Origin of the sequence: Pediococcus cellicola (assembly GCF_001438655.1) — a bacterium.
Lineage (GTDB): Bacteria > Bacillota > Bacilli > Lactobacillales > Lactobacillaceae > Pediococcus > Pediococcus cellicola.
The window spans coordinates 1-57,671 of the sequence record NZ_JQBR01000012.1 but is presented as its reverse complement, the minus strand read 5'-3'; the positions used below and the strand labels follow the sequence as shown (position 1 = coordinate 57,671).

The following is a 57,671-nucleotide window of genomic DNA, read 5'->3' as shown; positions in this document are numbered from 1 at the left end:
TGAAACAGATTCAACAAATTGGTTTGGCTTTGTTGGGGTTGCTGTTGTTAGTTACACCGGTTTATGCCTATTTTTCAATTCGAATAAATGAAGCCCACATATCTCGCGTCCTGACTATTTCGCACAGAGGCGTAAGCGACCAAAATGGTGTTCAAAATACAATTATGTCGTTAAAGAAGACAGCACGCTTGAAACCGGATTTTGTCGAGATGGATGTCCACGAGACCCGTGACCATCAATTTGTAGCTATGCATGATGAAAATTTAAAGCATTTAGCAGGCGTTAATAAACGTCCAGGAGAATTATCTCTCAAGCAATTAAAACGGCTGACATTGCGTGAAAATGGCTATCACACGCAAATAAGTTCGTTTTCAGATTATTTGCGTGTGGCACATCAGCTTAAACAACCCTTGATTGTGGAAATTAAGCCTGGCCCGAATGATTCAGCTGATTTGATTCAGCGATTTGCTAAAAAGTACAGTCGGAGTTTAATGCGACATGGTGATTTGGTACACTCACTGAATGCCACTTATATGACTCGTTTGAAAAAAATTTCACCTAAGTTAACTACTGGCATTATCACCCCATTTAATATTGCAAGAATTCCTAAAAATGATACAGATTTTTATTCACTTGAATTTCATACCTTAAATCGGCAATTTATTCAACAAGCCTGGGCGCAACACAAACAAGTATTTGCTTGGCCGGTTGATGGGAGGGCACCAATGAAAAGAATGCTAGCCTTACGAGTGGATGGCATCATTACGAATCATCTCAGCCGGTTACAAGAAGTCATTCGAACCCGAAATACAACTGAATTAAGTCAGTATGAGGTCCTGAACAATTTAATTGAACTGTGGTAAAAAAGCGTATCTTATTCATAACCAAGAAGGGAATGAATGGGGTATGAAGAAATGTTTATGGAGTACGAAAAATGACTGGCTGGAGGAATACCATGATTTTGAGTGGGGGGTACCAATATTAGAGTCTCAACAGCTTTTCGAAAGTTTTGCGTTAGAAATATTTCAAGCTGGGCTAAATTGGGAAATTATTCTTAAAAAAAGATCGGCGCTACGAGAAGCGCTTTGCCAATTTAATCCGTATGAATTAAGTAATTATACGGAAGATGAAGTGACTCAACTTTTGAAAAATACCGAGATTATTCGTAATGAACGAAAAATCAGAGCAGTTCTTCATAATGCTAGGGTTGTGACAAGGCTATCAACCAATTTTTCAGATTATATTTGGCAATTTGTTGATTTTAAACCAATTAGAGCAACGCACCACTTTTTGGGCGACGAGAAGTCACGTCTGTTTTTAATGCAACGAGTTGTTCAGCAGATGCAGCTTGATGGTTTTGTCTTTGTAGGCCCCAAAATGTTGAATTCCTTTTTTCAAGCTGCCGGATTAATCAATGATCATGAGGAAACTTGTTTTCGGTATTATGAGTTATCGATTTAACAAAAACAAAAGCGCATGATTCGGAATTTTTCGAATCACGCGCTTTTGTTGAAAAAAGTGTTTATTTGATTTTAACAGGTTTATTGTCTAAGTCGGAACGGACTACTAAAACGTCACAGACAGCTGTTCTCGTTACATATTCTGTAACAGAGCCGATTAGCAGTCTTTCAACAGCATTTAACCCTGTGGCGCCAATCATGATTAAATCGGTATGCAATTGCTTTGGCATATCGTTTGCGATCACAACCTTTGGTGCACCATACTCAATGGAATAATCTACATTTTCTAACCCTTTGTCTTTGGCCTCAGCAATGTACTTATCAAGTGTCGTTTTGGCAGTTTCTGTAACTTGCTCAACCATGGCAGTATCAAAACTAGAAATATTTTGAAAAGCACGGGTATCAACAACGTGAACTAAATGTAATTCAGAGCCTTCGTTTCGTCGTGCTACTGCAACTGCCTTTTGAAAGGCTAATTCAGCTTCTTGTGAACCATCGACCGGAACTAAAATATGTTTATATTGTTGTGTCATTTAAATCACCTCTCCAACTTTCTAACTCTATTCTACGTTAAATTTCGTGAAATAAAAAGAAAAAAAGCGTTTTCTTTTCAGCTATCAACTGGAAATAGGGATCAAGAAGATGTGACTAACCCTTATTTTGGAAGAAAATGCAGCAGTGCCAATAAAACAAAAGTTGTGGATAAGCAGCCGAGAAGTAAGATCAAACCAATCAAGAGGACCACATGAGTCCAAGCGATCACAAAAGCAATAAGTGCCATTAAGATTAAGGCGAATCCACCAATGCGTAATAATTCCTGCAGTGCGGGATTATTCGTAGGATTAAAAAGTAAAAAGGGACGTTGTTGATGGCGATACAGATAAGAACCAATAATTCCCAAAATGATGGCATAAACAATCATGAGAAGTGTGACTATCATGGGCATAACTCCTTAAATCTATTAAGTTAATAAAAAAAGGGATTAGCACATGTAGTCCTAATCCCAACAAAGCACAATGCTTTGGAAACACTTTATGGTGCCGTTAATCGCTTCTCAGTGAAAGCCCGCAAGTATATTAGCGGTGGGACCAATTGGTTTGGCTTTAAGTTTCCTAATTAAAGGCCTACATGCCACCAAACACCCTTAGTTCCTAAACAAATTATTTGATCGGCAGTACATAAATGAAGCAACGCGTACACCAAAGTAATTTCATCCTTATATTAGCATGGTTGCCGCCAAAGTTCAATTTTGTGGCATTCTCAATCTCGCTGAGCATGGAGTAGGCGCTGATATTGAGCCGCTAAAGCAGCTTCGAATTTACCATTTTGTTTAGGCTGATAATAGGTTGCTGCTTTGATTTTATCAGGCAGGTATTGTTGCTTTACCCAGTCATTTGGATAATTGTGGGCATATTTGTAATGTGTCCCATGGCCTAACTTTTCGGCGCCCTTATAATGGGCATCTTTCAAATCATCCGGAATATCGCCATAATTACCAGACTTAATATCAGTTAAGGCGGCATCCATAGCTGTAATGCCAGAATTGGATTTTGGTGATAAGCAAAGTTCAATGACTGCATCTGCTAAGGGAATTCGGGCTTCCGGAAAGCCCAATTTTTCGGCTGCCTGTACTGCTGAAACAGTTCGGGCACAAGCAGGAGGATTTGCCAGGCCAATATCCTCATACGCAATCACCATTAATCGCCGCGCAATGCTGGTAAGATCGCCCGCTTCAACAAGCCTCCCCATATAGTGCAAAGCAGCATTAACATCACTACCACGAATTGATTTTTGAAAGGCAGAAATCACATCATAGTGAGCATCACCATCTTTGTCTTGTACGAGGGCCTTTTTTTGTAAGCACTCTTCAATAATAGTTAGTGAAATTGTAATGACACTGTGTTTATCTGGTTCAGTGGATTTCACGGCCAATTCTAGTCCGTTTAAAGCACTTCGCAAGTCTCCATTGGTAGCATGTATTAAAAAATTCATCGCATCTTGAGTCAGTTTAATGTTTAAATCGCCCAACCCATTTTCAGAATCCTGTAGGGCCCGATTGATTGCTTGTTTGATGTCATCAGGTGATAGAGGGTGGACCTCAAAAATTTGTGTTCGACTACGAATTGCGGGGTTGATTGAAATATAGGGATTCTCGGTAGTTGCACCGATAAGAATAATGGCACCACTTTCAAGATGTGGCAATAGAAAGTCTTGCTTAGTTTTATCTAATCGGTGGATTTCATCAAGCAACAAAATGACAGTTCCGCTCATTTTGGCTTCTTCGGCGACAATTTGAAGGTCTTTTTTGGAATCAGTCGCCGCATTCAGCTTGCGGAAAGCATATTTTGTCGACCCTGCGATCGCACTTGCGATACTTGTTTTTCCTGTTCCCGGTGGTCCGTATAAAATCATGGACGAGAGTAATTTGGCTTTCACCATTCGAGCAATAATTTTGCCTGGTCCCACTAAATGCTGTTGGCCAACGACTTCTTCAATTTTTTTAGGACGCATCCGATAGGCTAAAGGTTGTTGCATATTAAAACTCCTAATTTAAAAAACCATCTTTTAATTTATCTAATAATGATTTAGGTTTTTGTTCTTTTGAGTTGGTTTCTTTGTTCACATAATTTTCAATGTCAATATTATCCCTGTTCATGGCTTGTTTAGCTGTCAAAACAAGGGCAAGATCTTTATCGTTCGTGGTATAAATTGAATCCGTCTTTATCGTGAACTGAATCGAAAATTGACTAGCGGCTTTCATATACGGACCGATTAAATTTTGACTGAGATTTCCATTAATCAAAAGTGATTTGTCGGAATTCGCTTTCATTTCACGAATAAAGTCATCGCGATATTGGTTATTTTTAATTTGTGCAACTGTCATGGTTAAAACCACACGTTCTCTGAAGGTGCCTAGGTACTTACGTTGCTCATCTGGATTGATTTTTGGGGTGCCATGAATGGCGTTTTGCAGTCTTGAATCTACATTTGTATTCTTATCCATTGCGCTCACAACCCTTTCTTCATAGTATAATTAAGTATATCATTTTATGTGAAGGCATTCTTGTTTTAAGAATGGAGGGGAGCCTCTTGTTTAAAGATCAGTTATTCTCTGCGTTTCAAGAAGAGGGTGTGGAAGAACGACTTATGCTAATCCGCAATCGAATTGATCCTTTTTTTGAAGACGTTGAAAAAAGTGTGTTGCCAATACTGAATGCAGAAAGTCCGCAATATCACGCCTTTATTGCTAAGCACGCCCGTCGGCATCGTAATCCACCACCTAACACTTGGGTAGCTTTTGGCAAACGGACGCGTGGTTACAAAATGGTGCCTCACTATGAGGTCGGGATTTGGTGTGATCAGTTGTTTATTTGGCTTGCTTGTGAGGTAAATATTTTAGATCGCTCACAAATTATCCAGATGCTTACGCATAAAAAATCACAGTTTCTGGAACTAAGGCCTTTATTTTATCTGTCAACAAATCATATGCTTAAAGAAGAAACGCCATTAATAGACGATGCGTTTTCTAAAGCGGTTTTGAACTATGGTGAAAAACGCCAGACAGAAGTGTTGATTGGTCGAGTCTTAGGAAAAGATGACCCGATTCTTGAAGATAAAAAGCGCACGTTGCGTGCAATTACGGACACAATAATCCAACTTTCTACAATTTGGGACAAATAAAAAAGCATTTGGAATTCCAAATGCTTTTTTGACAAGCTTTCGTAAATTAAAGTTTGTTGTAGTACTCAACAATTAGTGATTCGTCAATATCAGCTTCTAATTCGTCACGTTCTGGAAGACGAGTTAAGGAACCTTCTAACTTATCAGCATCAAATTGAACGAATTGAGGACGACCAACAACAGCTTCTACAGCTTCGCCGATAATCTTCAAATCTTTTGATTTTTCACGAACGCCCACAACTTGGCCAACTTCGACTTCGTATGAAGGGATGTCAACACGTTTGCCGTCCACAGTGATATGACCATGGTTAACAAGCTGACGAGCTTGACGACGAGTAGTTGCTAAACCTAAACGGTAAACAACGTTGTCTAATCGACGCTCAAGCAAGATCATGAAGTTAACACCATGTTTACCTTCATTAATCTTACCAGCACGTGTGAATAAGTTAGCAAATTGACGTTCAGTCAAGCCATACATCATACGTAACTTTTGTTTTTCACGAAGTTGTTGACCATATTCTGAAATGTTCCGGCGATTGTTTTGACCGTGATCACCAGGTGCATATGGGCGACGAGCTAATTCTTTACCAGTACCGCTTAATGAAATACCTAAACGGCGTGAGATTTTCCAACTTGGACCTGTATAACGAGACATAAAGTAAATCCTCCAATAATTTTGTTGGAGTAAAATAATCCGATTGTGAGTTTAGTATTCGTGCAGACTGTTTTGCAATCCTCACCTTTGCAGCCGCAGGTTACTAATTGAACCACTTAAGGCACCAGTCTGTTGACGAGCTTACCACTCACCGCTGCATTATTTTACACAATGAACAGTTTACAACAGATCAAGCTTCAGTGTCAACGTGGGTCAAGAAAATGGCCGCAAAATCTTCAAGTTCAGCTTGATTTTCTTCGCTAAATCGGTTTAAAGAAGGGGAATCAATATCAAGGACACCGATTTTAGTACCATCCTTGGATAGGGGAAGGACAATTTCCGAATTGCTGGCACTATCACAAGCAATGTGACCCGCAAATTCATGAACATTTGCAACACGTTGTACCTTTTGTGTCTTAAAGGCGGTTCCACACACGCCAGAACCATTAGCAATATGCATGCAAGCCACGTTACCTTGGAAAGGGCCGAGCACTAGTTCATCTTTATCCTCCTCGTAAAGATAAAAACCTGACCAATTTACATCCTCATAGCTAGATTTTAATAGCGCCGAGGCATTTGCCATGTTGGCAATTAGATTAGTTTCGTTTGTCAAAAGAGCATCTAATTGCTGATTCATTAGGGAAAGCGTTTTTTTTGTCATAAAATTTCCTCCAAATTGGACTATAAATATAAAAATCGCATAGTGAAACTGTAAAATCCTATGCTATAATTTAACTTGGGTCTTATTTTATATGGAACAAACCAAGAAAGCAATAAATTCATGATAAATGAATAATAATGACGTAGACAAAGGATGGGGTTCTCATGTTGGGTGTATTAATTGGTATAATCGTGGTAGCAATTCTTATATATGTAGGAATCGTGCTTTATCAACGATATTTGTTAAAGCAAATTACAGATCTTCTCAATAAGAAATCTGATTTAATGGATTTACCCGTTGCCAGCGAACTTGACGAAGTGGGTGACTTAAATTTGGCGGGTTCTTCCTTAGAGGAATACCAAAATCTTCAAGATGACTACCGAGATGTCAAAAACAATAAGTTCCCTGAGATTGACGAGTTAGCGCAAAATGGGCAACAAAACGTCAATGATATGAAAATTTTTGACGCACGGTCGGATGTTGCTGGAATTAAGGACGCCATTCAGGTCGTACAATCCGAATCAGATCGTATTCAGGCAGCTTTGGACCAAATTAAGCAGGAAAACGAAGACCAACAAAATCAAGTAAAAGTGCTGCGCCATAAATACCAGGAATTGCGAAAAACACTTTTGGCTAAAGATATGACGTATGGGCCAAGTGTAGATATGCTTAATGATAATCTTCAACGATTAGAAAATGCTTTTGAAAACTTTGCTAAAACCGTTGAAAGTGGCGATCACAAGAAGGCAGAAAGCCAATTACAACAATTACAAAGCAATACTAAGGCGTTGGACGCACAGCTAGAAGCAATTCCAGCACTTTACATTCAACTAAATGAAAATTTTCCGGGGCAATTGGATGAAATCAAGAGCGGTTATACGCAATTAATTAACCATAACTACGCCTTTTCTGATGATGGAATTCCAAGTGAAGTCCAAGATATTAATCAGAAAATTGCAGAAAATTTAGATACTTTGAGCAATTTACGTTTGGATGCTGTTAAAAGTAACAATGAAACCATTGCAAGTCGAATTGATAATTTGTATGATTTAATGCAAACTGAAATCGATGCACGCACAGAAGTAGATAGCGGCTTTCAGACGATTGCAGATTATATTACACATGCTGAGAAACAAAGTCATACTTTACTCATTGAAATCGATCGTTTAGGTCAAAGCTATGTTTTAAATGGGAATGAAGACGAACAGGCGCATGATCTACAAACACAATTGGAAGGTATTCGGAACGAACATGATCAGGATGCTGAAGCCATTACAAATCAACCTGTAGTTTACTCGGAAATTTTGCAAAGAATGCATGATGAAAACGATCAGTTGGAATCAATTGAGTCCCAGCAAACAGCAATTAATGACAGTATCCAAAAGTTAATTGAGGAAGAAAAGGATGCTCGTCGGACGTTGCACCAATTTGATTTAGAGATTCATGAAATTAAGCGTCACATCGAAAACTTGAATTTACCTGGCATTCCTGCTAGTTATATGGACTATTTCTTCGTTGTCAGTGATGAGATTGAGAAGCTAGCGGCTAACATGAATCAGGTTAAAATTGATATGAAGCAAATTGACCAGCAATTAGGTATGATTGATAAGGATATGCAAACGTTGGCTAAAAAGACGACCGATTTGACGGATAATGCTGCATTAAGTGAAGAAATTATCCAATACACAAATCGTTACCGTCACAGTAATGAAGCCGTGGACACAGCAAGCAAGCGCGCCCAAAAATTGTTTGATGAAGATCATGATTATGCACAAAGCTTAAGTGTTATCAGCCGTGCTTTAGAAAGCGTCGAACCTGGAATGGTTGACAAGCTTACGGCAAGCTATGAAGCACAAAAAAGTACCGCGTATTAGGTCATCAATTTAAAATAGAAAGCGTTGGAAAATAGCTATTTTCTAGCGCTTTTTATTTTGGCTGAATACAATCTTTTGTTTTTAATCTCGATTTTGCGTATTATAGATGACGTTGTTATAATTAAGGGTAATTTTTAAAAAGCATTGGAAAACGGGAGAAATAGGTATGATTTATTTTGATAATAGTGCTACGACAAAAGTGGCACCAGAAGTGTTGAAAACTTACCAAACTGTAAGTGAGAAAATTTGGGGAAATCCATCTAGTTTGCATAACATGGGTGAAGTTGCTTTTAACTTGCTTGAGCAATCACGTAAACAAATTGCGGACCTTTTGAATGTAAAACCACACGAAATCTTTTTTACAAGTGGTGGCACAGAAGGGGACAACTGGGTAGTCAAGGGTACGGCTATCGAAAAGAGAGCTTTTGGTAAACATCTTATTACCACCGCAGTTGAACATCCAGCCATTACGAATAGTATGGCGCAACTCGAACGTTTGGGGTATGATGTGACTTATTTACCTGTAGATAAAGAGGGACGTATTTCGATAGAAGATTTGAAAGCAGCAATTCGGCCTGATACAATTTTGGTCTCCATCATGGCAGTTAATAACGAAATTGGAACTTTACAACCTATTAAGGAAGCAGCAGAGGTCCTGAAAAAATATCCTAAGATTCATTTCCATATTGATGCCGTACAAGGAATTGGAAAAGGATTGCAATCAGCTATCTTTAATGACCGTGTTGATTTTATCACGTTTTCTGGCCACAAATTTCATGCACCTCGAGGAATTGGCTTTATTTATGCACGCGAGGGTCGACGAATTGCGCCTTTGATGACCGGTGGTGGTCAAGAAAAAAATCAACGGAGCGGTACAGAGAATCTGCCTGCTATTGCAGGAATGGCAAAAGCATTGCGCCTGTTACTTCAAGATGAAAAAGCCAATGTGGCTCAACAACAAAAAGTAAAGGAAACGATTTTTGACCACGTAAGTCAGTTTGAAAATGTGACAATGTTTACGCAACGAAATGATGGCTTTACACCACATATTTTGTGTTTTGCAATTAAAGGTGTGCGCGGTGAAACGGTTGTACATGCTTTTGAACGACACGATATCTTTATCTCTACAACCAGTGCCTGTTCTTCTAAAAAGCAGGTTGAGTCCAGTACTCTGGCTGCAATGCACACTCCCGATGATATTGCGACAAGCGCCATCCGTGTGAGTTTAGACGCTGACAACACGGTGGCTGAAGCTGAGACCTTTAATAAGGTTTTTGACAAGTTGTATGAAGAATTTTCCAAACTAAATTAAAGCAAGGAGTTACAAAATGCAGTATACAGAAATTATGGTTCGCTATGGTGAGCTTTCGACTAAAGGAAAAAATCAACGCGATTTTGTGAATCGTCTAGGCGGTAATATTCGTAAAAGTCTACACGCTTTTCCAAAACTTGAGGTCCACCCTAAAAGAGACCGAACACATGTGACGTTAAACGGTGAAGATTCTAATGCTGTTATTGAGCGTTTGAAGCAAGTTTTTGGTATTCAAAATTTTTCCCCATCGCTAAAGGTTGACCGAACCCTAGAAGGAATTCATGCGGGTGTTTTAAAAATGATGCAAGAGCAGCTCAAACCGGGGATGACTTTTAAAATTAATACCCGTCGTTCGGATCACCATTTTGAGATGGATACTAATGAACTTAATGAAGAATTGGGCGGTTTTGTGCTTGATCATTTTCCTGAAGCAAGTGTAAAAATGCGCCAGCCTGATCTTATTTTGCGTGTAGAAGTCCGTAGTAACGGTGTATTTCTATCTAGCGAAACGATTCAAGGCGCAGGCGGCCTACCAGTGGGAACGGCAGGTAAGGGCATGATGATGTTGTCTGGCGGTATTGACTCTCCAGTGGCTAGTTATCTAGGAATGAAGCGAGGCGTAGATATGGAAATGGTTCATTTCTTTAGTCCGCCTTACACTAGTGAACAAGCACTTGCAAAGGCTAAAGAACTCACCTCAAGGTTAGCCGCCTTTGGTGGTAGTTTACAATTCATTCAGGTTCCCTTTGCAAAAATCCAGGAAGAGATTAAAGAAAAAGTTCCTGAAGGCTACTTGATGACTGTTCAACGGCGTATGATGTTACGCCTGACGGTGGCACTTGCCAAAAAACGTGGCGGGAAAGCAATTTTTAATGGCGAATCTTTGGGCCAAGTTGCGTCACAAACAATGGAAAGCATGGAAGCAATTAATGATGTGACTAACATGCCAATTCTAAGACCTGTTATTTCATTAGACAAGACAGAAATTATTAAACAGGCTAAAGAAATAGGAACATATGATTTATCCATCTTGCCGTTTGAAGATTGTTGTACAATTTTTGCGCCACCAGCGCCTAAAACGCGGCCAGATACAGAACGCGCACGATATTATGAAAAACGTATTGATGTAGAGGGGCTTATGAAAGAGGCCCTCGATGGTGTGACGATTTCTGAGATTAAGCCTGGCGAAAATTATTTGAATCAAAATCAAGATGTCTTTGCAGAACTGCTTTAAAATCGCCATTTTCATTGATTATTGAACAAAAATGAGTTATGTTTAATCTAATCTTTTTGATAGCTAGATTTACTGAATTTGAGGAGTGATAAGCGTGGATGTTTTAAGTAATGGTGAAAAAGTTGCTTTGGTAGGTAACCCTCCCGAAGTAGGCGAGCAATTACCGAAGTTTAAGTTGTTTAATGCTGAAAATCAGAAAATTAAAACCAAAGATTTCATTGGCAAACCAACTTTAATTAGTACGGTACCGGATTTAAATACCCCAGTTTGCAAAATTGAAACCAAAAAGTTTAATCAACAGGCTGATCATTATCCGTCTGTTCGGTTTATAACCGTTTCTAACAACACCATTGCTGAACAAAAGGCATGGTGTGCTGCCGAGGGTGTTTCTAATCTGGAGATCTTATCTGATGAAGAGTTGTCCTTGGGTTATGAAATGAAGCTTTATATTCCAAATGAAGGGTTTTTAGCACGCACAATTTTTGTGATTGACGCAGAAGGAAAAATTGTTTATCGACAGATTGTTCCCGAAATTCATGATGAACCTAACTATCTTGAAGCATTAGAAGTTGTGAAAAAGTACGCGACTGATATTGACTAAACTTAAATAGTTGGCTAAAATGCTTTATACAGGCTTTGAGCAAAAGAATTCATCTATATTTACCAGAGAGAAAACAAAACGCTGAGAGTTTTCAACCAGATGAAGTGTAGTTTGTGAGCCGTTATCCCGAAATAGGAGTAAGGATAACCGGAAATTTTAATTCCGTTAAAAAAGAAGTAAGTGGGGTTTAAAAGCCCAAATTAGGTGGTACCGCGAAGCATATTCGTCCTTTTGATGGATGGGTATGCTTTTTTGCGTAGAAAGGGATGTTTACATGGCAGACAAAAAAGAAATGTCAACAAAATATGATCCTAAAGCAGTTGAACAGGGTCGTTATCAACAATGGCTAGACCAAGGGCTTTTTAAGCCTAGTGGAGACAAGAAAGCAAAACCATATTCAATTGTAATTCCGCCGCCAAATGTTACTGGAAAATTACATCTGGGACATGCATGGGATACAACTTTACAGGATATTTTAATTCGGCAAAAACGGATGCAAGGATATGATACGTTATGGTTACCAGGCATGGATCATGCTGGTATTGCAACCCAAGCTAAAGTCGAGGCAAAATTACGTGAGCAGGGTGTGAGCCGCTATGATCTTGGACGTGAGAAGTTTGTGAAACAGGTCTGGGATTGGAAAGATGAATATGCCGATGTGATTCATCAACAGTGGGCCAAGATGGGCTTATCGCTAGACTATGCAAGGGAAAGATTTACGCTTGATGATGGTTTATCCAAGGCAGTTCGAAAAGTATTTGTCACCTTGTATAAAAAAGGATTAATCTATCGCGGTGAATACATCATTAACTGGGATCCTCAGGCCCGTACAGCTTTATCTGATATTGAAGTGATTCATAAGGATGACAAGGGTGCTTTTTATCATGTAAAATATCCGTTTGTAAATGAAAATGACACGTTTAATGGTGAGCATTATATTGAGATTGCCACAACACGTCCGGAAACCATGTTTGGCGATACTGCTGTTGCGGTTAACCCAAGCGATGAACGTTACAAAGACCTAGTGGGTAAAGAAGTCATTTTACCGTTACAAGGAAGGCACATTCCTATAATTGCAGACCAATACGTAGATCCAGAATTTGGAACTGGAATGGTTAAAATCACACCAGCACATGACCCAAATGATTTTAATGTTGGAAATCGGCATAACCTGAAGCGAATTAATACCATGAACGAAGACGCCACCATGAATGAAAATGCTGGTAAGTATGAAGGAATGGATCGCTTTGTTGCTCGAAAGGCGATGGTTGCTGATTTAAAGGCACAAGGGTATTTAATTTCAATCGATCCAATCGTGCATAGTGTTGGTCATTCGGAACGAACGGGTGTACAAGTCGAAGCACGCTTATCGACACAGTGGTTTGTTAAGATGAAAGATCTTGCTAAATTGGCACTGGAAAATCAAAAATCAAATCAAAAGGTTAACTTTGTGCCTGAACGTTTTGAGCATACTTTTACCCAGTGGATGGAAAATGCACACGATTGGGTTATTTCGCGTCAGTTGTGGTGGGGACATCAAATTCCCGCTTGGTACAACAAACAAACGGGGGAAACCTATGTTGGTGAAAAAGCACCTGAAGATATTGAAAATTGGCAACAAGATCCAGATGTTTTGGATACCTGGTTCTCCAGTGCTTTATGGCCATTTTCAACGATGGGTTGGCCTGATGAAAGTGCACCTGATTACAACCGTTATTTCCCAACGAGTGTGCTTGTAACAGGTTACGACATCATCTTTTTCTGGGTGTCACGAATGATTTTCCAAAGCTTGGAGTTCACTGGGAAGCCACCATTTAAAGACGTGCTCTTACATGGTTTAATGCGTGATGAGCAAGGACGCAAGATGAGTAAATCATTGGGTAATGGTATTGATCCAATGGATATTATTGATAAATATGGGGCTGATGCATTACGGTGGTTCCTTTCACAGGGATCAACTGCCGGTCAAGATGTTCGTTTTAGCTATACTAAAATGGATGCGGCTTGGAATTTTATTAATAAAATTTGGAATGCAAGTCGTTACGTCATCATGAATTTAGGCGAATTAACCAAACCCGTTTTGCCCGAAGCCAGCCAATGGAATTTAACGGACAAGTGGATCTTAAGCCGGTTAAATGACACCGTTAAACAAGTGACACACTTCTTTGATAGCTATGATTTTGGTGAAGCTGGTCGGGCACTTTATACCTTTATTTGGGACGACTTTTGTGACTGGTATATTGAAATGAGCAAGGAAATTTTAACTGGTGATGATGAAGAAGCTAAAGAAAATACGCGTAATATTTTAGCCTATGTCCTTGACCAGACGCTGAGACTCTTACATCCAATCATGCCATTTGTAACTGAGGAGCTTTGGCAAGCGATGCCACACAAGGGAGCTTCTATTGTGACAGCCACATATCCAGTTTGGCATTCAGAACTTGAAGATAAGCAAGCGGAAAGTGATATGGAGCATCTTATTGATTTAATTAAGGCTGTACGTAATATTCGTGCAGATGCAAATGCACCCATGTCAAGCTCCGTAGATCTACTTGTTAAAACCGATAATGCACAGTTAAAGCATCTTTTTGAAGCGAACCAGGACTATATTGATCGGTTCTGTCACCCTGAGAAATTTACAGTAGGTGCAGATCTGAACGTGCCTAAATTGGCGATGTCAGCAGTTATTACTGATGCGGAGGTTTATATCCCACTGGCTGAATTAGTAGACCTTAACGAGGAAGCACAACGACTCCAAAAAGAGGTTGATAAGTACACAAGTGAGGTTAACCGTTCTGTTAAAAAGTTAGGCAACGAACGATTTGTGGCGAACGCTCCTAGCGAGGTCGTTGAAAAAGAACGTCAAAAGCAAACTGATTATGAAGCTAAGTTAGCAGCAACTAAGCAGCGACTAGCGTCTATTCAAGCTGCACAATAGGAAAAGACGTTCCAATTTATAAAAAGAGACTAAACGGAAATATTGAAGGTTTAGTCTCTTTTTAATATGAGGAGATGAGTAATGTGACGATTGTGAAGAATTATGAAGAGGCACTTGCGTTCATACACGGACGAACAAAATTTAAAAAAATTCCGACCTTAAAACGAATGCAAACTTTCATGAAGGCACTAGGTAATCCAGAAACTAAAATTAAGGCTATTCACATTGCTGGAACGAATGGGAAAGGTTCTACTTTAACTTTTTTGCGCAGCATGCTTCAGGAGAGCGGTTATCGAGTGGGGACATTTACCTCGCCTTTTTTAACCCGTTTCAATGAACGAATTAGTGTCGATGGGGTCCCAATTTCTGATGACGAGATTTTGCGAATTATTCAAAAACTAATTCCGGTGATTGATCACTTGGATGCCACCTTACCAGAAGGAGGACCTACAGAATTTGAAATTGTCACCGCCATGATGTTTAGTTATTTTGCGGAAGGACATGCTGATGTTGTGTTGATAGAAGTGGGGATTGGTGGACTTTACGATTCTACAAATGTAGTTAATCCGGCGCTTTCAGTGATTACAAACATTGGCTTTGATCACATGAAGCTTTTAGGAAATACGCTAGGAAAAATAGCGGCACAAAAAGCTGGTATTATTAAAAAAGGAGTGCCTGTGGTAGCCGGACAGCTTAATGAAGAACCGCTGGCTGTAATTGAAAAGGTTGCAGAAAAGAAGCAAAGCTTGCTGTTTCGTTTCGGCCAGGAATATCAAGCGACACATCGCCACTATCAGGAGTTGTGGATTCAAAAATTCGATTTTACAACCCATCACGTACAGTTTAAAGATTTGAGAATTAAAATGTTGGGTAATTATCAGATCAATAATGCAGCTGCCGCCTTGCAAGCCTACTTAGTTTTTATGGATCAAGAGAAACTTCCTATTTTAGAAAAAAATATCAGAAAAGGATTAGCAAATGCGTTTTGGCCTGGTCGTTTCGAAAAAGTAAACGAGCAGCCTTTGGTGGTATTGGATGGTGCCCATAATGAACCCGCATTTGAGGAAATCACACAGCTTTTGCACACACACTTTAGACAGTATGAAATATATGTGGTTATTGCGATTCTAGAGGATAAACAATATCATAAAATGATCCAAACGCTCGGAAAATTAAAAAACGTGCATTTAATCGCGACGACATTTGCGGGACCCGGCAGCAGGAAAGTGGCCGACTTACAAGAACTGACTAAAAATGTGCAGACGGCTAATCCAATTCTAAAACAAGAAAATTGGCAACTAGCAATTGCGCAAGCTACTCAAATAATGTCAGAAGATGATTTACTGCTAATTACAGGATCTTTATATTTTATTTCCGATGCCCGCAAGTTATTCGTAGAAGATAACTAATTTATGCGTATTTTCTATTGGGAGAGTGATAACTAATGGAAAAATCAGTCGCACAATTAGAAGTATCGCGTCAGCCATTTGATGAAATGGCACAATATTCAAACGAAGAACTTTTACAGATTTTTTTAAGTAAGCAAGTCTTAAGCGATGAAAAAAGACAAATCATGCATGAATTCTGGCAACTCATTCCTGACTTGTCTGTATTCCCGCTGTTATACAATTCAGAAAAAAAGCAGCTGTTCAAGGATTTCCCAAGGCTAAACCGCCAATTTTTGGCTGCAGTCGAAATTGGTAGGCGGATTGAGTTAGCTCCGCAAAAGATTGTTGGCGAGGTCTTTGGCAGTCGACAAATCGGACAACGGCTCATTCGTATTCAACAAGAATACCGGCAAGAACGTCTAACACTATTTTGTTTAAATACTAAAAATAAAATTATTTATCAAAAGATGGTTTTTCAAGGAAGTTTGAACTCAGCCACGGTTCATCCCCGTGAAATTTTTTATGAAGCATTACGGGTAGGAACCAACAAGATCATGGTTAGTCATAATCATCCTAGTGGGGATGTGAGTCCCTCCAAACAAGACATTCGATTTACTAAGCGGTTAAAGGAGTGTGGGCTTCTTATGGGAATTGAACTTTTAGATCACCTTATCACTGGGCAGCAAGACTATTACAGTTTTGCGGAACAGCATTTGATTTAAATGTTTTTTAAGGTAGTGAAAATAGGAATAGGTTGCGTGTAATGCTGTTTTTTTCTGTGGTATAATACACATTGTGTTTGTCGCCAAATAAGTTATTTCGTGATTTAAATAATCTCCGGAGGGTCTACTATGCAAAAGTTTTTTTCAAATCGAAAGTTAGTAATTGCTGTAATCTGCGTGATTATTGCAGTTGGTCTAGTGACCCTGTCAGTGACAACTCGAAAAAAATCAGCTACACCAATTTTACAAAAAGTGGGCAATGATTCTGTTGCTGTCGTTGATCGTGTTGTTTCTTATCCAATGAATGCAATTCGAAATACTTCACAAGCGTTGAATTCGATCATTAATACTTATCAGGAAAATGCACGCTTAAAAACTAAAATCGATCAGCTAGAGGCTGTACGTTCGCGTAGTCAGGCGTTAAAACAGGAAAATAAGCAATTGAAGCAGCAAGTCAATTTAAAGTCGTCAATGACGGATTATAAATTAGTTACGGCAACGGTTATTTCAAGAGCACCTACTTCGTGGCAAAATATTGTGGTTATTAACAAAGGAACGCTTTCTGGCATCAAAAAAAATCAGTCAGTCGTAGCTGGAGAAGGGCTTGTTGGTCGAGTTATTGAAGCCAGTTATACAACTAGTAAAGTTGAGTTAATCAGCGATAGCAGTGATTCGGCTAATCGATTTGCCATTCAACTTCAGGATGAGACCGGTAAAACAATTAACGGAATTGTCACAAGTTTTGATCGTCAGAATAATGAAATTGTCATGGGTCAAGTAACTTCGAAGGCCAAAATTAAAAAGGGAACGCTTGTAACTACCTCTGGTCTAGGTGGCGTGACACCTAAGGGCCTTTATGTAGGTAAAGTAGAAGCTGCCAAAGAAGACTCCAGTGGATTAGCTTCCGAAATCTATATTAAACCAGCTGCTGACATGAGTAGCATCAATATTGTTTCGGTAGCGGAGCTAAACTAAAACGGTAAGATGGAGGAATCTAAAATGTTACAAAGTGCAAAAATAAAGTATATTTTCCCCATCGGCTTTTTCTTAGCTTTATTCTTAGATGGTTCAATTAATTTAGTGTTTTCAAAAGCACTTTTTGCGTATCCTTATTCAATGGTGAGCAATTTAACCATTTTATGGATGATTTTAGCTATTTTTTTTGAAGGAGAAACTAAGTTACCCATTGCAACATGGGCCGCAGGGGTGGGCCTTGTGTTTGATTGGTATTACACAGGTGTGTTTGGTGTGAACATGTTTATTTTGCCGGTCCTTGTCATTATTGTTCAATGGGTGAAAGTCTTTTTTAAACCGACTTTTTTATCAATTCTTTTAACGTTCTTTTTGACTTTAACATTATATGAAAGTGCGTTTTACATTGTTTTTTCACTTGTTCATTACACGACGGTGGCTTCTGCAGAATTTGTGGCTTATAATTTGGCGCCAACGTTGGCTTTGAATCTTTGCTTTTTTGTCCTTTTGTATTTACCGATCAAAAGTTTATTTCGGCATACGCGTGGTGCAAATTTCAGAAGTATTGATTAAAAGACTTGACGTCAAGGGTGAAATGTTTTATATTCAATACAATATTTAAAAACAATGAACGGAAGAGTAGAGCAAGGAATCATTTCAGAGAGCTTTAAGTGGTGAGATTAGAGCATGTACCTTGTTTGAAACACATCTGCGAGTTTACTTCTTGAGCAAGTTAGAGAAGTACGGGTGATCGTTATCTCATAGAGTTGTTATTTATAACTTGTTGAGCTGATAGTTGTGAGATTATCAGAAACATGAGGTGGAACCACGTTGATGCGTCCTCTTGGGTAATTTACCCAAGAGGATTTTTTGTTATAAAACAACTCACTGAGGTGATTACTGTGAGGTGATTGCAAACAGGGGTGGAACCACGCTTACTCGTCCTCTTGAACTATTTAGTTAGTTTGAGAGGACTTTTTTTATTTTATTGGAGGAATGCTTATGTTGTCAGTACACTATGTTTCAGAAATTTTGCCTTCGCTTTTGGCTGGGATGATGATGACGCTAAAAATCTTTTTTTGGACACTTGTTGGGGCTTTACCATTAGGCATGCTTTTTGGTCTCGGATTAGTATCAAAAATCAAACCGATCAAATATGTTTTGAATTTTTATGTCTGGTTGATGCGTGGGACACCATTATTACTTCAGCTAATATTTGTGTTTTATGGATTACCAATTGTGAGCAAGCTGGTTTTTCAAAGATATGACGCTGCTTTGTTTGCCTTTATTTTGAATTATGCGGCTTACTTTGCAGAAATATTCCGTGGTGGTTTACAGTCTGTTGATCGTGGTCAGTATGAAGCAGCTAAAGTTTTACGGTTATCCTATTGGCAAACCATTCGTAAGATTGTCGTTCCCCAGGTGGCTAAAATTGTGTTACCTTCAATCGGTAATGAGGTCATTAACTTAGTAAAAGACTCTTCATTAGTATACGTAATTGGTATTGGTGACCTGTTAAGAGCTGGCAACGTGGCTTCTTCTCGGGACGTCACACTCATACCACTAGTCTTAGTTGGTGTCATCTATCTTTTATTAACGGCAGCATGCACATACTTATTACGAAAAGTTGAAAAACATTATGCCTATTGGCGTTAGGAGGTTGCGGTATGTTAAAAATTGAAAATTTAACCAAAAAATTTAATGAACGTACAATTATTGATAATTTATCTTTTGAAGTGGATGATGGTGAAATTTTAACCATTGTGGGTCCTTCGGGAGCCGGAAAAACAACTTTATTACGGTGCATTAGTGGTCTTGAACGCGTAGACCGTGGTCAATTTTATGTGGATGATGTGCAGTTTGATCCATACTTAGAAAAAGGACAGCAAAGTACGATTGGCGTCGTTTTTCAAGATTATCAACTTTTTCCCAATCTGAACGTTTTGGACAATGTCATTTTGTCACCACAATTGGCTTTGAAAATGCCTGTGGCAACGGCTAAAAATGAGGCCCTAGATCGTTTAAAACGTCTAAGATTAGATGGCAAAGAGCAACTTTACCCATATCAATTATCGGGTGGTCAAAAGCAGCGGGTGGCGATTGCTCGTGCGTTAGCTATGCATCCCAAAATTTTATGTTATGACGAACCGACTTCGGCACTTGATCCTGAATTACGCGGCGAAGTTCGGGATATTATCAAAGGCTTAAAAAGAGATGGCATTACGCAAATTGTGGTCACACATGATATGACATTTGCTGATGAAGTGGCAGATAAACAATTGCATGTCGTTGCTTTGAAATAACGGGGAGGCAACTTTGAATGAAGAAAAAAATAAGATTTGTTCTCTTACTGGCTGCCATTTGTCTTGTGATGCTGCCGAGCCTGAGTGGTTGTGAAAATGCTACGACGCGGGCAAATAAAACAGATTACTGGGGAACTATAAAAAAGAGAGGAACAGTGATTGTTGGTCTAGATGACAGTTTTGTTCCTATGGGATTTCGTCAAAAAGATGGCAAATTAGCTGGTTACGATATCGATCTCGCAAAAGCTGTCTTTAGGCTGTACGGCATAAAGGTCGATTTTCAAAGTATCGACTGGTCGATGAATACCACAGAGCTTCGTAATCGTACCATTGATCTCATCTGGAACGGGTTTACGATTACGCCAGAGAGAAAACACGTGGTTGCCTTCAGTAATACGTATCTTAATAATGACCAGGTCTTAGTAAGTCGGAAGAATCAAAATATCACAAGTTTACAAAAAATGACGGGAAAAACACTTGGTGTGCAGAGCGGATCTTCAGGCGCGCAAGATGTGGATCGCTATCCCCAGATTCTCAAGAATCGAATTAAAGATAAAGCGCCAGTTTTGTATGACGGTTTTAATGATGCTTTTATTGATTTGAATGCCAATCGAATCCAGGGACTGTTAATTGATAGTGTATACGCGGGCTATTACATTAAACACGAAAAAAATCCCGCTGCTTATCGTGAAATTGCCGGTCCATTTGCACAAGAACAATTTGCGGTGGGAATGCGTAAGGGAGATGTGACTTTAAGAAAGAAAGTCAATCACGGGTTGTCTGTACTATACAAAAATGGCACGCTAAAAAAAATAAATGAAAAATGGTTTGGCGACACCGCAAAAGTTGTCAAACAGCCGCAAAATTAAATGTTTATCAAAATATCAATTTGCATTGAAAAGTGAGAAACGCTATTCTAATGTGGATTGGTATTTTTATGAGTTGTTTAGTAAAATCACAAGTTTAATGTAACGTGACTGTCTTGTGAAATCAAAAATGATAATGAGGTAATTTCGTGCGAATTCAATTAAACACCGGAGTGGCTTTGACGGTCATTCCTGTCTCCCAGTTCAAGAATACACAAATATCAGTACATTTTCTTGAAAATGCCAGCAAAAAAGCTACGAGTTATCGTTCTTTACTGGCTAATATACTAGAAACAAGTTCACAACGTTATTCGAACCAAATTTTAGTGTCACAAGAATTATCTAATTTATATGGTGCAGGTTTTGGTACAAGCGTGATGCGCAAACAGACTGTGCACGATTTAACTTTTTCACTGTCACTTGCAAATAATCGTTATTTGGAAAATGCCGAGAATTTGTTAACCAATGGGGTAGATTTTCTTAAAGAAATGATTTTTCACCCCCTTGTTGAAAATAAGCACTTTCAGGAACGATCATTTGAACGACAACGCTCAAATCTGGTTGCTTATATTGAGGCCTTACGAGATGATAAGCAGTCTTATGCGGCTCTACAATTACAAAAACTTTTCTTTAATCAAGATGAGATTCAACAAATTCCTGCTTTTGGAGAAGCTGATGTGATTGCAAAAATTTCAAACGAAGCACTTTTTCAGTATTATCAAACCATGTTGGTTTCTGATCCGATTGAGATATACGTGGTCGGCAACGTTGATGGCAATCAGGTGGCCACCTTATTTACAGACTGGCAGCTGCCAAGCCGACAAGTAAGAGGCATTCAGATTCAGCCGCAAATACGACCAGATAAAATGACACAAATAAAAACCGAAACACAAGTAATTGTGCAATCAAAGCTTGATTTGGCCTACCGTTTTCCAACTGATTTCCGTAATCCAGCCTATTATGCTGGCATTGTGTTTAACGCGTTATTTGGCGGTTCACCCTTATCAAAGTTATTTTTGAATGTGCGTGAAAAAGCAAGTCTAGCTTATTATGCGACGAGCAGTATTGATGTCCTTAACGGCTTACTGGTAGTTCAAACAGGCATTAATACACAGGATGAAGACCGTGTACTGGCAATTATTAACGAGCAGTTGCGAGATATTGAGTCAGGCCGTTTTACCGATGAAGACTTAGAACAGATTAAGACCGGACTCGTTTCTAATTATGTGGCTTCGTTGGATTCCGAAAGATCCTATGCGGCACGAGCCTTAACAAATAGTTTAGTTGGTAGTCAGGTAACAGCTAAAGAATGGCTTGATGGCATACAAAGCGTGTCACGTTTAGAAATTTGTGAAGTAGCCAAAAAGGTTCAGCTACAAACGGTTTATTTTTTGAGTTCGGAGGCAAAGAAGCATGCATAAACGTGTCTATAAAGCATTTAACGAAACCCTTTACACCCAAACACTTGCTAATGGGTTACAAGTCAATCTTTTACCTAAACGAGGATTCCATAAAACTTATGCTATTTTTTCGACTAACTTTGGTTCGATCGACAGGACGTTTATCCCACAAAATGAAACGACAGCAGTGACACAACCTGCTGGTATCGCGCATTTTTTGGAGCACAAAATGTTTGATAAAAAAGGTTACGATGCATTTGACCTTTTTGGCAAATACGGAGCAGATTCAAATGCTTTTACAAGTTTTACAAAAACAAGTTATTTATTTTCGGCTACGCAAAATGTGAGGAAAAATTTAGAAATTCTACTAAATTTTGTGCAGGAACCTTATTTTACTGACGATTCGGTGGCTAAAGAAAAGGGAATTATTGGTCAAGAAATACAAATGTATGATGACGATGCAGATTGGCAATTATACATGGGTATATTGAACAATCTTTATCCGAATCATCCGGCACATGTGGACATTGCTGGCACAACAGACTCGATTGATAAAATTACAACACATGATTTGTATTTAGCATATAAAACGTTCTATCATCCTGTTAATATGGACTTATTTGTGGTTGGTAATATTGATCCAGAGGAAATTTTGAAATGGGTTCAAGAAAATCAAGCCTCAAAGAACTTTAAGCCATTCAAGGAGCCACAGGTAGATAATCAGGATATCAAGCCAAAAGAGATTGTTAAGCATCGTGTCATTTCGCTGCCAATTAACCGAACAAAATGTATAGTTGGCTTAAAAGGACTAGACGACATTCCAGCCGGCCGTGAAGGTTTGGCTTATCAATTGCAAGCTAATTTGATGTTTTATCTGTTATTTGGTGAGTCTTCTGAACAATATTTGAAGCTATATGACCAAGGAATTGTTGATGATACGTTTTCCTATGAATTCGATGTTCAGCGTTCTTTTCATTACGCGAGCTTTAGTGGTGACACTGATCAACCAGAAGCTTTTCAGACGCAAATTAAAGAAATTTTAGGTCAAGCTGAACAGCGGCTATCCCATTTAACTAATCAATTCGAATTGGCTAAAAAAGAAATGCTAGGTCGACTATTGCAACGGATGGATTCTCTTGAAGCAATTGCGAATAGTTACGACGGACAAATGTTTGATCAAGCTACGATTTTTGATCAAGCTGAAATTTATGAAAAAATGACGTTGGATGACCTGATTCGACTTGCGCCAAAACTCATAAATTTAGAGGGCTTGAGTACTTTTGAAATTAGACCCGTGAAAGGAAAATAGGCATGAAACACGCGTTGATTCTCGGTGCATCTGGTGATATTGGCAAGGCGACGGCTAAACAATTAGCCGCTTCGGGCTGGTCTTTATATTTGCATTATTACCATAATCAGACGGCGATTCAAAAAATGATTAAGGAGTTCTCGCAAAAATATCCAAAACAGGATTTTTTAGGGGTTCATTTGGATATGCGAGATACCACAAGCTTATCGCAATTGTATACCTCAATTTTTGAATTGGATGCGCTTATTTTTGCACAAGGCACAACGAATTATCAGCTGCTAACGGACACTTCAAGTGAAGATTTGCAGAATTTGTGGATGATGCAAGTTGGTGTGCCTATTGAAATGATTAAAAAATTTCAGGCTAAATTAGCTCAAAGTAAAAACGGTCGTATTATTTTTGTGGGGTCAGTTTATGGGGCTGTGGGTAGTGCGATGGAAGTTGGATACAGCACCATTAAGGGCGCACAGACTGCTTTTGCCAATGCGTATGCCAAAGAGGTAGGATCACTTGGCATTACAGTAAACGTGGTTGCTCCCGGAGCGGTAAATACCCAGATGAACCGTGTCTTTTCGGACACTGAACATGAACAGGTTTCTGAAAACATTCCTTTAGGGAGATTTGCAACTCCTGATGAAATTGCATATTGGCTCGTGCAATTGACTCAAAAACAAGCTGGATATTTGACAGGACAAACCATCTATGTGGATGGGGGCTGGTTAAAATAGAGGCTAAGCTCAGAAAAGCCTATAGAATATGCTATACTAGTAGCGGACTAAAATGATAGTGGGTGAAAAGTGATGAGCGAAAGACAAAATAAAGAAATCGGCAAGCGACTGCAAGAAGCGCGGCTAGATCAAGGATTTACAATTGATTATATTCAAGAAAAGACTAAAATTCAAAAACGCTATTTAATGGCGATTGAGGCTGGACAAATGAATGATTTACCAGGTGATTATTATGTGAAATCGTTTGTGAGTCAATATGCTGCAGTTGTGGGGTTAGATGCACATAAACTGCTGGCGGGGACCCTAGCGGATGCTTCAGCAGAAAAGCATCGAGCTTCTTTTTCAACGGCACCTTTGCCTTCAAGAGCAACACAGCATAAACAAATTGAAACTCAAAGTGAATTTTCCAGACGTTATGGAAAATATATGGCTTATGTGCCCACAATTATTGTTGTGGTTATCGTTGTTGGCGTGCTAGGGACAATTTGGGGTATGAGCCATTCCAGCAATGCTAATCAACCACATTTAAGCGGTAGCCGGGTGAGTGTGACGGATAATGTGAACAGTTCTAAGAAGAAAACCTCTAGTTCTAGTTCATCTTCAAGTTCTTCTTCAAAAGAAAAAGAACAAGAAATTTCGCGTGTGGGGACTTCAACAACCGAGTATTCTTTGAAGCATGCTCCGAGTGATGGGTCTGAGTTAACTTTCAAGGCTGGGGATGGCAGTGCTTGGATTTCGGTAACGAGTGATGGCACCCAAAGCTGGTCTTCGACGTTGCAGTCAACCGCGACGCATACAGAAAAGATTTCTAAAGATGTTTCTAAAGTGACCATTACTTTAGGCAACGCACCACAAACCACGATTACTGTAAATGGTAAGAAATTTGATTTCAATCCACAAAATGATACCGTGCAAACTAAAACAATAACATTGAATATTGAAAAATAAGCAGGAGGAAGCACCTTGAATTTACCCAATAAATTAACTGTATTTCGAATTATTCTAATTCCTATTTTTATCATCATTATGGTGATTCCTTTTTCCTGGGGAACAATTACTTGGTTAGGGACTAGTTTTTTTGTAACCAAATTTATTTCGGCTCTTATTTTCGCAGTTGCCTCTTTAACAGATTTGGCAGATGGTAAAATTGCTAGAAAACAACACTTAGTGACCAACTTTGGAAAGTTTGCTGATCCGTTGGCTGATAAAATGTTAGTGATGTCGGCTTTTATTATTCTTGTTTCGTTAGGAAAGGCACCAGCATGGGTCATTGCCATCATTGTTTGCCGTGAGTTAGCGGTGACTGGATTACGATTGTTAATTGTTGAAAATAACGGACAGGTGATGGCAGCAGCTATGCCAGGTAAAATTAAGACTACTTCTCAAATGTTAGCCATTATTTTACTTATTTTGAATAATGTTTTATTTGCTGCTATTCACATTCCAATGGCTACAATTATGCTATACATCTGCTTGTTCTTTACCATTTATTCTGGGATTGATTATTTTGTCCAAAATCGTAGTGTGTTTGCGGATGGCTTTAAGTAATGAATAGGGAACTAGATCTGATATCAGGCAATAACTGTCTTTGTGGTCGTAGGAGAGGCCGCAGAGTGCTGTTGCCTTTTTTTATACATTTATGTCAATGTATAGACGTCAATGATTTTCGAATTAAATAAACATTTTTATTTTTTGATTTTGGATTTAAGAAAGTATATTGAATAAAAGACGTAATTTTAATACAGGAGGAATATTTTGAAAGCAGAATTGATTGCAGTTGGCACTGAAATCTTACTCGGTGAAATCACAGATACCAATACACCTTTTATTGCTCGTGAATTGGCGAATCTGGGGATTGATGTCTATTTTCAAGCTACTGTCGGTGATAACCCTGAACGATTAAAAACGACTATTGAAATCGCATCAAAACGTAGCGACCTAATTATCCTTTCAGGAGGTCTGGGGCCAACAGAAGATGATTTGACCAAACAAACCGTAGCAAAGGCTCTGCATCGAAAGTTAATTACAGATTCTGAATCTATGACAAAAATCGCACGCTATTTTGCGGAAACTAAGCGAACAATGACGGAAAATAATCGGGTGCAAGCTATGTATATTGATGGTGCTATTCCGATTAAAAATCGTACCGGGTTTGCGGTAGGCATTTTTGTAACCCAAGTGAACGGTCCAGATTTTTTGTTGTTACCTGGTCCACCCAGTGAACTTGAACCAATGGTTACTGAACAAGTCCTACCTTTGCTAAAGAATACTTATTTTAGCGATCATATTTTACAATCACGTGTGCTTCGTTTTTTTGGAATTGGAGAATCACAACTCACAACACAATTAGCTGATTTGATTCAGCATCAAAAAAATCCCACGATTGCCCCTTATGCTAAACAAAATGAAGTGACTTTACGATTGACAGCTTGGGTACAAACTGAAAAAGAAGCTCAAAGTCAACTAGCAGACTTGGATAACCAAATACAAGTACGAGTTGGTCAATATTTTTATGGGTACGGTGAGCATAATTCGTTAAGTCACGTGGTTGCTGATAAATTACGAGCAAACAAAATCACCATTAGCACTTCTGAGGGATTTACGGGTGGCCTTTTGGCGGCGTCATTTGCGAACGAGGATTCTGATGGCAAGTTATTAATGGGTGGCCAAGTGGTGCCGGTGAAAAACAGCTCCAATTCAGAAGCTGCTATTATTTCAAGGAATGATACTGTACGGGCGGTTCAAAAAATAAAGCATCAATTGAAGAGTGACTTTTCAATTGCAATTGCACAGCCTTCAATTGATGTGACGGGTACCGGTGAACATGTTGGAAGCGTTTGGATGGCCGTTATAGACCAAGAAAATGTTGTAACTACTGAAAAGATTAATTTTTCTACGATTCGACCGTTCGTCAAGGAACGAATGGTACTCAATGGCCTGAGCTTAATAAATAAGGTTTTAAAATAAAGCGAACTTTTGTTCGTTTTTCCTTGCTTTTTTAGCTAAAAATAAGTATGATTATGACTGTTAGAGATTCCCGTTAATAGGAGGAAAAAATTTGGCTGATGAACAACGAAAGGCAGCTTTGAATGCTGCATTAAAGAAGATTGAAAAGAATTTTGGAAAAGGATCTATTATGCGGATGGGAGAAGCTGCGGACACGCAGATTTCAACTATTTCTACTGGTTCTTTGGCATTGGATGATGCCTTAGGTGTTGGTGGGTACCCGCGTGGCAGAATTGTAGAAGTATATGGTCCTGAAAGTTCTGGTAAAACAACCGTTGCCCTGCACGCGGTAGCTCAAGTTCAAAAAGAAGGCGGGACAGCCGCTTATATTGATGCCGAAAATGCTTTGGACCCTGTCTATGCTGGACATCTGGGCGTGAACATCGATGATCTCTTACTTTCTCAACCAGATACTGGTGAGGAAGGACTTGAAATTACAGACGCTTTAGTTTCCAGTGGTGCGGTTGATCTAGTTGTTGTGGACTCCGTGGCGGCATTAGTGCCAAGGGCAGAAATCGAAGGAGAAATGGGTGACGCCCATGTTGGACTTCAAGCCCGTTTAATGTCACAAGCACTGCGAAAGTTGTCTGGGTCAATAAACAAAACTAAAACTATTGCAATTTTTATTAATCAGATTCGTGAAAAAGTGGGCGTTATGTTTGGTAATCCTGAGACGACGCCTGGTGGACGTGCATTAAAATTCTATGCAACGATTCGATTAGAAGTGCGTAGAGCTGAACAAATTAAAGATGGTACCGATATTATAGGAAATCGTGTTCGAATCAAAGTAGTCAAAAATAAGGTTGCACCGCCATTCAAGAGAGCTGAAGTTGACATTATGTATGGTCAAGGTATTTCTCAAACGGGTGAAATTATTGATATGGCTGTTGAGAAGGATATCGTGAACAAGAGTGGGTCTTGGTATTCTTACGGTGACGAGCGAATTGGTCAAGGGCGTGAGAATGCTAAACAATATTTGGTGGATAATCCAGAGAAGCGCGAAGAGATCTACAAGAAAGTCCGTGTAGCTTACAATATGGATCCTGAAGCCGAAACTTCTGATGACAATCAAGATCCTTCCAAGCTGGATCTTGATGGTGGAGAAGATAAAAAATAGTATTTAAAGTGATTGAACAAACAACATTTTTTATTTGTTGATTGTTCAATCACTTTTTATTTTTGACTGAAATTGAAAGATTAATTTTTAGATAACTTGATTAAACCGCCTTGAGAATGCTAAACTAAGTATTGTGTGAATAATCAAAATAACATCATAAAAATCGGTTAGAAAATTAACCAACTATTGATGATTCGGAGGTGGAAACATGTTTGTTTTCAATATAATCCTCGCAATCATCGCTATTGTTGTTGGCTATGTCATTGGCTATTACGCGCATAAGGTAATTCAAGAAAAAAATGTGCGGGACGCTAAGGATACAGCTAGTGGTATTTTAGATAATGCTAAGAAACAAGCGGCTACTGAAAAAAGAGAAGCTCTTTTGGAAGCTAAGGATGAAAGTCACCGCTATCGAACTCAAGTTGAAAACGAACTTAAGCAAAGAAGAGCAGAAGCTCAAAAGCAAGAGGAACGTTTGTTACAGCGAGAAGAGGCATTGGATCATAAAGATAATGCTTTCGAAAAACGTGAAGATAGTTTAGAGCGCAAAGAAGAAAAGTTGAGCTCCGAGCAAAAGCGGATTGACGAACAACAACAAGAAGCATCCTCATTAGTTACAAAACGTACGGAAGAATTGGAACGCGTGGCAGCACTTTCGCAAGAAGACGCACAAACTCTTATTTTAAATGAAGTTCGTGACGGGCTTGCAGATGAGCGCGCTAAAATGATTCGAGAAAGTGAAGAAAAAGCTCAGGCAGATGCTAAAAAAGTGGCCAAGAACTTAATTGCTCAAGCCATTGAACGTAGCGCTGCAGATGTGGCTACAGAATCCACTGTAACGGTGGTTAGCCTTCCGAGTGATGACATGAAGGGCCGTATTATTGGCCGTGAAGGTCGGAATATTCGGACTTTAGAAACTTTGACTGGAATTGATTTAATTATTGATGATACTCCGGAAGCCGTAGTTTTAAGCGGGTTTGATCCTATTCGAAGAGAAATCGCTAAAATGGCTTTGGAACGGCTCATACAAGATGGACGAATTCATCCTGCTAGGATTGAAGAAATGGTAGAAAAAGCTCGCAAAGATATGGATGATAAAATCCGTGAAGTTGGGGAGCAAACTATTTTTGATCTAGGTATTCATTCTATGAACCCTGAGTTAATTAAATTAGTCGGTAGATTGAAATTCCGTACGAGTTATGGACAAAATGTTTTGGACCATTCCATTGAGGTTGCTAAGTTAACTGGTATTTTGGCAGCTGAATTAGGTGAGGATGTTACTTTAGCTAAACGCGCAGGATTATTACACGATATTGGTAAGGCAGTTGACCATGAGGTTGAAAGCTCTCATGTGGCAATTGGTGTGGAATTTGCAAAGAAGTACAAAGAAAGTCCGGTAGTCATTAATGCGATTGCTTCACATCACGGTGATGTTGGGGCGGAGTATGTGACGTCAGTGTTGGTGGCGGCGGCAGATTCAATTTCGGCGGCACGACCTGGTGCACGAAGTGATTCACTCGAAAATTATATTCATCGACTTGAAAAGCTTGAAAATCTAGCAAATAGTTTTAAGGGCGTTAAAAAAAGTTACGCGATTCAAGCGGGTCGCGAAATCCGTGTGATCGTTAAACCTGCTAAGGTTTCTGATCTTCAAGCAACCACGTTAACACATGATATTCGCGGTGCGATTGAAAAACAGTTGGAATATTCAGGTAAAGTGAAAGTGACTGTCATTCGGGAAGTACGAGCAGTAAATTACGCAAAATAAATCAGTTTAAAAAGAGTTTGGAAAACTAATTTTCCAGACTTTTTTATTTCTACAAAAAGCAAGAAAATTTAACTTAAAGACCCGGATGGAAGAGTAGGAACAAGAAACCTAAAATGTTAAAATAGGACAGAACGTTACAAATTTATTTTGAATGAATTGGGAAGTAGAAAGTAGGAGAGAATTTGCCACAGAAAACAAGTGATACGCCAATGATGCAGCAGTATATGGCGATAAAAAAAGATTACCCAGATGCTTTTTTATTTTATCGAATCGGTGACTTTTATGAGCTTTTTTATGATGATGCTATCAAGGGGGCACAAATTTTAGAGTTAACGCTCACTTCACGGAGCCATAATGCGGTTGATCCAATTCCAATGTGTGGTATGCCACATCATGCGGTCCAAAACTATGTGGATATTTTGATTGAAAAAGGATATAAAGTTGCCATTTGTGAACAAATGGAAGACCCTCGGCTGGCTAAAGGCATGGTAAAACGTGAGGTCATTCAATTGATCACGCCGGGAACAGTAACAGATTCCAATGTTAACGAAGCAAAATCAAATAACTATCTAACCGCCCTTACTAAAGATGATGATGATCAATTTGGTTTTGCGTATGCAGACCTTTCAACAGGTGAATTGAAAACGAGTCACTTAAGTACGGTCGAGGCTGTCGTTAATGAAGTGGTAAACTTGCGGTCTAAGGAAATTGTGGTAGATTCCTCAATCGATAAAGAACAACAAAATCAGTTTGAAAAATTGAATATTATGGTTTCACACCAAAATAGTGTCGAAGTAAAAGCCGAATTGAGCTATTTAACACAAAATTTGGAGGACCAACTTGAAAAAGCAACTGTTGATACTTTGTTGACATATATCACGGTCACACAAAAAAGGAGTTTGGCTCATTTACAAAAGGCTGTAGCGTATGAACCATCCTATTTTTTGCGCATGGACCATTATTCTAAATATAATTTGGAACTTACGCGGTCGATTCGTTCTGGAAAAAAGCAAGGGACGTTATTGTGGTTGTTGGACGAAACGCGGACAGCAATGGGAGGCCGTCTTTTAAAACAGTGGTTAGATCGGCCTTTAATTCAAAAAAAAGAGATTGAATCACGTCAAATTAAAGTTGGCGAACTTTTAGACCATTATTTTGAGCGCAGTAATTTGCAAGAAGAACTTGTTAAAGTTTACGATTTGGAACGCTTAGCAGGCCGAGTTGCGTTTGGTAATGTGAATGGGCGCGATCTCATTCAACTAAAAACTTCTTTACGGCAAATTCCTAAGATTCAACATGTTTTGTCGGAACTGGACAGTAAGGTATTTGGTACAATGTTAGCAAAGCTCGATCCAGTAGAAGATATTGCAGATTTGATTGACCGTTCGATTGTGGATGAGCCGCCTATTTCGGTTACAGAAGGCAATGTTATCAAAGATGGTTACAATGAACAACTGGATAAGTATCGAGATGCCATGACAAACGGGAAGAAATGGATGGCACAACTGGAAGCTTCTGAGCGTCAGGTAACTGGAATTAGAAATCTAAAAGTAGGGTATAACAAAGTATTTGGCTATTACATTGAGATCACGAAAGCCAATTTAAGTGCTGTACCAGAGGGGCGTTATGAGCGTAAACAAACCCTCACTAATGCCGAAAGATTTATTACGCCGGCCCTGAAAGAAAAAGAAAGTTTAATTTTAGAGGCAGAAGAACAATCAACAACTTTGGAATATAAACTTTTTAGTCAAATTCGTGAACAGATTAAGCAAGTTATTGATCGTTTACAAAAATTAGCCAAGCAAGTGGCCACATTAGATGTGCTTCAGAGTTTTGCAGTTGTCAGTGAAAATTATCATTTTGTGAAGCCTACACTGACCAAAAATCACAGTATCGATATTGTTGGGGGCCGTCATCCCGTTGTCGAAAAAGTAATGGGCCGTCAGAGCTATGTGCCCAATGATGTAGAGATGCCTAAATCTACGGATATCTTATTGATTACCGGACCCAATATGTCAGGAAAGAGTACGTATATGCGCCAGCTTGCCTTAACGGTTGTGCTAGCACAAATGGGTTGTTTTGTCCCAGCAGAGTCGGCGAGCCTTCCAATTTTCGATCAGATCTTCACTCGAATTGGCGCAGCGGACGATTTAATTGCCGGGCAAAGTACATTTATGGTGGAAATGCAAGAAGCTAATCGGGCAATTCAGAATGCAACTCCGCAAAGTTTGATCTTATTTGATGAAATTGGACGTGGGACTGCCACATATGACGGCATGGCACTTGCGCAAGCTATTATTGAGTTTGTGCATAATCATGTTCATGCAAAAACCTTATTTTCGACGCATTATCATGAACTAACGGCACTAGATCAGACATTAAATAAATTGAAAAATGTGCATGTCGGAGCCGTCGAAAAAAATGGGGATTTGGTTTTTCTACACAAAATGGAAGACGGTCCGGCTGATAAATCTTATGGGATTCATGTGGCAAAACTAGCGGGGATGCCAGAAAATTTACTGAACCGTGCGGATAATATTCTCAAGCGTCTTGAAATTCAAAATAAAGATACGGACCAAGTGTTAGTGGAAAAAGAAACGCAAAAAAGCCAGTCTGGGCAACCTAAAGTAGACGAGAAACGAAAGCCTGCATCCGAAAGTGAAGTTGATGAACAACTGGCACTCTTCCAAACAGTACCTGCAGACCCGCAAGGAGAAGAAATTTTAGCGCAAATTCGGCAAACCAATCTCATGGCGATGACGCCAATGGATGTGATGAATCAACTTTATAAATGGCAAAAGAAACTAGGAAACAAATAGAAAGCTGAGATAAAATGGCAAAAATTCATGAACTTTCTGATGTTCTGGCTGACCAAATTGCTGCTGGAGAAGTCGTTGAGCGGCCAGCATCGGTCGTAAAAGAACTGGTTGAAAATGCAATTGATGCAAATAGTACCCAAATTGATATCCTGGTGACACAAGCCGGTTTAAAATCCATTGAAATTGTAGACAATGGAGACGGCATTGCTAAAGAAGACGTTGCCATGGCTTTTGAAAGGCACGCTACCAGTAAAATTACTACGCGTGAAGATTTATTTAAAGTGCGCTCATTAGGCTTTAGAGGTGAAGCTTTACCCAGTATTGCATCTGTAGCTGACGTCGTTTTACAAACTTCCACAGGGGAAAATACAGGGACTCAGATTCATATTAAGGGTGGTCAATTAGTCAGTCAAAGCTTGGCAGCCCTACGTAAAGGAACGGATATTACAGTCCAAGATTTGTTTTATAATACACCTGCACGTTTGAAATATATGAAGGCACCTCAGACTGAATTAGCTAATATCACGGATATTGTGAACCGGTTGGCATTGAGTTATCCAAAGATTGCTTTTACCTTAAGTCATGATGGTAGGGAACTTTTGCGTACCTCGGGACGTGGGGATTTACAACAAGTTATTGCGGGAATTTACGGCGTTCAAAATGCACGCAAAATGGTGGCGTTTAGTGGACAAGACGTAGATTTTGAAATTTCTGGCTATACAAGCTTGCCTGAATTTACACGAGCCTCTCGCCAATATATTTCGGTACTCATTAACGGACGTTATGTGAAAAATTTTCAGGTTACCAAGGCTATTATCGAGGGTTACGGATCAAAATTAATGGTTGGTCGCTACCCAGTCGCAGTTTTAAACATTAAAATGGATCCTTTATTGGTAGATGTCAACGTTCATCCTGCCAAACAAGAAGTCAGAATTAGTCAAGAACCACAGTTACAAAAACTAATTACACAGACGATTTATCAAGAATTGGCCAAAGAGAATTTAATTCCTTCAGCCATTAAAAATTTGCAAACTAAGCACAAGTTAAATACCGATCAGTTGCAATTCAATTTAAATGAGGTTTCAGCAAATTATCTTGGAAATACGCAACCGAGTCAGAAAAAAGCGCCTGATCGTGTTCGTGAGCCCCAGAATAGTGACAAACTTTTTTCAGCCTTACCAGATAATGATAAAAAACCAATCGTGATCAAACACGAAGCTGAATTAAATGACCAGCCGTTAAAACAATTCCAACAAAAATATCACACAGAAACCAAGCCACTCCCATTTGGAAAAGGTGATTTAAAACAAGAGTTGACGCAAGTTCCAGCAGACAAACCAATAAAAACGGAAGAAAAAAGATTTCCGTCTTTACAGTATGTCGGTCAAATGCATGGGACCTTTTTGTTTGCTGAGTCAGAGGATGGTCTTTATATTTTGGATCAACATGCGGCCCAAGAACGAATTAATTATGAATATTATCGAAAAAAAATTGGAGAAGTTTCTGATGATGCGCAAAATCTGTTGGTTCCGATTGTGCTAGATTATTCAACTAGTGATATGCTGAGAATTCAGGAGAAAGAGGCAGTTTTGGCTAGTTGTGGGATTCAGTTAGAAGCGTTCGGACCCAATAGTTTTGTGGTTCATCAACATCCTACCTGGTTTAAAGCGGGTCAAGAAGAGGATACCATCCGTGAAATGATTGATTATGTGCTTAATGACAGTCGCATGACGGTAGCCAAGTTTCGAGAAAAAACGGCGATTATGATGAGTTGTAAGCGCGCAATTAAGGCAAACCATCATCTAGATGATAAGCAGGCTCGTCAATTGCTTAAGGATCTAGCAAAGACAGAAAATCCTTTTAATTGTCCACATGGACGACCGGTTCTGGTTCATTTTTCAAATGCAGATATGAAAAAAATGTTCAAACGTATCCAGGATCCTCATCAGCCTTTAGAGGAACAAGAGTAAATGAAATATATGGTACAATAGTAAAAAAGCAAACGTATGTTTAGTTTGAATACTGGAGAGATTTTGAATGTATGAATATTTGATCGGTTATGTGACACAAATTACCCCGGAGTTTTTGGTGTTAGAAGTTAACGGCGTTGGTTACAAGCTATTTGTAGCCAATCCATATCGCTACGAAATCGATGACAAAAAGCAAATTAAAATTTACGTCCACGAAGCGGTATCTGATTCGGGAATCAGTCTTTACGGTCTGTTTGATGGCGAAGATAAAGAGTTGTTTGAAAAGCTGCTTTTAGTAAAAGGGATCGGACCCAAAAGTGCATTAGCAATTCTTGCCAATGAGGATCATTCAGGACTTATTAATGCTATCAATCAAGACGATGTGGCGTATTTAAAAAAATTCCCCAAAATTGGTCCAAAGGCCGCTCAGCAAATCATTTTGGATTTAAAAGGAAAAATGACATTAAATTCGGATGTTCCTGACAAGGCGTTAACACAAACTGTGAACAATCAGGCTTTGCAAGATGCTTTAGATGCGTTAGCAGCGTTAGGATATGCGACTCGAGAAGTAACGAAAATCCAACCTGAATTAGAGAACCATAAAACATTTACAACCGATCAATATTTAAGTTTGGGCCTTAAGTTATTAATGAAAAAATAAGGAAGGGAGGTAAAGTGGATGAGTGATCTTGATGAAGATAGAATTGTATCAGGAAATAACGAGAATACAGAGGAAGCTTCAATTGAAAAATCTTTACGGCCGACAACTCTTGCACAATATATCGGCCAGGACCGAGTAAAGCATGAGTTATCTGTCTATATTCAGGCCACTAAGCAACGCGAAGAATCTTTAGACCATGTACTGCTCTACGGACCACCTGGTTTGGGAAAAACAACCCTTGCTATGGTAATTGCCAATGAAATGGGCGTGCAAATTCGGACAACTAGTGGTCCAGCAATTGAAAAACCAGGAGATTTAGTAGCTCTCCTGAACGAATTACAACCAGGTGATATTTTATTTATTGATGAAATTCATCGGTTGCCGAAAATTGTAGAAGAAATGCTTTATTCAGCAATGGAAGATTTCTTTGTAGACATTGTTGTGGGGCAAGGACCGACAGCTCACCCAATTCATTTCCCATTACCTCCATTTACGCTGATTGGCGCGACGACCCGCGCGGGGTTATTATCAGCTCCGTTGCGTGATCGTTTTGGAATTGTGGCTCACATGAGTTATTACACGATTGGCGACTTGACCGAGATTGTTAAAAGATCGGCCGACATTTTTAACACATCGATTACGGAGCAAGGTTCCCATGAGATTGCGAGTCGGTCACGTGGGACGCCACGAATTGCGAATCGGTTACTCAAACGGGTTCGGGATTTTATGGAAGTTTCTGATAAAAGTACTATCGATGAACAAATTGTTTCTAAGTCCCTTCATTTTTTAAGAGTTGATAAGCAAGGTTTAGATGAAGTGGACAACAAAATTTTAAAGACAATGATTACTTATTATCACGGTGGTCCAGTGGGGTTGGGTACCATCGCGGCCAATATTGGTGAAGAAGCCGACACGATTGCTGAAGTTTACGAGCCTTATCTTATGCAAATTGGCTATCTGAACCGTACACCTCGCGGACGTGTTGTAACGGAGAAAGGTTACCAACACTTAGGCATTACCCCGAATCAAACAAATTAAGGAGAGAGACCATGACATTATCAGTTGATGATTTCGATTATGATTTACCACATGAATTAATTGCTCAGACACCAATTAAAGAACGGGATGAATCTCGATTGCTGGTTTTGGACCATAAAACTGGCGCATTAGAGGATAAACACTTTTATGACATACTGAACGAACTGCACGCTGGTGATGCAGTTGTCATGAACGATTCGCGAGTCATGCCTGCAAGAATTTATGGGGTTAAAAAAGAAACGGGCGCGCATTTAGAGGTTTTACTTTTGCATAATGATAACGGCGACCAGTGGGAAACGTTAGTGAAACCAGCCAAACGAGCCAAAGTAGGAACTGAGATTGAATTTGGTGAGGGTTTGCTGAAAGCCACTGTGACAAAAGAATTGGAGCATGGTGGACGAGAGATTGAATTTCACTATGATGGCATTTTTATGGAAATTCTAGAAAAATTAGGTGAGACGCCATTGCCGCCTTACATTAAAGAAAAGTTGGATGATCCGGAACGTTACCAAACGGTCTATGCGCGTGAAAGTGGCAGTGCTGCTGCGCCTACTGCTGGCTTACACTGGACCAAAGAACTTTTACAGAAAGTTGAAGAAAAAGGTGTGAAACTTGTTTATTTGACTTTGCACGTTGGATTAGGAACTTTCCGGCCGGTTGATGAAAAAAATATTGAAGATCATAAAATGCATAGTGAGTTCTACCGCCTCAGTGAATCCTCAGCAGCTACTTTAAATGAAGTTCGGCAAAACGGTGGCCGTATTATTGCAACTGGGACGACCTCGATTCGGACGCTAGAGACGATTGGCACTAAATTTGATGGCGAAATCAAAGCAGATAGCGGGTGGACTGACATTTTTATCAAACCAGGATATGAATGGAAAGTGGTTGATGCGTTTATTACAAATTTCCATTTGCCAAAGTCCACTTTAGTCATGCTAGTGGCTGCCTTTACTGGTCGTGATATGATTTTAAATGCTTACCAGCACGCCATAAATGAAAAATATCGGTTTTTCAGTTTTGGGGATGCAATGTTTATTAAATAAAGAAATGGAGAATTGGCGTGGAACCAGCAATTAAGTACCATTTGATAAAAAAAGACAAACATACAGGAGCCCGATTAGGTGAAATTGAAACCCCCCATGGCACATTTAAGACCCCAATTTTTATGCCAGTTGGGACGCAAGCAACCGTCAAAGCAATGTCTCCTGAAGAACTAGAAGACATTGGAGCAGATATCATTCTTTCCAATACGTATCATTTATGGGTCCGCCCTGGTGAGGATATCGTCAAAGAAGCCGGTGGTCTGCATAAGTTCATGAACTGGAAAAAAGGAATTTTGACTGATTCTGGTGGGTTTCAGGTCTTCTCATTGGCCAAACTTCGTGATATTACGGAAGAAGGCGTTCATTTCCGGAATGAAATCAGTGGGGCAAAAATGTTTTTGAGCCCCGAAAAAGCAATTCAAATCGAGAATGATTTGGGTCCTGACATCATGATGAGTTTTGATGAATGTCCACCATTTTTTGAAAGTTATGACTATGTGAAACACTCGGTTGAAAGAACAAGTCGCTGGGCTGAGCGTGGTCTAAAAGCACATCGAAATCCAGACTGGCAGGCATTATTTGGTATTGTCCAAGGAGCAGGATTTAAGGCACTTAGGGAACAAAGCGCTAAAGATTTAGTCAGCTTAGATTTTCCGGGATACTCGATTGGTGGACTGTCCGTCGGAGAATCAAAAGACGAGATGAATCGTGTCTTGGAATTTACAACACCGATGTTACCAGAGCACAAACCTCGTTATTTAATGGGTGTCGGTTCACCGGATTCCTTGATTGATGGCGTTATTCGTGGGGTAGATATGTTTGACTGTGTGTTACCCACTCGAATTGCGCGTAACGGGACTTGTATGACTTCACATGGTCGCTTAGTGGTTAAAAATGCAAAGTATGCGCGTGATTTTACACCAATTGATGATAACTGTGACTGTTACACTTGTCGAAACTTCACACGGGCATACGTCCGACATTTGATGAAGACAGATGAAACTTTTGGTTTGCGATTAACTAGTATTCATAATACGTACTTTTTGGTACATCTTATGAAACAAATTCGTCAAGCAATTGAGGACGATAATTTACTTGAATTTCGTGAGGCATTTTTTGAAGAATACGGTTATAATAAACCGCATGCAAAGAATTTTTAAATTGACTGGAACTGTCAGTTAATATTTGATACAGTTAAGGTAAAGAAAATGAGGTGTTTATATTGTTATTAGCAGCAAATGCAGGTTTTGGTGGTTACGGCAGCATTATTTTCATCATTCTAATTTTTGGATTGATGTACTTTATGATGATTCGGCCACAAAAAAAGCAACAGCAAAAGCATCAAGAAATGATGAATAAGCTGCAGGTTGGTGACAAGGTTGTCACAATCGGCCGTTTACATGGTGTGGTCGACTCAATTGATGAGGACGCTAGAACTGTCACGCTTGATTGTGATGGTATTTATCTGGTCTTTGACCGGACAGCTATTATGCGTGTAGACCACGTTGAAGCTGTGCAACCAGCAGCATCCACAAACGATGCACCAACCGACTCCGCCGACCAAAAAGCGGATGATGATCCTGAAACGCCTGAAAAAGACGATTCCACAAAAGAATAGTAAATTTTAAGAATTTGAAGCTGCAGTTTAGTTTCAAATTCTTTTTTTAAAAGTTTTATAAGTTGTATAATTCACGTGAAAGATTCATAATTAACAAGTATAGATATTGTGAAAGAGGGGCAAACGAAAATGGCACAATCGGCATTATTTATTATATTTGGAGGAACGGGAGATTTAGCATACCGAAAATTATATCCTTCACTATTTCGTTTGTATGAAAAAGGCTATTTAAAAGATGATTTTGCAGTTATTGGCACAGCTAGGCGACCATGGACGGATGAACACTACCATGAAGTTGTGATGAATGCGATTGCTGATGATGGGCATGAGTCAGACCGTACGAATAGTGAACTAGCACATAAGTTCGCCAGTCACTTTTATTATCAATCGCACAATGTAAATGATACGGAACATTACGTTGCGTTACGCAACTTGGCTGATAAGTTAGATGCTAAGTACAATTTAAAGGGCAATCGAATTTATTATTTGGCGATGGCACCAAGATTTTTTGGGACAATTGCTGGTCATTTGAAGTCTGAAAAACTGATTACAGATCACGGTTATAATCGTTTAATTATCGAAAAACCATTCGGTCGTGATTTACAAACAGCTAAAGACCTAAATGATGCCATTTCGGCTGCTTTTTCTGAAGAACAGATTTACCGAATTGACCATTATTTAGGTAAGGAAGCTATTCAAAGTATCGCAGCGTTGCGCTTTGGCAATGAAGTGATTGGTTCTCTTTGGAATAAAGCACATATTGATAATATTCAAATCACTTTGGCCGAATCATTAGGTGTTGAAGAACGAGCTGGCTATTATGAAACTGCCGGAGCTTTAAGGGATATGGTTCAGAATCATATTTTGCAGATTGTTTCTTTACTTACCATGGAAGAGCCTAAAGCATACACGGCTTCGGAACTACGTGATCGCAAAGTAGAAGCTTTACGAAACATTAAAATTTATTCTCCAGAAGAAGCATTGCAGAATTTTGTCCGCGGACAATATGGTGAAGACGCCGATCATGAACAACTGGATTACCGCCATGAAGAGGGAACCGATGAAAATTCTCAGATTGAAACGTTTGTTGCTGGTAAGCTGGAAACCGAGAGTCCTAGCTTAGCGGGTGTGCCAATTTATGTTAGAACGGGTAAAAGATTAGCACAGAAGTCAACCCAAATTAGTATTGTATTCAAGGATTTAAAACAGAATATTTTTGCGAATTCTGAAAGCGATACTAAACTAGCACAAAATGTTTTAACACTTTTTATTGAACCTGATCAAGGCTATCGGTTCGACATTAATGTTAAAAGTGGTGAACAAAGCTATGGCGTGATGCCTATCCATTTAGATTATCATAAATCGGCTGCCAAAAAAGCCAAGGTGCCGGAAGCTTACGAAAAATTGATTCATGATGCGCTTGATGGCAATCGAACAAACTTTGCGCACTGGCATGAGGTTGCACAAGCTTGGCGGATTGTGGATGTTGTTCGTAAGACTTGGGACAAACAAGATGCGGATTTTCCTAATTACGTGAGTGGTACCATGGGACCTGAAGCGGCAGAAGAATTATTACGACGTGATCATCGTACTTGGGTTTACAATCCTAAACGCTAAAGAAAGAAGCGATTAATTAGTTGAAAGCTAATTAGTCGTTTTTTAGTTGAAAATTAAGCTTGTGTTCAAACGTACGTTCGGATAGACTAAAGTTAGGTGATAAAAATGGATGCAAGTATTGAGACAGTGCCTATTCACGTGGACACTTCACGAAAAATTATTCATGTAGATATGGATGCTTTTTACGCATCAATTGAGGAACGTGAGAATCCTAAATTACGTGAACTACCCTTGGTGATTGCCAAAGATCCGCGTCAAACCGGTGGTAAAGGTGTTGTAGCAACAGCTAATTATTTGGCAAGACAATCGGGTGTGCATTCAGCTATGAGTGCACAAAAGGCGCTTGAATTATGTCCAAAAGCTTTTTTTAAGACACCAAACTTTACATTATATCGGCAAGTTTCAGATCAAATTCACGACATTTTCCATGAGTACACTGAAAAAATTGAACCGGTTGCTTTTGATGAAGCGTATCTAGATGTGACACAAAATAAGAAGAAAATTGAAAGTGCCGTCGAGGTTGCACACCGAATTCAAAGTGAAATTTTTGCAAAAACGCAGCTAACCTGTTCAACGGGGATTTCCTACAATAAGTTTCTAGCTAAGTTGGCCTCTGAATATCAAAAACCAGTGGGGGTTGCGGTCGTGCTGCCTGAAGACGTGCGTGAATTCTTAGATCAGTTACCAATTGAAAAATTTCGGGGTGTGGGAGCTAAAACAATCCCAAAAATGCACGATTTAAAAATTTTTTCTGGCCATGATCTCTATTTAAAAAGTGAGTTAGAATTGATCCATCATTTTGGTCGTTTTGGGGATGTTTTATTTCATCACGTCCGCGGTTCTGATGATCGTGCTGTTGAATACCAACGAGAGCGTAAATCGATTGGCAAAGAAAGTACGTACAATCCAAATCTTGTTTCTGAAGATGAGTTGATCCAGGCACTAAAAGAATTAGCTCAAAAGGTTTCAACCACAATGGCTCAAAAGCAAAAACACGGCAAGACCTTAGTTTTAAAAGTACGTTATGCAGATTTTGAAACAATTACGAAAAGACAAACTTTCACCGAGTATCTCGATAATAGTGAAGAAACTTATCTTTTTTATGCACGGCAAATTTTTGATGAGTTTGGTGATATCCAGCGGGGGATTCGGTTGTTAGGTATTACAATGACAAATTTGGCGGGCGTAAATTTTCAAAACTTAACGTTACCATTATTTAATGAAAAATAAATGGAGTCAACTTTGTATTTACCCGAGAAACCTAGTATACTTGGTGGAAGTGAAAAGATACAATGACGTAAAGAGTTTGGAATAGGAAGAAGAAATTATGACACCTCAGCAACAAATATTTGAACAAATAAAAAAGCATCAACGTATTATTATTCATCGACATCAACGGCCTGACCCAGACGCAATTGGCTCGCAAATTGGCTTGGCAGCGATAATCCATGCGTCATTTCCAATGAAAACTGTCCTTTGTGTGGGCAAACAAGTTAGCGGTCTTGCTTGGATTGGGGAAATGGATATTGCCGATGATGACGATTACGATGATGCGTTAGTTATTGTGACAGACACAGCTAACCCACCTCGTGTGGATGACAACCGGTATACACATGGCCAAACGTTAATTAAAATTGATCACCATCCAAATGATGATCCGTATGGTGATTTAATGTGGGTCGTCCCAAGTGCTTCTAGCAGCTCCGAAATGGTTTATGACTTTTACCATCAATTCAAAAAAGAATTGACGATAACTCCTAAAGCGGCTAAGGCTTTATATACTGGAATTGTTGGGGATACCGGACGTTTCTTGTATCCCGCGACAACACCACATACTTTACGAGTAGCTGCCTCATTGATGGCCACAGGATTTGACGTCACAGCAGTTAATCAAAAGTTAGATAGTATCGCATTGCCAGTGGCGCGCTTATCTGCCTATGTCTATGAAAACTTGGATATTACCGAAGATGGTGCTGCCAGTGTTTGTTTGACAGCTGAAGTTTTAGAAAAATTTGATTTGAAAGATGCAGGAACTGCTGGCGTTGTCCCGTTGCCCGGTAAAATTAATACAGTGATCTGTTGGGCAATTTTTGTGGCTCAAAAAGATGGCAGTTTCAGAGTACGTCTGCGTTCTAAGGGTCCCACAATTAATGAACTAGCTAAGCAACATGATGGTGGTGGTCACGCATTGGCTAGTGGCGCAAAAGCTAAGGACATGGATGAGGTTAAGCAAATTCGAGCAGAATTGGCTGCTTTGGCAACCGCCTATCAGAAAGATGAAAAGGAGTAATACATGAAAAACGGTTTTACAGAATTTGGATTGCAACCATTTTTAATTTCGGCACTTAAAGAAATTAATTTTGAACAACCAACGCCGGTTCAAGAAAAATTAATTCCGGTTATTGAGGCTGGTCGAAGTGTAATTGGGCAATCACAAACAGGAAGTGGTAAAACACACACTTTCTTATTACCAATCTTGAATCACGTTGATCCCGAAAAACAACAAGTACAAGTAGTAATTACGACCCCTAGTCGTGAATTGGCTTATCAAATTCATGATGCCGCGCGACAACTGGTCAAATTTTCAGATCAGGAAATAGAGATTGGGAACTACGTCGGAGGCACAGATAAAAAACGGCAGATTGAGAAGCTAAATCATCGCCAACCACAAGTTGTCATTGGAACCCCGGGACGTGTCTGGGATCTAATTAAGAGTCAGGCTTTAGACGTTCATTTGGCTGCACAATTTGTTGTGGATGAAGCAGATATGACCCTCGACATGGGATTCTTGAATGAAGTCGATAAAATTGCGGCCAGTCTTCCAAAAAGTTTACAAATGATGGTTTTCTCTGCAACAATCCCGAAGTCACTAAATGTCTTTTTGAAAAAGTATATGGTTAATCCAGTTGTGGAAGAGATTCCAGTACAGAGTATTATCAGTCCAACTATCGAAAATTGGCTAATTTCTACAAAAAGTAAGGGTAAAAATAGCGTCATTCATCAATTACTTACGATTGGCGAGCCATATTTAGTACTTGTATTTTGTAATACTAAAGAGCGTGCTGATGAATTGACGGAGTACCTGAAAAATCAAGGCCTTAAGGTCGCTAAAGTCCATGGTGGTGTACCACCAAGAGAACGTAAACGTGTTATGAAAGAAATTCATAATCTAACGTTTCAATTTGTTGTGGCAACAGATTTAGCTGCACGAGGAATTGATATCGAGGGCGTATCCATGGTAATTAACGATGGTATTCCGGATGATTTAGATTTCTTTATTCACCGCGTTGGGCGAACAGGACGAAATGGCATGTCAGGTGTTGCAATTACTTTGTATGAGCCTGGAGAAGAAGCCAAAATTTCAGAAATCGAAAAATTAGGCGTGAAATTTCAACCCAAAGCTATTAAGAATGGTGAAATTGTAGATTCATATGATCGTAACCGCCGTGTGACACGGGTAAAAGATCATCATAAGCTGGATCCTACGATGGTAGGGTTAGTTAAGAAGAAGAAGCGTAAGGTTAAGCCAGGTTATAAACGTCAGATTCGTAAAGCCATTGAACTTAAAGATCAACGCGATCGCCGTGTAGCTAAGCATCAAGAATTCTTGAAAACAAAACGGCAAAAGATTAAGCAAAATCGAGCAAAGCGAAACTCTGGTGAGCATTGACAAAGCACTAATTGCTGCAATATAATTGTAGCTAGTTAAGGACATGTTAGAATTAATGAATTTTCAGAAACGTTTTGGCTGATGTGAAAAACGAGTTCGTAATTTTGATGCTACCTTAAAATAGATTCGCGACTCTGCGTTAAAGAGCTTAAGAGGTAAACGATTAAGATCGTTGCAAGTAAAGTGGTACCGCGCTATGGCGTCTTTACTAGCAACGGTCTTTTTATGTGATTAGAGAGGGAAGAATATGGAAAGAAAATCAAGTAGTGAAATCAGAAAAATGTTTTTAGACTTTTTCCAATCAAAAGGTCATATTATTGAACCGAGTGCTTCACTTGTTCCGCATGATGATCCTACTTTGTTGTGGATCAACTCTGGGGTTGCTACGATGAAGAAATATTTTGATGGTAGTGTGGTACCAGAAGTTCCACGTTTGACAAGTTCTCAAAAAAGTATCCGAACAAATGATATTGAAAATGTGGGGCATACAGCACGCCATCATACTTTGTTTGAAATGTTGGGTAACTTCTCAGTGGGGGATTACTTTAAAGAAGAAGCCATCACTTGGGCCTGGGAACTGCTTACGAGTCCAAAGTGGTTTGCAATGGACCCTCAAAAATTGTTCATCACGGTCTATCCTAAAGATACCGACGCCAAAAAGTATTGGGAGTCAGTAGGCGTACCTGCAGACCACATTATTGCTGTGGAGGATAACTTTTGGGATATAGGTGAAGGCCCAAGCGGTCCCGATTCAGAAATTTTTTACGATCGTGGTGAGTCCTTCAATAATTTGGCTCCAGATGACCCAGAAAACTATCCCGGTGGTGAAAATGAACGTTACCTTGAAATTTGGAATATCGTTTTTTCACAGTTTAATCACAAACCAGATGGTTCATATGAACCGTTACCTCATAAAAATATTGATACGGGGATGGGGTTGGAACGTGTCGTTTCCATTTTCCAAAATGCACCTACTAATTTTGAAACAGATTTATTCTTACCAATTATTCACAAGACGGAATCTTTTAGTGGTAAAACCTATAACGAAGATATAGAGCAAGATGTGGCATTTAAGGTTATTGCCGATCATGCACGTGCAATTACGTTTGCGATTGGTGACGGAGCACTACCTTCTAATGAGGGGCGGGGCTATGTCATTCGTCGTTTGATCCGTCGTGCCGTTATGTACGGACAAAAATTAGGAATTGAAAAGAATTTCTTATATCAGTTAGTACCGGTTGTGGGTGAGATTATGAAATCATACTACCCAGAAGTTTTAGAGCAAAAAGACTATATTGAAAAAGTCGTTCAATCGGAAGAAAGTCGCTTTAGTGAAACTTTGAGTGATGGTGTTCAACTATTGGATCAGATTATTACCACCAAAAAAGCTAATCAAAAGACAGAAATTTCTGGTACTGATGCTTTCAAATTGTTCGATACTTATGGTTTTCCACTGGACTTAACCGTTGAGTATGCACAGGATGAAGGTTTGAAAGTCGATAAAGCCGGATTTGAGCAAGAAATGCAGCAACAAAAGCAACGCGCGCGTGCAGCTCGAGGAAATCAGGTTTCGATGGGTGTCCAGTCTGATTTGCTTACTGATATTAAAACGGCGAGCCGCTATGTGGGGTATAGTGAACTCACGGTGGATCATGCGGTTCTTAAAGATGTTATTCAAGATGATAAAATTGTCAGCACAGCTCAAAAAGGAGAGGCACAACTCATATTTGATGTGACCCCATTCTATGCCGAAATGGGTGGTCAGGTTGCTGATAAAGGGACGATCACAGATACACATGGCAATGTAGTTGCTGAGGTCAAAGATGTGCAGCATGCACCTAATGGACAAAATTTGCATACCGTTAAAGTCTTACGACCACTAGAAACTGAGGAAACCTATGTGCTAAAAGTCGATTCTCATTTTCACAGTAAAGTTGAAAAAAATCATACGGCAACACATTTGTTAGACCAAGCCTTGCGTGATGTTTTTGGATCACATACCAAACAGGCAGGGTCTTTAGTCGAGCCAGACTACTTGCGATTTGACTTCACACATTTTGGTCAAGTGACGCAAGAAGATTTACAGAAAGTTGAGCGAATTATCAACCAAAAGATTTTTGATGAAATTCCTGTCACAACGGTGGAAACTGATCTTGAGTCTGCCAAAAAAATGGGAGCAATTGCACTCTTTACCGAAAAATATGGTAAAAAGGTTCGGGTAGTAAGCATTGGTGATTATTCTATTGAATTTTGTGGTGGCGACCATGTTAAAAATACTAACGAATTAGGATTATTTAAAATTGTGTCTGAATCTGGAGTTGGCGCAGGTGTTCGCCGTATTGAAGCTGTCACCTCCGCTGAGGCTTATGAGTACTTACTAAAACACGAGCAGTTATTACAACAAACAGCCCGTGAAGTTAAAGCTATTCAAGTCAAAGATACGCCAAGTAAAGTGGCTCAGTTACAAACGAGTTTGAAAGAAATGACACAAAAGGTAACTACTTTGGAAACTAAAATGGCAAAACAACAAGCAGCTGGTATTTTCGATCAAGTGAAGCAAGCGGGACAGTACTCGGTGATTGCTGATGTGGTGAAAGTTTCCGGGATGTCTCAGTTACGTGAGTTGGCAGACGACTGGAAACAGCGTCAAGTTTCTGATGTTTTAATTTTGGGTACGACCATTGGTGAAAAAGCCAATCTACTGGTTGCCGTTTCGGATGAAAAAGTCAAAACGGGTTTGAAGGCAGGAGACTTAATTCGTGCCATTGCAAAGGAAATTAATGGTGGGGGCGGTGGTCGCCCTAACTTAGCTCAAGCTGGCGGAAGCAATCCAGCAGGGCTCAAGCAGGCACTTGCTAGTGGGATGACTTGGTTAACAGAAAAGTGATGCTTTGTTGCTAATTGACTAATAGGGTGTTACGAATTGATTACATCAGTCTTCAATGTTTGTACTTTTTCTGGCTATCAGGTAGAATTAGCTTGATGACAGTACAGGAGGTGCTTTCGATGAGTAAACTGGATAAGACAATGTTTTTTGATTTTAGCAATGATGCTCCTAAAGACTTACATGAAACTTTGAAGACCGTGTATGATGCTTTGGAGGAGAAGGGATATAATCCGATTGACCAAATTGTTGGATACTTACTCTCGGGAGACCCAGCGTATATTCCTAGGTTGAACGATGCTCGTAATTTGATTCGCAAACACCAACGTGATGAAATTATAGAGGAGTTAGTTCGTAACTATCTTGCTAAGGATCAAAAAGATTTGGACAAATCTGGACAATCAGCAGGTCCAATTAAATGAGGCTAATGGGATTAGACGTTGGTTCAAAAACAGTTGGTGTAGCTGTAAGTGATGCATTAGGTTGGACTGCTCAAGGTGTTGAGATTGTTGCAATTAACGAAGATCTTAAGGAATTTGGCCTAAAGCGTATTGGTGAACTTGTGAAGCAATACGAAGTGGCTGGATTTGTAATCGGTCTTCCCAAGAATATGAATAATACTTCTGGACCAAGGGTGGATGCGGCTAAGGCATACGGACAGCTAATGATGGACACCTTTAATTTACCAGTCGATTATCAAGATGAGCGGTTAACTACAGTTGAAGCACAACGGATGTTGATTGAACAAGCAGATACGTCAAGAAAAAAACGCAAAAAAGTAATTGATAAACTGGCGGCAAGTTTAATTCTAGAAAACTATCTAGATCGTCAGGGTAAGTTACTAAATAACTTAAAGTGAGGTTGCCTAATGAGCGAAGAGGAACAACAAATAACACTCGTTGACGAACACGGAAATGAAGAACTTTATACTGTTTTATTCACTTTTGATTCTGAGGATTATGGTAAGTCCTATATGTTCTTGTATCCTGCCGATGCAGAGAATGATGATGAAGTTGATATTCAGGCTTATTCATACGTCCCTGACGCCGATGGTAATGCTGACGAAGGTCAGTTAAACGAAATCGAATCAGAAGACGAATGGAAAATGGTTGAAGAAGTCTTAAACACCTTTTTAGGTGAAGATGACGCAGAATAAGTTCCATTTAAAGTTAAAGACGATCAGATTTGAGTGAAGTTTTTTATTCAAATCTGGTCGTTTTTTGCTTGAATTAAAGCTTGTCAATATTCAATCGAAGGTAAAAGCGCTAAAATATGATTAAACAATAAAAGGATTAGAAAAATGAATAAAAAGATTTTTGAAACATTAGAGTACGAAAAAGTAAAAGCAAAGTTGATGCCTTACTTGGCATCCCAAACTGGTCGCCAAGAACTCAATCGATTGGGTCCTCTAACGGATTATGAAGCTATTCAACTAGCTTTGACAGAGACGTTAGATGGAGCTGATGTTTACCGGTTAAAAGGTGGTATTCCGATTGCCAAACTGGATAACATTGCACCTCAAATGAAACGTCTTGAAATTGGGGCGACATTGAGCGGACTAGAATTATCACAAATTACCAAAGTTTTACGAACCACACAAGACATTCTCGGCTTTTTCCGAAAACTACAAGATGAAAAAATTACCTTTCATACGTTGTATGATACAGTTGGTAAATTACAATCTCTGCCGGAAATTTCAAGACGACTCATAAAGTCTATCGAAGGGGATGGACACATTACAAACGAGGCTTCTGATAAATTATTTGGCATTCGAAATCGAATTACGTCGACTGAATCAGAAATTCGGGGCAAAATGGATGGCTATACACGTGGTAAAGATGCTAAGTATTTAAGCGATGCCATCATTACGATGCGAGATGGTCGGTATGTCATTCCAGTCATGGCACAATATCGAAGTCACTTTGGAGGTGTGGTCCATGATCAAAGTGCTTCGGGGCAAACGTTGTATGTGGAGCCCCAAGCAGTGATGGAGCTCAATAATCGGTTACGACAAAATCAGATTGAAGAAAAAAATGAAGAAGAAAGAATTTTAGAAGAACTCTCTAACCTACTTGCGCCTTACCGCGAAGAACTCCTAAATAATGCTAATATACTGGGACATCTTGATTTTATCAATGCGAAAGCACGTTATGCAGGTGAGATTAAGGCTACGCAGCCAACTATTTCTAAAGAAAATCACGTGCACTTTCGGCGTGCAAGGCATCCTCTGATTGACCCGAAGAAAGTTGTGCCCAATGATATTGATTTAGGTGAAGACTATAAGGCACTTATTATTACTGGACCCAATACTGGTGGGAAGACTATTACTTTAAAGACTTTTGGGTTATTGCAATTAATGGCACAATCGGGTCTTTTCATTCCCGTGGCCGAGAATAGCCAAATGGGAATTTTTAACGAAATTTTTGCAGATATCGGTGATGAACAATCTATCGAACAAAATTTGAGTACTTTTTCTTCGCATATGGATAACATTGTTAAAATCTTGGCCAAAATTGACGATCGTAGCCTAGTACTATTTGATGAATTAGGTGGAGGCACAGATCCTAAAGAAGGTGCGGCTTTAGCCATTGCTATTTTAGATAAAGTGGGCAGCAAGGGAAGTTATGTATTAGCTACGACCCATTATCCAGAATTGAAGGCATACGGCTATAATCGACCAGAAACTATGAATGCCAGTATGGAGTTTGACACCCAGTCGTTAAAGCCAACTTATAAGTTACTGGTTGGAATTCCTGGAAGTAGTAATGCGTTTGATATTGCCACTCGTTTAGGTGTGGAGCCGGCAATTGTGATGCAAGCACGAGCCTTGATGGATCAGGATAGTCAAGATTTGAGTGCGATGATTCAGGATCTTTCTGCTCGTCAAAAAGAAGCCGATGACCGTGCTGCAAAATTGAAAGTTGAAGTTGATGAAGCTGAAAAATTACATCGAGACCTTAGAAATGAATATCAGAAGTTGGTCAATTCCAAAGATCAGTATTTAGAAAAGGCAAAGCAACAAGCGAATGATTTGGTTGATGATGCTGACAAAAAAGCTAATGACATCATCAAGAAATTACGAAAGATGGAAATGCAAGGTGGAGCAAGCATCAAGGAAAACCAGTTGATTGATTCAAAGAGTCAGCTAAATGCGTTGCATCAGGCACCAAGTTTAAAGAAAAATCGAGTTTTACGGCGAGCTAAAGCAAAGCAGGCACTTAAAGTTAATGATGATGTCTTGGTGACGAGTTATGGTCAACGAGGCACCTTGTTACGACAGTTTGACAAGCAGCATTGGGAAGTTCAGTTAGGAATTCTCAAGATGAAAGTTTCAGTGGATGAACTTGAAAAGCTTGCCCCGGAAAAGGAGCAAAAAACCGGACCGAGAACTACCATACGAAAAACAAGTTCAGCGGTTAAGACCACACTTGATTTAAGAGGAAAACGATACGAACAAGCCATGACAGAGGTAGACCGCTACATTGATTCGGCATTATTAGCTGGCTATCCAATGGTGACAATTATTCATGGCAAAGGAACTGGTGCTTTGCGAAAGGGAATTACCCAATATCTTCAAGGTAATCGCCAAGTGAAGCATTTTGAATACGCGGCCCCTAATGCTGGTGGCAATGGGGCAACGGTCGTTTATTTTAAGTAACTAATTTTTCGTAAGCAAAATTTTTGGTGTTTTAAACAAAGTTTGATAGACTGTGAATAGGAAAAAAGAAAGAGGGATAATTAAGATGGTAGAAGCAGTTACAGATGATAATTTTAATGAAAAAACTAGCCAAGGCGTTACATTAACAGATTTTTGGGCTACTTGGTGTGGTCCTTGTCGTATGCAATCACCAGTTGTCGAACAGCTTGATGATGAGATGAGTGACCAAGTTAAGTTCACTAAGATGGATGTGGATGCAAATCCTAAAACCGCACAGAATTTTGGTATTATGAGTATTCCAACGCTTATGGTCAAAAAAGATGGTGCAGTTGTGGATACCTTAGTTGGTTATCATTCAAAAGAGCAAATTCAAAAGGTGTTAGCACAGTACGCTTAACCTTAAAGTCAGCGAGTGAAAAAGGTTTTGACTATTAAAGTTCAGAGGCAGAAAGAGACTGGGAGTTTTTTCCCGGTCTCTTTTTTTTTTGCCTTAAGGAAGGTAAAGAATTAGTTAACAGTTAGGTTAATAGATTGTTGCAGATAGATTAAGTGTTTATACTTGAAACATTTACAGGGTCTCAATTTCGTGAGATACTGTGAAAGTACAGATTCGTTCTAAGGGGGGAAAGTATGAAAAAGTATTTAAAGACATTATGGCAAAAGGAATGGATAAAATTTCTCAGCAGAATGTTTTTTTATTTTGCCGTTTTCTTGGTTCTCATTTATTTGTATGGCTATAGCGGTATTGAAGGTGGCACCTTTATTTATAATGAATTTTAATTGAAACAGTGATTCGGGGGGAATAACTATGAAAATTACCAACGTGATTCAAGCAATTGATGAAGAGGCCGTACGAAAGCCACAACAAATTGCCTATGACTATTTGGGTCAGACCCATACATATCAGGATCTAAAAAAGTATTCTGATGCACTCGCCTGTCATATCGCAAAAATGGACTTGGATCCACAAGCACCAATCATGGTTTACGGAGAACAAAATTTTGAGATGATCGCGACTTTCATAGGCGTGGTTAAAAGTGGGCATGCTTATATTCCAATTGATAAGCATTCGCCCAATGAACGGCTCACAATGATTCAAGAAATTGCCAAACCAGCGGCATGTATTGCAGTTGAACCACTACCGATTACCATTTCGCAAATACCTGTGGTGACAACCCAAGACTTAACGCAAGTTTTTGAGTCGTCAATTCAAGCTGAGTGGCATCAGAAAGTGAAAAATGAGCAAGATTTCTATATTATTTTTACTTCTGGTACAACCGGAAAGCCAAAAGGTGTTCAAATAAGTCATCAAAATTTAACGAGTTTTGTGAATTGGATGCTAACGGATTTTGGTTTGCCAACTTCACCAGTTTGTCTAGCACAGGCGCCTTATTCATTTGATTTATCGGTCATGAGTCTTTATCCAACTTTGGTAAGTGGGGGGACGTTACGAGTTCTGCCTAAGCAAGTGACTGATGATTTCAAACAGTTATTTGCTTACTTACCTAAAATGGCGCTAAATGAATGGGTTTCAACGCCATCTTTTATGGATATTTGCTTGTTACAACCAACGTTTGATGCCAAGCATTTGCCTGACTTGTCACATTTTCTTTTCTGCGGTGAAGAATTAACGCACCAAACAGCAAGTTTGCTAAAGCAACGGTTTCCTAAAGCACATATCTATAATACCTATGGTCCCACAGAAACAACAGTGGCTGTGAGTGCACTTGAAATAACTTCAGAAGTACTCCAAAAGTATGACCGGCTACCCATTGGAAAAAGTAAGGCGGATACCACGATAGACATTGTGGACAGTCAAGGAAATATTTTACCGACAGATCAAGAAGGTGAAATTGTGATTTCTGGACCTGGCGTTTCAAAAGGTTATTTAAATAATCCGCAGAAAACGGCACATGCCTTTCAACAAATCAAAGGAAAGCTAAGTTATCATTCCGGCGATTTAGGAAAAAAGGATGTTAATGGGATGCTATTTTATCGAGGGAGGCTTGATTTTCAAATCAAACTTCATGGTTACCGTATTGAACTTGAGGAAGTCAACCATTACTTGAACATGCAAACGTTAATTAAACAAGCGGTAGCAGTACCAAAATATGACCGTGATCATAAAGTGGCCCAGCTGGTGGCTTACGTAATTGCAAAGGAGAATGTTTTTAAGACAGATATGGAATTGGTATTGGCCATTAAAAAAGATCTTCAGAAGATGATGATGCCATATATGATTCCAAATCGGTTTGTTTTTAAAGATAATTTGCCCTTGACTGCCAATGGTAAAATCGATATCAAATCCATAATGAGTGAGGTTAATTCCTGATGCTTTCATTTACACCTTATGAGAATCCCACTTACTTTGGTATTTTAGCTATTGCGCTGCTTCCTATTGTAATCGGATTACTATGCAAAAAAAGGTTTCACTGGTATGAAACAATTATTTCCATATTCTTTTTAGTTCTCACTTTCGGCGGCCCCAAGTTAACTCAGGGATATGCGCTAATTGCTTACTTGATTTATGAGGTCGTTCTCGTATGGCTCTATACGAGCTATCGTAAGCATAAGAATCAAACTAGTATTTTTGTTGGTGCGGTTATCCTAGCAATTATACCGCTGGTTATTGTTAAACTTACGCCGGCTATTCAAAATGGACAGCAATCACTTATTGGCTTTTTGGGAATCAGTTATTTGACTTTTAAGGCGGTTCAAACAATTATGGAATCGCGCGACGGTGTCCTCAAGGCGTTTAATCCGTGGTTCTTCTTGCAATTTTTGGTTTTCTTTCCAACGATTTCGTCGGGACCAATTGATCGATATCGGCGGTTTAAAAAGGATTACGATCATGTTCCAGATACGGATAAATATTTGCAACTCTTACAAAAGGGCGTACACAATATTTTTATGGGATTTGTGTATAAATATATGCTCGCTTACTTGTTTGGGACGCTCTTATTACCAAAGTTACAACAGCAAGCTTTAAGCGCACACGGTCTTTCTTGGTCGTTGGTGGGTGTGATGTATGTTTATAGCATGTATTTGTTCTTTGATTTTGCTGGTTACAGTTTGTTTGCCGTTGGAACCAGTTATTTTATGGGCATTGAAACACCAATCAATTTCAATGCGCCGTTTAAATCACACAACATTAAAGAATTCTGGAATCGCTGGCATATGACCTTATCCTTTTGGTTTAGGGATTACATTTATATGCGTTTAGTTTTCTTTTTTATGAAACATAAAGTTTTTAAAAGTCCAAAGACGACGGCCAATATTACCTATATTATTAACATGACAATTATGGGATTCTGGCACGGTGTGACTTGGTACTATGTTACTTACGGCATTTTGCATGGTATTGCGTTAGTGGTCAATGATTGGTGGTTGAGGTATAAGAAAAAGCACCAAAAACAGATTCCACACAACAAATTTACGGAAATTTTCGCGGTTTTCGTGACGTTCAATTTTGTTTGTTTTACATTTCTACTATTTTCAGGTTTTTTAAATACGATGTTATTAGCGAAGTAAGTTAATTTTTGAAGGGAAGAATAGATAATGGATACGAAGACAACAGTTTTAAATGTATTAAATGATTTAACGGGTACAGACGTGAGCGGTGACTTGGACGGTAATTTATTTGACTCAGGTTTATTAGATTCGATGGGTACCGTTCAGCTATTACTCCAACTACAAAGCGAATTGGGCGTTGATGTTCCGGTTTCTGAATTTGAGCGTAGTGAATGGGATACGCCAAACAAGATCATTGCGCGTGTTGAGGCTATGCAGAACTAGTGGCAAAAAAACTTTTTCAAATTTTTGGACCAATTCTGTTTGCAGCAATTCTTTTGGTGGTACTTTTATTTTCCCCATTCAAGTTGAGCCATATTACGGCTAAAACCGAAAGAAAGGCTGCCACAGCTTTGTCACCAAATGTGTTGAAGGGGCAGGTCATCAAAGAAGCAGCATTAAACCATCAAAACTTTGTGCCCTTTTTTGGTTCCTCTGAGTTTTCTCGGTTTGACTTCGCCCATCCATCTGTGTTAGCCGCAAAATATCAACGCAAGTATACACCGTTTCTGATGGGAAATCCGGGAACTCAATCTTTAACTCATTATTTTCAAATGCAGTTAATTACAAAACAATTAGAAAATCGTAAGGCAGTTTTTGTCATTTCACCTCAGTGGTTTGTGAAAAAAGGGACCCGGAAGGATGCTTTTAGCTTTTATTATTCACCACTGCAAGCGACTACGTGGTTATTAAACCGAAATGGGCATACAAAACAGGATCGATATGCAGCGCAGCGGTTGCTTGAAATGCCAGCGGGAAACGCTAATCACACCATTAAGTTGGCTTTAAAACGCGTTGCTAATGGGCAATCAATTACATCTCATCAAAGGAATACACTTACTTTTAAACAGCGACTTTTACAACACGAGGATCAGCTTTTTTCAAGTTTGAAGATGAAAAATAATCAGAGAAAGATTGCTCAGGCAGAAAGTGAATTGCCCCAAAAATACCAATTGAGTCATTTGGATCAGTTGGCCATTAAGCAGGGGAAAAAGCAGACTTCTAATAATCGTTTTGAAATTGACAATCGTTTCTACCAAAAACGATTGCAAAAAAAAGAAAAACGATTTAAAAATTTCGAGAAAAATTGGAGTTATGTGCAATCACCTGAATTCAGCGATTTTGAACTCGTTTTGAATCAATTCGCACGGACTCACACTAATGTGATGTTTGTTATTCCACCGGTAAATCAAAAATGGAGTGATTACACGGGACTCTCCCCTAAGATGATGCGGCAGTTTGATCAAAAAATCCGCTATCAGTTACAATCACAAGGTTTTACAAACATATGTGATTTAAGTGACAAAGGTAATGTGCCCTATTTTATGCAGGATACGATTCATTTGGGGTGGCGAGGTTGGTTAGCAGTAGATCAAAAACTAGATCCGTTTTTAACAACTAAGCAAAGCACGCCAACTTATCATATTAAAAACCAGTTCTACACAAAGAGTTGGCAAGATCAAGTACACGTTAATAAGTAAAACTTAAAGTAAAACAGCAATTAGCTGTTTTACTTTTTTTGCGGTTGACTTGCTTTTCACATTTGAAAAAGAGATAATGTAGTTTCAGATTACATGAAGAGGATGAAAAAATGGATAATCGGGCAATTGGATTTATGGATTCGGGTGTTGGTGGATTAACTGTGGTTCGCGAGGCCTTACGTCAGCTACCATTAGAATCTATCTATTTTATTGGAGATCAGGCAAGGCTACCATATGGGCCGCGATCTAGTACAGAAGTACGGAAGTTTTCTGAGCAAATGGCGACTTTTTTAATGAAAAAGGACATTAAAATGTTAGTTATTGCTTGTAATACTGCCACAGCTGCAGCACTGGAGGATTTGAAAGAAAAACTGCCGATTCCTGTCATTGGCGTCATTTCACCTGGCAGTCGTGCGGCATTGAAAGTGACCCGTAATCGCCGAATTGGGGTTATCGGTACAGAGGGAACTATTAAAAGTAAGGCTTATGAAACGGCTATTCTTTCCAAAGACAGTTCTGTCCAAGTTTATAGTTTGGCCTGTCCTAAGTTTGTACCTTTAGTTGAGAGTAACGAATATGATTCACCAGTGGCCAAAAAGGTGGTTGCTGAGACGCTTCGATATTTCGAAAATAAGGATGTTGACACTTTAGTCTTGGGATGCACGCATTACCCGCTATTGCGCCCAATTATTCAAGATGTTATGGGAAGCCAAGTTAAATTGATCGATTCTGGGGCCGAAACGATTGGGACGGTATCTGCACTTTTAGATTATTTTGATATTGCAAAAAATTCGAACGGCGAGAAATCAAAGGATGCATACTATACAACGGCTGCGCCAAAAAGTTTCAATCAAATTGCCAGTCAGTGGCTACAAATTAAGGTGGCTGCTCAAAAAGCTAGAATTGATCAATTGCATTTGGAGGTCAACTAATGACAGTAAACAATCAAATTATCGTTGCCACTAAAAATGAAGGAAAATTACGAGAATTCCAAAATTTGTTTGGTCCTAAAAAACTTGTGGTGACGTCTTTAAAGGATTATCCAGAAATTGGCAAAATCGTTGAAAATGGGCTAACTTTTGAAGAAAATGCCACTCTAAAGGCTAAAGCCGTCGCTACAAAAACAAATTTACCAGTTTTGGCAGATGACTCAGGACTAGAAGTTGATGCATTAAATGGTCGACCAGGAATCTTTTCAGCTCGTTATGCCGGCGATCACGATGATGCTGCTAATAATGCAAAATTATTAAGTGAGTTGGCGGGAGTACCTTTAGAAAAAAGAACGGCTACTTTCCATACAACGTTAGTTTTGATGAGGCCAAACGGTGATAAGTTAGTGGTTGATGGTGAATTGAATGGCCAAATTTTACCAGTTCCTAGAGGCAATAACGGATTTGGTTACGATCCGTTATTTTGGGTACCTGAAAAACAAAAAACATTAGCTGAAATGTCTGCTAGTGAAAAAAATGCGATTAGTCATCGTGGGCGCGCAAGTCAAAAACTATTAACGGTTTTTGACGAGTGGTGGACTAAATAATCTTTTAAAAGAATGCGACGAATTTAAATGTGTCATTGATATAAAATAAATAAGAGTTGCGAACAAATACCTATTTGGAACTGAAGTTATAATTTGATACAAACATA

At 39.2% G+C, this 57,671-nt stretch carries 53 protein-coding genes, 1 other RNA gene and 2 other annotated features (1 of these 56 running past the window's edge); of the genes, 47 read left to right on the top strand and 7 right to left on the bottom strand.

Annotated elements, in window-relative coordinates; genetic code table 11:
- Positions 1–863 carry the final stretch of a glycerophosphodiester phosphodiesterase gene (locus IV80_RS09145; protein WP_057752618.1) on the top strand. It extends 904 nt beyond the left edge of the window, so the window shows 863 of its 1,767 coding nt (coding positions 905–1,767); its start codon lies off the left edge, out of view; it ends in the stop codon at positions 861–863.
- Positions 864–906: 43 nt separating this feature from the next.
- Positions 907–1,461 (top strand): DNA-3-methyladenine glycosylase I, encoded by a 555-nt coding sequence (locus IV80_RS09140; protein WP_057752634.1) that lies wholly within the window; start codon positions 907–909, stop codon positions 1,459–1,461.
- Between the two features lie 61 nt (positions 1,462–1,522).
- Here the strand turns inward: IV80_RS09140 and IV80_RS09135 are convergent, their stop codons facing one another.
- The 5 genes from IV80_RS09135 to IV80_RS09120 form a co-directional block, all read right to left on the bottom strand.
- Entirely contained in the window at positions 1,523–1,993 is a 471-nt protein-coding gene (locus IV80_RS09135; RefSeq protein WP_057752615.1) for a universal stress protein, read from the bottom strand.
- Between the two features lie 122 nt (positions 1,994–2,115).
- Positions 2,116–2,400 (bottom strand): hypothetical protein, encoded by a 285-nt coding sequence (locus tag IV80_RS09130; protein WP_057752612.1) that lies wholly within the window; start codon positions 2,398–2,400, stop codon positions 2,116–2,118.
- A gap of 83 nt (positions 2,401–2,483) precedes the next feature.
- Positions 2,484–2,671: non-coding RNA, 6S RNA (ssrS, locus tag IV80_RS10025), on the bottom strand.
- 49 nt (positions 2,672–2,720) lie between these two features.
- Positions 2,721–3,995 (bottom strand): replication-associated recombination protein A, encoded by a 1,275-nt coding sequence (locus tag IV80_RS09125; RefSeq protein ID WP_057752609.1) that lies wholly within the window; start codon positions 3,993–3,995, stop codon positions 2,721–2,723.
- Positions 3,996–4,005: 10 nt separating this feature from the next.
- Positions 4,006–4,464, bottom strand: a complete 459-nt coding sequence (locus IV80_RS09120; protein ID WP_147186355.1) for a YueI family protein — start codon at positions 4,462–4,464, stop codon at positions 4,006–4,008.
- An 86-nt stretch (positions 4,465–4,550) separates the two neighbouring features.
- On the opposite strand from IV80_RS09120, the gene IV80_RS09115 reads away from it, so the two are divergent.
- Positions 4,551–5,141 carry a DUF1054 family protein gene (locus IV80_RS09115; RefSeq protein WP_057752603.1) on the top strand — a complete coding sequence of 197 codons (591 nt, stop codon included), beginning with the start codon at positions 4,551–4,553 and terminating at the stop codon, positions 5,139–5,141.
- Between the two features lie 46 nt (positions 5,142–5,187).
- On the opposite strand, the gene rpsD is transcribed toward IV80_RS09115, so the two are convergent.
- Both rpsD and IV80_RS09105 read right to left on the bottom strand, forming a co-directional pair.
- A complete protein-coding gene (rpsD, locus tag IV80_RS09110; RefSeq protein ID WP_057752599.1) occupies positions 5,188–5,796 on the bottom strand; it encodes a 30S ribosomal protein S4 in 609 nt (202 codons plus the stop codon).
- A 190-nt stretch (positions 5,797–5,986) separates the two neighbouring features.
- Positions 5,987–6,457: a GAF domain-containing protein gene (locus IV80_RS09105; RefSeq protein WP_057752596.1), complete on the bottom strand. Its 471-nt coding sequence runs from the start codon at positions 6,455–6,457 to the stop codon at positions 5,987–5,989.
- A 164-nt stretch (positions 6,458–6,621) separates the two neighbouring features.
- Between IV80_RS09105 and ezrA the strand changes: the two genes are divergently transcribed.
- From ezrA to IV80_RS08885, 44 genes are all read left to right on the top strand, one after another.
- Positions 6,622–8,331: a septation ring formation regulator EzrA gene (ezrA, locus tag IV80_RS09100; protein ID WP_057752594.1), complete on the top strand. Its 1,710-nt coding sequence runs from the start codon at positions 6,622–6,624 to the stop codon at positions 8,329–8,331.
- A 166-nt stretch (positions 8,332–8,497) separates the two neighbouring features.
- Entirely contained in the window at positions 8,498–9,643 is a 1,146-nt protein-coding gene (locus tag IV80_RS09095) for a cysteine desulfurase family protein (RefSeq protein ID WP_057752591.1), read from the top strand.
- Between the two features lie 16 nt (positions 9,644–9,659).
- Positions 9,660–10,877, top strand: a complete 1,218-nt coding sequence (gene thiI, locus IV80_RS09090) for a tRNA uracil 4-sulfurtransferase ThiI (RefSeq protein WP_057752588.1) — start codon at positions 9,660–9,662, stop codon at positions 10,875–10,877.
- A gap of 94 nt (positions 10,878–10,971) precedes the next feature.
- Positions 10,972–11,478 (top strand): thiol peroxidase, encoded by a 507-nt coding sequence (gene tpx, locus IV80_RS09085; protein ID WP_057752585.1) that lies wholly within the window; start codon positions 10,972–10,974, stop codon positions 11,476–11,478.
- A gap of 26 nt (positions 11,479–11,504) precedes the next feature.
- Positions 11,505–11,712: a binding site (T-box leader), on the top strand.
- Positions 11,713–11,752: 40 nt separating this feature from the next.
- The gene (locus tag IV80_RS09080) at positions 11,753–14,416 is read left to right on the top strand and encodes a valine--tRNA ligase (RefSeq protein ID WP_057752582.1); all 2,664 of its coding nucleotides are present in this window, start codon (positions 11,753–11,755) and stop codon (positions 14,414–14,416) included.
- Positions 14,417–14,499: 83 nt separating this feature from the next.
- Positions 14,500–15,825: a bifunctional folylpolyglutamate synthase/dihydrofolate synthase gene (locus IV80_RS09075; protein WP_307723486.1), complete on the top strand. Its 1,326-nt coding sequence runs from the start codon at positions 14,500–14,502 to the stop codon at positions 15,823–15,825.
- 35 nt (positions 15,826–15,860) lie between these two features.
- Complete coding sequence (gene radC / locus IV80_RS09070; protein ID WP_057752579.1) at positions 15,861–16,526, top strand: RadC family protein; 666 nt, start codon at positions 15,861–15,863, stop codon at positions 16,524–16,526.
- Between the two features lie 129 nt (positions 16,527–16,655).
- A complete protein-coding gene (gene mreC / locus IV80_RS09065; protein ID WP_057752576.1) occupies positions 16,656–17,501 on the top strand; it encodes a rod shape-determining protein MreC in 846 nt (281 codons plus the stop codon).
- A 24-nt stretch (positions 17,502–17,525) separates the two neighbouring features.
- On the top strand, positions 17,526–18,071 hold the full coding sequence (gene mreD / locus IV80_RS09060; RefSeq protein ID WP_057752573.1) for a rod shape-determining protein MreD: 546 nt from the start codon (positions 17,526–17,528) through the stop codon (positions 18,069–18,071).
- A 45-nt stretch (positions 18,072–18,116) separates the two neighbouring features.
- Positions 18,117–18,345 (top strand) — a binding site (T-box leader).
- Positions 18,346–18,500: 155 nt separating this feature from the next.
- Positions 18,501–19,154: an amino acid ABC transporter permease gene (locus tag IV80_RS09055; protein WP_057752570.1), complete on the top strand. Its 654-nt coding sequence runs from the start codon at positions 18,501–18,503 to the stop codon at positions 19,152–19,154.
- 11 nt (positions 19,155–19,165) lie between these two features.
- Positions 19,166–19,801, top strand: coding sequence for an amino acid ABC transporter ATP-binding protein (locus IV80_RS09050; protein WP_057752567.1), 636 nt, complete (start codon positions 19,166–19,168; stop codon positions 19,799–19,801).
- Between the two features lie 17 nt (positions 19,802–19,818).
- Complete coding sequence (locus tag IV80_RS09045; RefSeq protein WP_057752564.1) at positions 19,819–20,670, top strand: amino acid ABC transporter substrate-binding protein; 852 nt, start codon at positions 19,819–19,821, stop codon at positions 20,668–20,670.
- A gap of 146 nt (positions 20,671–20,816) precedes the next feature.
- Positions 20,817–22,088 carry an EF-P 5-aminopentanol modification-associated protein YfmF gene (yfmF, locus tag IV80_RS09040; protein ID WP_057752561.1) on the top strand — a complete coding sequence of 424 codons (1,272 nt, stop codon included), beginning with the start codon at positions 20,817–20,819 and terminating at the stop codon, positions 22,086–22,088.
- Positions 22,081–23,376: an EF-P 5-aminopentanol modification-associated protein YfmH gene (gene yfmH, locus IV80_RS09035; RefSeq protein WP_057752558.1), complete on the top strand. Its 1,296-nt coding sequence runs from the start codon at positions 22,081–22,083 to the stop codon at positions 23,374–23,376. Before yfmF ends, yfmH begins: the two co-directional genes overlap by 8 nt.
- A gap of 2 nt (positions 23,377–23,378) precedes the next feature.
- On the top strand, positions 23,379–24,104 hold the full coding sequence (ymfI, locus tag IV80_RS09030) for an elongation factor P 5-aminopentanone reductase (protein ID WP_057752555.1): 726 nt from the start codon (positions 23,379–23,381) through the stop codon (positions 24,102–24,104).
- 72 nt (positions 24,105–24,176) lie between these two features.
- Positions 24,177–25,052 (top strand): helix-turn-helix domain-containing protein, encoded by an 876-nt coding sequence (locus IV80_RS09025; protein ID WP_057752552.1) that lies wholly within the window; start codon positions 24,177–24,179, stop codon positions 25,050–25,052.
- A 15-nt stretch (positions 25,053–25,067) separates the two neighbouring features.
- The gene (gene pgsA, locus IV80_RS09020; protein ID WP_057752549.1) at positions 25,068–25,652 is read left to right on the top strand and encodes a CDP-diacylglycerol--glycerol-3-phosphate 3-phosphatidyltransferase; all 585 of its coding nucleotides are present in this window, start codon (positions 25,068–25,070) and stop codon (positions 25,650–25,652) included.
- A gap of 207 nt (positions 25,653–25,859) precedes the next feature.
- Positions 25,860–27,071, top strand: a complete 1,212-nt coding sequence (locus IV80_RS09015; protein ID WP_057752547.1) for a competence/damage-inducible protein A — start codon at positions 25,860–25,862, stop codon at positions 27,069–27,071.
- A 91-nt stretch (positions 27,072–27,162) separates the two neighbouring features.
- Positions 27,163–28,227 carry a recombinase RecA gene (gene recA / locus IV80_RS09010; RefSeq protein ID WP_057752544.1) on the top strand — a complete coding sequence of 355 codons (1,065 nt, stop codon included), beginning with the start codon at positions 27,163–27,165 and terminating at the stop codon, positions 28,225–28,227.
- A 208-nt stretch (positions 28,228–28,435) separates the two neighbouring features.
- Entirely contained in the window at positions 28,436–29,995 is a 1,560-nt protein-coding gene (gene rny, locus IV80_RS09005) for a ribonuclease Y (protein WP_057752541.1), read from the top strand.
- Between the two features lie 182 nt (positions 29,996–30,177).
- The gene (gene mutS, locus IV80_RS09000) at positions 30,178–32,814 is read left to right on the top strand and encodes a DNA mismatch repair protein MutS (RefSeq protein WP_057752538.1); all 2,637 of its coding nucleotides are present in this window, start codon (positions 30,178–30,180) and stop codon (positions 32,812–32,814) included.
- A 14-nt stretch (positions 32,815–32,828) separates the two neighbouring features.
- Entirely contained in the window at positions 32,829–34,784 is a 1,956-nt protein-coding gene (gene mutL / locus IV80_RS08995) for a DNA mismatch repair endonuclease MutL (RefSeq protein WP_057752535.1), read from the top strand.
- Positions 34,785–34,851: 67 nt separating this feature from the next.
- Entirely contained in the window at positions 34,852–35,445 is a 594-nt protein-coding gene (ruvA, locus tag IV80_RS08990) for a Holliday junction branch migration protein RuvA (RefSeq protein ID WP_057752532.1), read from the top strand.
- Positions 35,446–35,463: 18 nt separating this feature from the next.
- On the top strand, positions 35,464–36,483 hold the full coding sequence (gene ruvB, locus IV80_RS08985) for a Holliday junction branch migration DNA helicase RuvB (RefSeq protein WP_057752529.1): 1,020 nt from the start codon (positions 35,464–35,466) through the stop codon (positions 36,481–36,483).
- Positions 36,484–36,494: 11 nt separating this feature from the next.
- Positions 36,495–37,529 (top strand): tRNA preQ1(34) S-adenosylmethionine ribosyltransferase-isomerase QueA, encoded by a 1,035-nt coding sequence (queA, locus tag IV80_RS08980; protein ID WP_057752527.1) that lies wholly within the window; start codon positions 36,495–36,497, stop codon positions 37,527–37,529.
- 17 nt (positions 37,530–37,546) lie between these two features.
- The gene (gene tgt, locus IV80_RS08975; RefSeq protein WP_057752524.1) at positions 37,547–38,689 is read left to right on the top strand and encodes a tRNA guanosine(34) transglycosylase Tgt; all 1,143 of its coding nucleotides are present in this window, start codon (positions 37,547–37,549) and stop codon (positions 38,687–38,689) included.
- Positions 38,690–38,748: 59 nt separating this feature from the next.
- On the top strand, positions 38,749–39,147 hold the full coding sequence (gene yajC, locus IV80_RS08970) for a preprotein translocase subunit YajC (protein WP_057752628.1): 399 nt from the start codon (positions 38,749–38,751) through the stop codon (positions 39,145–39,147).
- 129 nt (positions 39,148–39,276) lie between these two features.
- Positions 39,277–40,764, top strand: coding sequence for a glucose-6-phosphate dehydrogenase (gene zwf / locus IV80_RS08965; RefSeq protein ID WP_057752521.1), 1,488 nt, complete (start codon positions 39,277–39,279; stop codon positions 40,762–40,764).
- Positions 40,765–40,869: 105 nt separating this feature from the next.
- A complete protein-coding gene (dinB, locus tag IV80_RS08960; RefSeq protein ID WP_057752518.1) occupies positions 40,870–41,994 on the top strand; it encodes a DNA polymerase IV in 1,125 nt (374 codons plus the stop codon).
- A gap of 97 nt (positions 41,995–42,091) precedes the next feature.
- Positions 42,092–43,054: a DHH family phosphoesterase gene (locus tag IV80_RS08955; RefSeq protein WP_057752515.1), complete on the top strand. Its 963-nt coding sequence runs from the start codon at positions 42,092–42,094 to the stop codon at positions 43,052–43,054.
- Positions 43,055–43,057: 3 nt separating this feature from the next.
- The gene (locus tag IV80_RS08950) at positions 43,058–44,434 is read left to right on the top strand and encodes a DEAD/DEAH box helicase (protein WP_057752513.1); all 1,377 of its coding nucleotides are present in this window, start codon (positions 43,058–43,060) and stop codon (positions 44,432–44,434) included.
- A 247-nt stretch (positions 44,435–44,681) separates the two neighbouring features.
- Positions 44,682–47,321, top strand: coding sequence for an alanine--tRNA ligase (alaS, locus tag IV80_RS08945; RefSeq protein WP_057752510.1), 2,640 nt, complete (start codon positions 44,682–44,684; stop codon positions 47,319–47,321).
- A 119-nt stretch (positions 47,322–47,440) separates the two neighbouring features.
- Positions 47,441–47,740, top strand: coding sequence for an IreB family regulatory phosphoprotein (locus tag IV80_RS08940; RefSeq protein ID WP_057752507.1), 300 nt, complete (start codon positions 47,441–47,443; stop codon positions 47,738–47,740).
- On the top strand, positions 47,737–48,177 hold the full coding sequence (ruvX, locus tag IV80_RS08935) for a Holliday junction resolvase RuvX (protein WP_057752504.1): 441 nt from the start codon (positions 47,737–47,739) through the stop codon (positions 48,175–48,177). The genes IV80_RS08940 and ruvX overlap by 4 nt, the downstream gene beginning before the upstream one ends.
- A gap of 9 nt (positions 48,178–48,186) precedes the next feature.
- Positions 48,187–48,474, top strand: a complete 288-nt coding sequence (locus IV80_RS08930) for a DUF1292 domain-containing protein (protein ID WP_057752500.1) — start codon at positions 48,187–48,189, stop codon at positions 48,472–48,474.
- A 144-nt stretch (positions 48,475–48,618) separates the two neighbouring features.
- A complete protein-coding gene (locus IV80_RS08925; RefSeq protein ID WP_057752497.1) occupies positions 48,619–50,976 on the top strand; it encodes an endonuclease MutS2 in 2,358 nt (785 codons plus the stop codon).
- A gap of 85 nt (positions 50,977–51,061) precedes the next feature.
- Complete coding sequence (trxA, locus tag IV80_RS08920; protein ID WP_057752494.1) at positions 51,062–51,373, top strand: thioredoxin; 312 nt, start codon at positions 51,062–51,064, stop codon at positions 51,371–51,373.
- Positions 51,374–51,606: 233 nt separating this feature from the next.
- Positions 51,607–51,756 carry a teichoic acid D-Ala incorporation-associated protein DltX gene (locus IV80_RS08915; protein WP_057752491.1) on the top strand — a complete coding sequence of 50 codons (150 nt, stop codon included), beginning with the start codon at positions 51,607–51,609 and terminating at the stop codon, positions 51,754–51,756.
- 28 nt (positions 51,757–51,784) lie between these two features.
- Positions 51,785–53,308 (top strand): D-alanine--poly(phosphoribitol) ligase subunit DltA, encoded by a 1,524-nt coding sequence (gene dltA, locus IV80_RS08910; protein ID WP_057752488.1) that lies wholly within the window; start codon positions 51,785–51,787, stop codon positions 53,306–53,308.
- Positions 53,308–54,507: a D-alanyl-lipoteichoic acid biosynthesis protein DltB gene (dltB, locus tag IV80_RS08905; RefSeq protein ID WP_057752486.1), complete on the top strand. Its 1,200-nt coding sequence runs from the start codon at positions 53,308–53,310 to the stop codon at positions 54,505–54,507. The genes dltA and dltB overlap by 1 nt, the downstream gene beginning before the upstream one ends.
- A 27-nt stretch (positions 54,508–54,534) precedes the next feature.
- On the top strand, positions 54,535–54,771 hold the full coding sequence (gene dltC, locus IV80_RS08900) for a D-alanine--poly(phosphoribitol) ligase subunit DltC (RefSeq protein WP_057752483.1): 237 nt from the start codon (positions 54,535–54,537) through the stop codon (positions 54,769–54,771).
- A complete protein-coding gene (dltD, locus tag IV80_RS08895) occupies positions 54,771–56,027 on the top strand; it encodes a D-alanyl-lipoteichoic acid biosynthesis protein DltD (RefSeq protein ID WP_057752480.1) in 1,257 nt (418 codons plus the stop codon). The genes dltC and dltD overlap by 1 nt, the downstream gene beginning before the upstream one ends.
- A 110-nt stretch (positions 56,028–56,137) precedes the next feature.
- Positions 56,138–56,959: a glutamate racemase gene (gene racE, locus IV80_RS08890; protein WP_057752477.1), complete on the top strand. Its 822-nt coding sequence runs from the start codon at positions 56,138–56,140 to the stop codon at positions 56,957–56,959.
- Entirely contained in the window at positions 56,959–57,564 is a 606-nt protein-coding gene (locus IV80_RS08885) for an XTP/dITP diphosphatase (protein WP_057752474.1), read from the top strand. The genes racE and IV80_RS08885 overlap by 1 nt, the downstream gene beginning before the upstream one ends.
- Positions 57,565–57,671 lie beyond the last annotated feature (107 nt).

Excerpts from the sequence above, each read along its gene's own strand:
- IV80_RS09130 (WP_057752612.1), bottom strand. The coding sequence starts at position 2,400 with ATGATAGTCACACTTCTCATGATTGTTTATGCCATCATTTTGGGAATT.
- rny (WP_057752541.1), top strand. The coding sequence starts at position 28,436 with ATGTTTGTTTTCAATATAATCCTCGCAATCATCGCTATTGTTGTTGGC.
- thiI (WP_057752588.1), top strand. The coding sequence starts at position 9,660 with ATGCAGTATACAGAAATTATGGTTCGCTATGGTGAGCTTTCGACTAAA.
- IV80_RS09025 (WP_057752552.1), top strand. The coding sequence starts at position 24,177 with ATGAGCGAAAGACAAAATAAAGAAATCGGCAAGCGACTGCAAGAAGCG.
- mreD (WP_057752573.1), top strand. The coding sequence starts at position 17,526 with ATGTTACAAAGTGCAAAAATAAAGTATATTTTCCCCATCGGCTTTTTC.
- ezrA (WP_057752594.1), top strand. The coding sequence starts at position 6,622 with ATGTTGGGTGTATTAATTGGTATAATCGTGGTAGCAATTCTTATATAT.
- dltB (WP_057752486.1), top strand. The coding sequence starts at position 53,308 with ATGCTTTCATTTACACCTTATGAGAATCCCACTTACTTTGGTATTTTA.
- rpsD (WP_057752599.1), bottom strand. The coding sequence starts at position 5,796 with ATGTCTCGTTATACAGGTCCAAGTTGGAAAATCTCACGCCGTTTAGGT.
- zwf (WP_057752521.1), top strand. The coding sequence starts at position 39,277 with ATGGCACAATCGGCATTATTTATTATATTTGGAGGAACGGGAGATTTA.
- dinB (WP_057752518.1), top strand. The coding sequence starts at position 40,870 with ATGGATGCAAGTATTGAGACAGTGCCTATTCACGTGGACACTTCACGA.
- IV80_RS09125 (WP_057752609.1), bottom strand. The coding sequence starts at position 3,995 with ATGCAACAACCTTTAGCCTATCGGATGCGTCCTAAAAAAATTGAAGAA.
- IV80_RS08885 (WP_057752474.1), top strand. The coding sequence starts at position 56,959 with ATGACAGTAAACAATCAAATTATCGTTGCCACTAAAAATGAAGGAAAA.
- racE (WP_057752477.1), top strand. The coding sequence starts at position 56,138 with ATGGATAATCGGGCAATTGGATTTATGGATTCGGGTGTTGGTGGATTA.
- ruvA (WP_057752532.1), top strand. The coding sequence starts at position 34,852 with ATGTATGAATATTTGATCGGTTATGTGACACAAATTACCCCGGAGTTT.
- IV80_RS08915 (WP_057752491.1), top strand. The coding sequence starts at position 51,607 with ATGAAAAAGTATTTAAAGACATTATGGCAAAAGGAATGGATAAAATTT.
- trxA (WP_057752494.1), top strand. The coding sequence starts at position 51,062 with ATGGTAGAAGCAGTTACAGATGATAATTTTAATGAAAAAACTAGCCAA.
- IV80_RS09095 (WP_057752591.1), top strand. The coding sequence starts at position 8,498 with ATGATTTATTTTGATAATAGTGCTACGACAAAAGTGGCACCAGAAGTG.
- dltC (WP_057752483.1), top strand. The coding sequence starts at position 54,535 with ATGGATACGAAGACAACAGTTTTAAATGTATTAAATGATTTAACGGGT.
- queA (WP_057752527.1), top strand. The coding sequence starts at position 36,495 with ATGACATTATCAGTTGATGATTTCGATTATGATTTACCACATGAATTA.
- mreC (WP_057752576.1), top strand. The coding sequence starts at position 16,656 with ATGCAAAAGTTTTTTTCAAATCGAAAGTTAGTAATTGCTGTAATCTGC.
- IV80_RS09080 (WP_057752582.1), top strand. The coding sequence starts at position 11,753 with ATGGCAGACAAAAAAGAAATGTCAACAAAATATGATCCTAAAGCAGTT.
- IV80_RS09050 (WP_057752567.1), top strand. The coding sequence starts at position 19,166 with ATGTTAAAAATTGAAAATTTAACCAAAAAATTTAATGAACGTACAATT.
- ruvB (WP_057752529.1), top strand. The coding sequence starts at position 35,464 with ATGAGTGATCTTGATGAAGATAGAATTGTATCAGGAAATAACGAGAAT.
- ruvX (WP_057752504.1), top strand. The coding sequence starts at position 47,737 with ATGAGGCTAATGGGATTAGACGTTGGTTCAAAAACAGTTGGTGTAGCT.
- IV80_RS08940 (WP_057752507.1), top strand. The coding sequence starts at position 47,441 with ATGAGTAAACTGGATAAGACAATGTTTTTTGATTTTAGCAATGATGCT.
- ymfI (WP_057752555.1), top strand. The coding sequence starts at position 23,379 with ATGAAACACGCGTTGATTCTCGGTGCATCTGGTGATATTGGCAAGGCG.
- IV80_RS09120 (WP_147186355.1), bottom strand. The coding sequence starts at position 4,464 with ATGGATAAGAATACAAATGTAGATTCAAGACTGCAAAACGCCATTCAT.
- dltA (WP_057752488.1), top strand. The coding sequence starts at position 51,785 with ATGAAAATTACCAACGTGATTCAAGCAATTGATGAAGAGGCCGTACGA.
- IV80_RS08925 (WP_057752497.1), top strand. The coding sequence starts at position 48,619 with ATGAATAAAAAGATTTTTGAAACATTAGAGTACGAAAAAGTAAAAGCA.
- IV80_RS08955 (WP_057752515.1), top strand. The coding sequence starts at position 42,092 with ATGACACCTCAGCAACAAATATTTGAACAAATAAAAAAGCATCAACGT.
- radC (WP_057752579.1), top strand. The coding sequence starts at position 15,861 with ATGGAAAAATCAGTCGCACAATTAGAAGTATCGCGTCAGCCATTTGAT.
- IV80_RS09135 (WP_057752615.1), bottom strand. The coding sequence starts at position 1,993 with ATGACACAACAATATAAACATATTTTAGTTCCGGTCGATGGTTCACAA.
- IV80_RS09045 (WP_057752564.1), top strand. The coding sequence starts at position 19,819 with ATGAAGAAAAAAATAAGATTTGTTCTCTTACTGGCTGCCATTTGTCTT.
- alaS (WP_057752510.1), top strand. The coding sequence starts at position 44,682 with ATGGAAAGAAAATCAAGTAGTGAAATCAGAAAAATGTTTTTAGACTTT.
- mutL (WP_057752535.1), top strand. The coding sequence starts at position 32,829 with ATGGCAAAAATTCATGAACTTTCTGATGTTCTGGCTGACCAAATTGCT.
- yfmH (WP_057752558.1), top strand. The coding sequence starts at position 22,081 with ATGCATAAACGTGTCTATAAAGCATTTAACGAAACCCTTTACACCCAA.
- IV80_RS08950 (WP_057752513.1), top strand. The coding sequence starts at position 43,058 with ATGAAAAACGGTTTTACAGAATTTGGATTGCAACCATTTTTAATTTCG.
- IV80_RS09140 (WP_057752634.1), top strand. The coding sequence starts at position 907 with ATGAAGAAATGTTTATGGAGTACGAAAAATGACTGGCTGGAGGAATAC.
- IV80_RS08930 (WP_057752500.1), top strand. The coding sequence starts at position 48,187 with ATGAGCGAAGAGGAACAACAAATAACACTCGTTGACGAACACGGAAAT.
- IV80_RS09105 (WP_057752596.1), bottom strand. The coding sequence starts at position 6,457 with ATGACAAAAAAAACGCTTTCCCTAATGAATCAGCAATTAGATGCTCTT.
- IV80_RS09055 (WP_057752570.1), top strand. The coding sequence starts at position 18,501 with ATGTTGTCAGTACACTATGTTTCAGAAATTTTGCCTTCGCTTTTGGCT.